Source organism: Desulfosporosinus acidiphilus SJ4, assembly GCF_000255115.2.
Classification (GTDB): domain Bacteria; phylum Bacillota; class Desulfitobacteriia; order Desulfitobacteriales; family Desulfitobacteriaceae; genus Desulfosporosinus; species Desulfosporosinus acidiphilus.
This window is the reverse complement of sequence record NC_018068.1, coordinates 2,880,683-2,938,353: the sequence shown is the minus strand read 5'-3', so window position 1 is coordinate 2,938,353 and position 57,671 is coordinate 2,880,683. Positions and strand designations below refer to the sequence as shown.

Below are 57,671 nucleotides of genomic sequence, written 5' to 3'. Positions count from 1 at the left end.
CTCATTTACTTATTCGAAACAGGTCCGTGAAAGAGCTTGGCGCAATTCGTTGCTGCGTATCTCACGTCCCTTGCTGCCTGTAATCAAACGTTCGTTCTCCTTTTTCTTCAGATATTAAGTGAGTTCCAGCGAGAAGAAGTTTTGCAAGCTTTTTCTCTATAAGTATAATTTTCAAATTAACGAAGAATATTCCTAAACGTAAAAAATGAGTTTTATCGATTGATTAATAAGTTTAAATTGAGTAAATTAAGTAAATTAAGTAAATTAAGTAAATTAAGTAAATTAAGTGCACCCATAAACCTCACTAATTTACTTGGATATCATTTAAGATTTCGCTAAAAGATAAAAAGGGGAGTTCAATTTAAATTATGACAATTAAGCTCAGTAAGGTTGTTGCTCAAAAGATTGTCGAATTAATCCATGTTCAAAGTGGATTTGATGTAATAGTTTGTGATAGTACGGGAACTATCATAGCTGATTCCGAGAAAGCCCGGATAGGACAAAAACATATCGGAAGCTGCCAAATTCTAAATTCAAACAGAGATTATGCTGTTATTACCGCTCAAGAGGCAGAAGCTTCTAACAGTCATGTTAAAGAGGGGGTCAACATTGCCATTGAGGCTGAAGGCGTCAAAATTGGCACATTTGGAATTGCCGGACCACTGGAAATTGTGCCGCCTGTGGCAAGAATTGCTGCAGGTATGATCATTATGATGCTTAGAGACGAAGAGTTGAAGGACTTTATTCGCAACCAAGTCAAAGTTATAAGTAGTTCAGTTGATCAAGCTGCTAATGGGGAATTTAATAATATTTATGAATTATTGAAGAATACCACCGAAAATATAGCTAATGAGAACGATAATTGTCCGGAAATCTACGAGTTGATTGACAGAATGAGTAATTTAGCCTTGAAGGACACGTTGACTGGGACTTATAACAGACGTTATATTAATCAAAAGTTGCCGGTAGACATTATCAGTGCTTCTCTCTCAGAACAAAGTTTATCCATTATTATTGCAGATATTGATTTTTTTAAAAAAGTCAATGATTCCTATGGCCATGTAACAGGGGACCATATTTTAAAATCTTTTGCAGATATTCTTTCAGGATGTATTCAACGAGAAAGTGATTGGATTTCAAGGTTCGGAGGAGAGGAGTTCCTTATCTGCCTGCCTGGTGCCGGAGTTGAAAAGGCGAAAGAAATAGCGGAACGCATGAGAAGTACCATTGAAAACGAGGCCATAGCCTGTGGAAAACATCTTATAAAAATTACCGCTAGTTTTGGTGTGTGCAGTATCAAACCTTCTCCCCGCGCACCAAAGATAAATGCTGAGAAACTAATAGAATGTGCCGATCATAAGCTTTATATAGCCAAAAGCAACGGGAGAAACAGAGTTGAATCCTGAAGTGCTTCGATATAAAGATTAATTGTCCTTAGACAAACAGCCTTATCGTTTTCGATAAGGCTGTTTGTACTTGCCTGGCATAATATTTAAAACAAGCAATAAATAAGGTGCTTGTCCCTAGTTGATATTTGCAATAATAACCGTTTGTGTTTTTATATCCAATAGAGTTATAAATTAGAAAATACCTTGAGATAAACTTAACAATTACTATAAAGGAACTTAAATGAGTTTAGCGAATGACTTATTAAATATAGTATTTTTAAAAAAAGAGGAACGGAAATGTTTGATAAACGGAATATATATATAATATGTATTTGTATTATTTGCATATTTAGCATGCCTTTAGAGGCTCGGGCAGAAACACAACCCCAAACACAAATACAAATACAAATAAACTCTCCTAACAGCTCCGAAACCAATAGTTCTCAATCTCAGGACAATACTGTCATCCAGAACCAAAACGATAACACTGAGAAAACATTGCAACAATATATAGCGCAAGAACAAGGGCTAAACAATGACTTTAATACTCAAACTGAGCAGGAACTTACGCTTGACGTTAAAATTTTATCATTACAGCAATCCCTTCAGACAATAAATGACGGCATAGCGAGTGATCAAGCTTCTTTAGAAGCTCAACAAACACAACTTAAGGACTTACAAACTAAGCAAACACAACTTCAAAAACAACGTCAAGAAGATAGTGATAAACTAGGAGATATATTAAATACATTCTATCAAAGCGGAAATGAGCAAGGAGGTTTTCTTCCGTTTATGGAAGTACTATTCGATTCAACAAGTATGTCGGATTTCCTTGATCGCTGGGAGTATATTTCTTATGTAGTTAATGATTATCAACATCTAAATCATGCAATTTCTATTTCCAATACTAGTATTACCAAACAGCAGACACAAATTAATGCGAAAATGGCTTCTGTTAAATCTTCGATCCAGGAAAAGGAGAAATTGCAGCAAACACAACAACAGCTCTTAGCAACTCAGCAAAATCTTCTTGGCCAAGTTAATTCTCAAGAGAAAGCAACCATTCTTTCCTCATTTAAGGTCCAATCTAATATTGAACAATTGACACAAGAACAATCCTTAGAAAGCTCGCTTGTTGAAGCTGGGCGTGAAGCAGGTATAAATCCCACGGAGTCCGGGGTTTTAAGTACCAAAATTAAACAGTTAGTACCTGTTTCTGCTAATTTTCAGTCTATACTGGCATACGCCGAACAGTATTTAGGAACTCCTTATGTTTGGGGAGGAACTTCTCCTGCTCCCGGTTTTGATTGTTCGGGTTTTGTTCAGTACGTTTATGGAAATTTTGGAGTAAAATTAAATCGTGTTTCTGAAGATCAGTATCAAGAAGGCATTGGGATTCCTGAATCGGATCTAAAACCAGGTGATCTTGTTTTTTTCAGCACTTACGAATCGGGTGCATCTCATGTAGGTATTTATATCGGCAACAATATTATGATTGATTCTGAGGCTTATGGCGTTTGTTTTGACAATATAACAAATTCATACTGGTCTGCTCGTTATCTGGGTGCGCGTCGTGTTGTATTTTTTGCGAACGAATAATGGAAAAAGTAGTGATTATTTCTGGTAATTCATGGGATTACCTAGTTAAAGAAGGAAAGTAGAGAGCCTATGTGGAAAGAATTGAGGGGTGAGAAACTTATGATAAAAAGAACAATAAAAAACGAAACTATTTTTAAAATAAAGGATGAAGATACTCAAACTACATTTTATGGCTGTGATCAGGAATGGTACCCCACAAGCTGGCAGCGTCGAGCGGGATGCGGCCCCACCGCGGTAACAAATATTATATACTATCTCAAGACCCGCAGCAGTTCGGGTTTCTCTGATCACCTTTGGTTAAAGAGCGGGGCCTTGTCATTAATGGAAGAGATCTATCAGTTTGTTAAGCCAACCCTAAGAGGTATCCCCTCAACAGAGCTGCTCTACGAGGATGTCCGGAATTATGCTGAGGCGATGGCTCAGGAAATAAAACTTGAGGTTTTCAATATATCTAAAAGTCGATCATCCCGCCCGCAGTTTCAAGATCTCTTAATATTTTTGGATAAAGCATTGGCCAATGATACACCGGTTGCCTTTCTGAATTTGGACAATGGTGAGGAAAAACGTTTAGACTCTTGGCACTGGGTAACAGTTATTTCACTAGAATACTCAGCAGATGGCAGCAGAGCACTTCTGAGAATATTGGACGGAGGGCATATAAAACAAATTGATTTAGTTCAATGGTTTCTCACCACAAAACTAGGTGGCGGATTTGTTAGTTTTGATTACGTTCATCAGCAATGAGTTATCAATATTGAAGAGATTTAAGGGGGATAAAGATGGATCATCGTCGCTTAGTTCTGGATAAAGACAGTGAGTTTAGCTTTCAGTGCCATGATGGGCTGGATTGTTTCAAAAAGTGTTGTCGTGATATTAATATTTACCTGACTCCTTACGATGTTCTGCGCATGAAAAATTTGCTGGGTATTTCTTCAGAAGAATTTCTGGAAAAATACACACTAAAGGTAAATATGCAAACCGGCTTTTCTGTTGTACAAATTAAGATGTCAGAAGAGGATGACCTGAAATGTCCCTTTATTACGCCAAAGGGGTGTCGGGTTTACAGAGAAAGGCCCTGGTCTTGTCGTATAGCGCCAGTGGACATGCTGGGGAGAGGAAAATATTCTTTTATATTCGAAAGTTCCCGCTGTCATGGATTGAATGAGAAAAAAACACAGACAATCAAAGAATGGCTTCATGATCAAGGCCTAGAGATTTATGATGAAATGGAGCAGGGGTTTAGCGAAATTCCCAATTATCTAAAACTTACAGGTGATCACGAAACTGATGAAAAGATTACTAATCTTTTCTTTATGGCGTGTTATGATCTGGATAACTTTAGAAATTATTTATCCAATAACGCTGCCTTATTGCTCGAGGAAATGAATTTAACCGAGGAAATGATAGACGAGATGAAACAGAATGATGGTGATGTTGCATTAATGAAATTTGGTTTTAATCTGCTTTCTCTTGGAACTGAACGCTTAAAAACGCTCAATATCTAAAAATGTCCCACATTAGAATTTGCTGCCGCTTTCACCAAAGGCGTTGTCATTTAGTACAGTGACAACGCCTTTATTTAATGATTGGCTGGCGAATATGAGAATGCCTTCCAGTCACTCTAATAATAAATTGTGGCAAACGCTTTTGACTTGAATATCTTGTATTATAGCATATATTACCAGAATAAGATGAATGAAGGTGAATCATCAATGCCGTTGGGTAAATTGAATATATTTGGCAATCAACAAGCGCAAACGATGCCTCAAGGAAATCCAGGCTTTCAAGTGCCGAATATTTCAGGACAATTCGCTAGGCCTCCCCAATTGGGTCGGGGGCTTCAAAAGCTGATGCCAAGTTTTGGAGCTCCGGGAGGGTTGTTTATGCCGCCCGGATATTCCCAAATGAACAACTTCGGAGGGAGTCAGCCAGGAACAATGCCCGGTGCCGGAATGATGGGCGGAAATACAAATTGGGGATCTGGTCCTCAAAACGTTGGCGGGCAAGGCTATATGGCACCTGGTTATCCACCGCAGGGCTTTCAGAAGCAACAGATACAGCCAATGCAGCAGATGCCTCAACAGATGCCTCAACAGATGCCTCAACAGATGCCTCAGCAAATGCCGCAACAGCAAATACCACAGCTCCAAGGATATCCACCGCAGGGCTATCCAACTCAGGGGTATCCGTATCCGATGACGAATCAAGGGTATGGGGGTCAAATGCCTAATCAGCCTGCTTGGGAACAACCCAAAAAAGGCGGCATAAAAGCATTTTTAAGTAATTTTTTTTCTAAAAAGAAATAATAATTAACTCTTATCAGGTCTCCCAGTGGGTGGAAATAGTTTGGAATTGGATTGTGGAAGCATTAAGGCTATTTTTCGCCCTTAAGTGGGAGTATGATAGCCTTCTTGTATCCATAAGCCCAAGTTTCCTAGTTCTCCTCTGCTTCATAAGATAACTATGTACGATTAAAATGAATACTGTGAAGGGAGGAGAAGCAATGAAAAATATCTTAAAAAAAGTCTTGACGGTCATCGAAGGATCTTTACCTGTTCCGGATGGGGCAGTTAATAGCAACTCCAGTCCGGAAGAAAGCGGGACTGTGACTAAGATAGGTGATACAGAAGTTGTACAAGCACTAAAAGAGTTAGCCGTAAAATTTGCCGAAGCATTAACCCATCGCGATTACGAATGTTTAGACGGCAGGGCAGAGTATTATCTTTATACGGTAGACCATCTAGTTGAGCTCATCAAGAACAACGATGAGCAAAATACCATAAACTTCCTTACTGAAAATAAAGTAAAATCTAAGTTTGAAGATTGTGAGTTTCTTTCGATTTCTATAAGCGAGGAGCGGGACGAAGCCGAGGTGGTGTGTAACGTAATAACATGTGTAACAAGTGCGGAAGATAAATTTTTTAAAGAACTAAACAAAAAAAACCATAAGAAAAACAGTATAAGTAAAGGTACTCCTTTTAGCACGAAGTATACTTTGTCCGTAAAAAGTGAGAAAGGAACCTGGAAAATAGCCGGGTTTAATACTTCTGAAGAAAATCTACGAATTGATAGGAATTTTTAGTTCGAAAAAGGCTAATGCTAAATTATAGCGTAAACCACCCATGACAAACAAACAGCTGATAATAAATAATAAGTTATTGTGTACTAAACGATTTAGAAATAAAGTACAGAGGTTTTGCTAAAAACCTCTGTTATAATTCCACATCATACCAATATTTGTTTATTTTAATAAATTTACTGATATCTTTTATATAATAATGCAAACAATTTAGCAATTTTATATGATATTCTTTGCCGCATGCGTATAAAAATGAAATCGTAAATTTAAATTTTATATAAAAATAAATTAAATAATATTTATTTTTAAAAATAAAAAGAGTAAACTTATTAATGCGGAAGGAGGCGACTATTCCCGGTTATAGGCACCAATAATCAAAGAAATAATTTGCGAAATAATTGTAACTAAGAAAGGAGCTATCTGATTTAATGAATTTACTTAGGAAAAAATCAATTCAAGAACTTATATTAGAGTCACAACAAAAAAGTGGCCTCAAAAAAGCGTTAGGAGCACTAGATCTAACAGCTTTGGGTATTGGTGCTATTATTGGAACAGGTATTTTTGTTTTAACAGGTGTTGCTGCGGCACAATATGCGGGTCCGGCCTTGGTGTTATCTTTTGTTTTTTCCGGAATAGCCTGTGCTTTTGCAGCTCTGGTTTACGCGGAATTTGCCTCAATGGTACCGGTGGCTGGCAGTGCCTATACGTACAGTTATGCTGCTCTCGGTGAGCTTTTTGCATGGATTATCGGCTGGGATCTAATGCTGGAATATGCTCTGGCCTGCAGTACAGTAGCCATTGGCTGGTCAGGATATTTTGTTAAACTCCTTGAAGGTTTGGGTGTTAATCTCCCTGCATGGGGTACTTTGTCTGCCGGATCAGGAGGTTTAATAAACATACCTGCCCTAGTCATTGCTCTTTTGATTACCTGGCTTTTGTCCCTTGGTGTTAAAGAGAGTACTAGAGTTAACAACATCATCGTTGCTGTCAAACTTTTTGCTGTTTTAGTTTTTATTGTCGTAGCCATATTTTATGTTAAGCCTGCTAACTGGCATCCTTTTATGCCTTATGGCTGGAACGGAGTATTCCGGGGTGCAGCGATTGTCTTCTTTGCCTATATTGGATTTGATGCAGTTTCAACTGCTGCTGAAGAGGTGAAAAATCCTCAGAAAGATTTACCACGCGGAATTATTGCTTCTTTGATAGTTTGTACGGTTTTGTATATCATCGTAACGGCCATTTTGACCGGTGCCGTGTCTTATACAAAATTGAATGTCTCAGCTCCGATTGCTTTAGCGTTGCAGTTAATCCATCAAAATTGGGCTGCAGGTATTATTTCGATAGGTGCGCTTGGAGGTATCACCACAGTACTGTTAGTTATGCTCTATGGGCAAACTCGGGTTTTTTATGCAATGTCTCGGGATGGTTTGCTCCCAAAAATCTTTAGTGAGACCCATCCAAAACATAAAACACCTAACAAAAGTACTTGGTTAACCGGTATTATTGTGGCTATTGTTGCGGGATTAACCCCCATCGATATACTGGCGGAAATGGTCAACATCGGGACTATGTCTGCGTTTGTCTTTGTTTCAATTGCTGTTATTGTCCTTCGCAAATCCCAGCCCGATTTGCCCCGTGCCTTCCGGTGTCCGGGTGTACCTGTCGTTCCAGCATTAGCTGCTCTATTCTCTTTATTCCTTATGTTTAAATTACCTGGGGCTACATGGATTCGTTTTGTCGTCTGGTTATTCATTGGTTTTATAATTTATTTCATGTATGGGTATAAACATAGTGCCCTAAATAAGACTTCGAAGGTTAATGCTGACTGATTACTAGATGGCGAACACAAGTTCATGATTTGATTTTAAAGGTACCCTTATTGGGTGCCTTTTTAACACTTCAGATCTCCATGCCGCTAAACGGCATCTAACTTGCCCCTTTCGCCTTCGGCTGCGAGAAGGCTAATTCGTGCGAAGACAGTGTCTTCGTCTTCTAGCATAAGTTATCATGAACGAGACGGCCCCAATTCGCAGCACACAGGTTATTTTTGGTAATGCTATACATGTTAATGATTACCAAAACAGAGCTGAAATGCGAAAGGAGCCGTTACTATGAAGGATAACACAAAATACGTAGGTTTAGACGTATCCAAAGAAAAAATAGCAGTTGCAATTGCCGATGAGGGCAGAGAAGCCCCACGCTACTGGGGTGTTTGCCAAAATAACTCTGAATCGATTAGAAAGTTAATGAAACAGTTAGGAACACCGGGACAACTCAAAGTTTGCTATGAAGCTGGCCCTACGGGGTATCCACTTTATAGATTATTGCTTAGTCTGGGCATCGAATGTAGCGTTGTAGCTCCTTCTTTGATTCCCACAAAACCTGGAGAACGTGTAAAAACCGATCGTCGTGATGCTATTCGCTTATCTCAATTATTTCGTGCTGGAGAATTAACCCCCATTTATGTTCCTACTGAGGATGATGAAGCTTTGCGAGATTTAGTTCGTGCTCGAGAGGATTCAAAAGAGGATCAGCTTCGAGCAAGGCATCGATTAACGAAATTCTTATTGCGATATGACTTAAATCCTCCGGCAGGCATAAAAAAGTGGACAGCAGGTTATCGGGATTGGCTGGACGCTCTGAAGTTCAGCCGTGCTGCACAGAGTACAGTATTTCAAGAGTACCTTCACCATTTAGACGAGATTGAACAGCGCATAAAACGGCTTGAAGCAGAAATTCATGACCAGGCGACAGATAGTGTTCATGCCCCGATGATTCAAGCGCTGCAAACCCTGCGAGGTGTGGCAGAGCTATCAGCGACCAGTTTAGTTGCTGAGATTGGATCGTTTACACGGTTTGGCAGTGCCCGACGAATAATGTCTTATACTGGGTTGGTTCCAAGCGAGCGCTCGACGGGAGAAACACGTCATCAGGGAAAGATGACCAAAACGGGAAATGCTCATGTACGACGTATATTGATTGAAGCCGCCTGGAGCTATCGTTATACACCTGCGATAAAGGGGGAGATTCGTAAAAGGCAGCAAGGGAAACCGCCAGAGATCACAATGATTGCATGGAAGGCCCAAGACCGGTTACATCGGAAATATAAACGATTAATGGGGCGAGGAAAACCAAGTGGGAAAGTAATTGCAGCCGTTGCAAGAGAATTAGCGGGTTTTGTTTGGGCGATAGCATGTGAGGTTGAAAAAGCATCCTAAATTTGGTGAAGGATGATTATTAAAGAATTTGGATTATAAGAGGTGCGAATTAAAAGTAGGGCACGTAGGCAAAAGGAAAAGTCCGTAAAGGAGAATCCACGAGTTGCACTTGTTGCTAGGTTTGTTATACAAACTGAACGCACGCCATAAGTTCGTGGCAGCTCCCCAGACGAAGCGATAAAATGTGAAAATCCACGAATATCAGACTGCTCATCGTCGATGTAAATCGTTTGCCTTCGTGCCGTGTTTTTAAATCAGCAGAAAAGAATGTTGGGGCTTCGCCCCAAGAGTTTAACGCTTTAAATTCTCCTGCAATTTAAAAAGGAAGGGAACAATTTGTTCCCAATTCCTCATTGCAGCAGAAACCAATCTAGCGCTCAGGTTGCTCTCCAGCATTGCCCTATCCTCTAAGATTGGCAAGAGCTACCTATAGTGTTACCAAAATGTGCCCAAAATAAGGTTTTACCAATAAAATTTTAAAAAAGAAGACGGGGCTAGTTGACAGTCTCGTTCATATCAGTGCAACTAACCAGCCGCTTTCGCCAGCTAAGTTTTCTTTATTACATAAATAGCGCATATTATACAACGTTAACAGAAGATTATATTATATTTCACAAAGGTAGAATTTTTCAAAAATAAAATATATAATAACATTATAATGTATATACAAATTTCTGAATGAGAGGTGACATTAACACTCGAATTTTACCCTTTCTGCGAATGTTCTTTGAGAGAAGGTAAGTAGTGAGAGGAAACTATTGATAAAAGGGAGGTAGATTGAAATTGATAATTATCGGAGAAAAAATTAACGGGGCGATTCCTTCCGTGGCAAAGGCAATCGCCGCCAAAGATGCGGAATTTATTAAAAATCTTGCTAAAATTCAAAGTGAAGCCGGTGCTAATTTCATTGATGTTTGCGCATCTGTTGAAGACAGTCTTGAACTGGAAACGATGAAATGGCTGATCGACTTGGTGCAAGAGGTTACAGATACCCCCATATCTATCGACAGTCCCAATGCACGCATATGCGCAGAGGCAATTAAATTCTGTCAAAAGCCCGGCCTTATTAATTCGGTGTCTATGGAGGGAGATAAGATAGAAGTTATTTTCCCCATCATAGCCGATACTAAATGGGAGTGCGTTGCTCTCTTGTGTGATGATACTGGGATTCCACAGACAGGTGAAAAACGTCTGGAAGTGTTTGCAGAGATTATGAAAAAGGCGAAAGAATACAACATTGCTCCCTCCAGACTGCATATCGATCCCCTAGTGCAAATGCTTTGCACGTCAGAAGACGGCATTCTCACAATCATGGATGTTATCAAAGAAATTAAAAAACAGTATCCGGACATTCACGTAACGGGTGGTGCCAGCAATATATCCTTTAACCTTCCTGCTCGAAAACTCGTTAATCAAGCTTTTATCGTCTTATCCATGAGTTCCGGTATGGACAGTGCAATCCTTGATCCCACGAACAAAGATTTGATGGGCATGCTCTATGCAACGGAAGCTCTTTTAGGTATGGACGAGTATTGCATGGAATACATCGGAGCCTACCGTGAGGGTAAATTTGGAGTGAAGAAATAATACAACTAAAATAATAAGGGAGGAATTTGAGATGTCAAAGATCGAAGAAGTAAAAGCCAACGTCGAAAAAGGCAAAGCAAAAATTGTACCTGGGTTGGTACAGGAAGCGTTAGATGAAGGAAATAAAGCGGAGATGATTCTCCAGGCCATGATTGATTCCATGGGTGTTATTGGTGACCGCTTCTCAGCCGGAGATATTTTCGTACCCGAAATGTTGATGGCAGCTAAAGCGATGTCCAAAGGTGTTGAAGTCCTTAAACCCCACCTTGTAAGCGATAATACTTCCTCATTGGGTACTTGTGTTATTGGGACCGTCGAAGGCGATCTTCATGATATCGGTAAAAACCTTGTTAAAATGATGCTTGAAAGTGCCGGCTTTAAAATGGTTGACCTTGGCGTTGATGTTTCGGCAGCTAAGTTTATCGATGCTGTCAAAGAAAATGAACATGTTACCTTGGTAGCGTGTTCAGGGCTCCTGACCACAACCATGACCGCAATGAAGGGTACCATTCAAGCGCTGAAAGACAGCGGCTTAACAGGGTTCAAAACAATTGTCGGTGGTGCTCCCGTAACGGCCGAATACGCAGCTGAAATTGGTGCCGATGGGTTTGCTCCTGATGCAGGAAGTGCGGCTGTGAAGGCCCAAGAATTGGTCAAGGCTTAATAAGACTAAAGAACAGGGGGGAAACTCATGTTAACGAAACGGCAAAATTTAATGGAAACGATCAAAGGCGGAAATCCTGATCGCTTTGTAAATCAATACGAATTTATGGAGATCATCTTGGAACTGCCCTCAAAGCTTATGGCTGACCCGGGAACTGAGATTAAGAATGATTGGGGTATTACGTTTAGATGGCCGGAAGGTCAGTTGGGACAATTCCCTGTCCATGACGAGGAGCATAAGGTTTTAAAGGATATTACAGAGTGGAGAAAATACGTCAAAGCCCCTGTTATTAATAATTCTGACGAAGCTTGGGCTGCGGCTGTTGCTCATGCCAATTCCGTAGACCGTAAAGAACAATTTGTTACAGCCTTTGTGGCACCAGGCATTTTTGAAATGTGTCATCACCTGATGAGCATGGAAGATGCTTTAATGGCCTTATACGAGGAACCCGAAGCTATGCATGAGCTTATTGATTACCTTACCGAATACGAGTTAAACTATGCCAAAATATTGATTGACCGTCTCCATCCGGATGCCCTATTTCATCATGATGACTGGGGCAGTCAAAAATCCTCCTTTATTTCCCCAGCCATGTTTGAAGAGTTTTACCTTCCCGCCTATAAAAAAGTCTATGGATTCTATAAACAGAATGGTGTGGAATTAATTGTTCATCATAGTGATTCTTATGCTGCTAACTTGGTTCCTTTTATGATTGAAATGGGAATTGATATCTGGCAGGGAGTTATGACTACCAACAATACGCCTGAGCTTATCAAGAACTATGGTAAGCAAATTGCGTTCATGGGAGACATTGACAGTGGTGTTGTTGATTTCCCGAGTTGGACACCTGAAATAGTTGCCAGAGAAGTTGAGAGAGCCTGCAAAAATTGTGGGAAGTTATATTTTATCCCTAATCTAACTCAGGGGCTGAATTTTAGTTCTTTCCCAGGAGTCTATGAAGCTGCCAGTGAAGCCATCGATAAAATGAGCAAAAAAATGTTTTAAAAGGTGCAGCTGTTTTTGAAGAGAGAGGCAGATTCTATGAGCCAGGACTTTAATAAGCTAAGTTTAGCGGCAAAATCATTAGGGGCAGCACATACAGCAATAATAGATGTTCAAGACATTCAATTTAATGAAGATTTCAGAATGCAATGCGAACAAAATTCTTGCGGAAGCTATAATAAAAACTGGATGTGTCCCCCAGCGGTTGGTCCAATTAGCGAACTAAAAGAAAAAGTGCTAAAGTTCAAGCGGGGGTTATTATTCCAGACGGTATATCAATTGGATGGCTCTTTTGATTGGGAGGGCATGCAGGAAGGTACGGCTCAACACACCAAGATATTCAGAGAGGTCTGTGACACTATTAAAAATACCTCTGCCTTCCAAGAACTTCTCCCCTTGAATGTTGGTCCCTGCACCTACTGCAGCAGGTGTGCTTATTTGGATGGTCAAGAATGCCGGTTTCCCGAAGAGGCTGTATATTCCGTCGAGGCTGCCGGGGTCGATGTAATGGCTTTGGAGAAGAGTTATGGGATTCCCTATTATAATGGAAAAAATACTATTTCGTGTGTAAGTCTCATTTTGTTTACCCCTTAATGAGCAGCGATTCTCGATAAAAAATCACCGGTGATTTATAGTTTTTCAGACCCTATTCTTGATGAAGAAATTTGACTTAATATAAAAGTAGCTTTTAAAGTGGATAATTTGCTAGTAACATTTGATGAAGTGGGGTAATAAGTCATGAAAAGCGATATCGAAATAGCCCAAGCAGCAGTAATGAAACCAATCACTGAGATTGCCCAGAAACTTGATTTAACAGAGGATGATATTGAGTTATACGGTAAATATAAGGCTAAAGTCAGTTTGAATGTTTGGAACCGCTTAAAAGATAAGCCTGATGGCAAACTTATTCTAGTCACAGCAATCAATCCTACACCGGCTGGAGAGGGGAAAACAACAACGACCGTTGGATTAGGACAAGCTCTTTGGAAAATGGGCAAAAAGGCTATGATTGCTATTCGTGAACCATCTCTTGGACCCTGTTTTGGAGTTAAGGGTGGAGCGGCCGGAGGCGGGTACGCCCAAGTTGTTCCCATGGAAGATATTAACCTTCATTTTACGGGGGATTTCCATGCTATTACCTCCGCTCATAGTCTCTTAGCGGCGATGCTGGATAACAGTATTCAACAGGGAAACCCTTTAAATATTGATCCCCGTCAAGTTGTCTTCCGTCGTGTGGTCGATATGAATGACCGTGCCTTGCGCAAAATTGTTATTGGTTTGGGAGGAAAGACGGAAGGGGTTCCCCGTGAAAGTGGTTATGATATTACCGTTGCTTCTGAAATCATGGCGATTCTCTGCTTGGCAAGCGATCTTATGGATCTTAAAAAGCGCTTTGGCAAGATCGTTGTAGCCTATACCTACGATGGACAGCCGGTGACGGCCCACGATCTCGAAGCCGAGGGGGCCATGGCCCTCTTAATGAAAGATGCCATAAAGCCGAATCTTGTACAAACGTTGGAAAATACCCCTGTTTTTATTCATGGCGGACCATTTGCTAACATCGCTCATGGCTGCAACAGTATTATGGCAACAAAACTGGGTCTCAAATTAGTTGATTATCTTGTCACTGAGGCTGGATTTGGGGCGGACTTAGGTGCAGAAAAGTTCTTCGATTTAAAATGCAGATTTGGCGGCTTAAAACCCGAAGCCGTTGTTATAGTGGCAACGGTTCGAGCTTTAAAAATGAATGGCGGACTTGCTAAAGATCAATTAGGTACTGAGGATTTGGGCGCCTTAGCGCGAGGTGTGGTTAATCTTGAAAAGCATATTGAAAATATGGCTAAATTCGGGGTTCCTTCTGTTGTTGCGATAAACCGCTTTCCAACAGATACTGAGGCAGAGTTGAATCTGGTACGCGAGAGATGTCAAGAGCTGGGTGCAGAAGTTGCACTTTCCGAAGTATTTATGCGTGGCGGTGAAGGCGGCATCGAACTCGCTGAAACTGTTCTTAGGGTACTTGAACATAAAGAATCCAAGTTCAAAGTCCTTTATGAATCAGATTTGTGCATTGAGGAAAAGATTGAGAAAATAGCCAAAGAGATCTATGGAGCTGACGGTGTAGTTATTGATAAAGGAGCTCAGGCTTCGATAAAGAAATATGTCGAGATGGGGTATGGAAACTTACCGATTTGCATGGCCAAAACACAATACTCTCTTTCTGATGACGCCGCACGTCTGGGACGTCCTACAGGTTTCACCATCACTGTACGTGAAATTCGACTTTCTGCCGGGGCGGGATTCCTCGTTGCCATTACAGGTGCCATCATGACTATGCCTGGATTGCCCAAAAGACCTGCAGCCACGAGAATGGACATCGACGCTGACGGAACAATTACAGGATTGTTCTAAAAAGACAATAAACCTAATAATCAATCAATAGAAGCACCTTCCCATTGAGGTGCTTCTATTGATTGAAGTTCAGCAATCGAACGAGTCACTGTATTAAAGGTAGAGAATACTCATAATAGATCTTTCTAAAAAGGGATTTATAATTAATTATAGAATATAAGTGTAGTTCCTAAACATTTTCAGCTCAGTATCACCGATCACTGTGGATGAAATGACATCTTAAGACATGAGCACAGGCAGGTAAATGATGACAATTCAACAGCTTAAATATGCCCTCGAAATCGCAAACTGGGGTTCAATGAATGAGGCTGCCAAACGATTATTTATATCACAGCCGAGCCTTTCCAACGCGATCAAGGAATTGGAAGCAGAGCTTAATATTACTATTTTTGAGCGAACAAACAAAGGGGTAAGTATTTCCGTTGAGGGGACAGAATTCCTTGGTTACGCCCGGCAGGTTTTGGAGCAGATAGAATTACTGGAAAATCGTTACCTGGATGCCAGGCCATCTCACCAACATTTTTCGGTTTCGACCCAGCACTATGCATTTTCGGTGAGTGCCTTTGTTAACCTGATGGAAAAATATGCCTTGGAAGAATATGAGTTCACCTTAAGGGAAACAAGAACTTATGAAATTCTGGATGATGTTAAAAATCTGCGCAGTGAAATCGGGATTCTGTATCTCAACGAATTTAATTCGAAGGTCATTAGGAAGTTGCTGAAAGATAGCAATTTGAATTTTACAGTCTTATTTAGAGCGGCACCTCATGTTTTTATCAGCGCCAAAAATCCTCTGGCTCAACGGAAGAAGGTTAGTTTGGCGGATTTAGAGCCCTATCCATGTTTGTCGTTCGAACAAGGGGACTATAATTCCTTTCATTTTTCTGAGGAAATCTTAAGTACCCTATCCCATAAAAAGAATATCCGCGTCAGTGACAGAGCAACTCTCTTCAATCTCCTGATTGGATTAAATGGCTATACTATATCTACCGGCGTCATAAGCGCTGAACTTAACGGCGATAACATCATTGCAGTACCCTTAGATGTTCAGGAAATCATTACTGTTGGCTGGATATCCCATAAAAATGTGACCTTGAGCAAGCTTGCAGCAGCCTATATTCAAGAATTGGATAGTGTACTTAAAAATTATAAATAATTTGCTGATCTCGTTGTAAGTAACCGGTCGGGCAATTCCCCCTACAGGAGTATACGTATGATTTGTTGGCTGGCGATAAGCTCACCTGCAAATCCGTCAAGGAGTTCGAATCAAGAAAATGGCTTGTTATAGTTGTATGCTATAACAAGCCATAGTTTTTTTGACATACTTTATAACTGTTTCTAAATGCTATAGTAATGTCAAGGAGATAACTTCTTGGCAAGTTTTAACTGGCAGACTTGCTGTCTTAAGTCTTGAATGATCACTTTTGGATTCAAACTTGTTGGTTCATTATTCTTAAATTAAGGGAGTAAGGGAGGCTATTCATGAGATACAATATTGAGAACTATTTAAAGGAAAGAATTCTTGTTCTGGATGGGGCTATGGGAACGTGCATCCAGGGTTACGATTTAGCCGAACAAGAATATGGAGGCCTTTGTGAATGTCACAAAAACCAAAAAGGAAACAATGACCTTTTAAATCTTACTCATCCGGAGATAGTCAAAGAAATTCATAAGCGATATCTGGAAGCCGGGGCAGATATTATTGAAACCAATACTTTTAATGCCACCAGAATATCTCAGAAGGACTACGGAATGGAGGGAAAGGTTTATGAACTTAATTTCCAAGGGGCTAAATTGGCAAGAGAACAAGCTGACATCTTTACTAATCTTGACCCAAGTAAACCGCGTTTTATCGCCGGTTCAGTAGGTCCGACGAATAGAACTGCTTCTCTTTCACCGGATGTTGAAAACCCGGGCATCAGAAATATTAGTTTTGATGAACTTGTCTTTGCTTATGAAGAGCAGGTTAAAGGGCTTGTCGACGGCGGTGCCGACATTATTCTTGTGGAGACCATCTTTGATACTTTAAATGCTAAGGCTGCCGTTTTTGCAGCCCAAGATGTCTTTGAGAAAAAAGGTGTCACGCTGCCCATTTTTATCTCAGGAACTATTGCCGATAAAAGCGGCCGAATATTATCCGGTCAGACTCTGGAAGCTTTCGCCCAAACAATGAAAGGCGATGGAATCTTGGGTATCGGGTTAAATTGTTCCTTTGGTGCTAAGGATCTAATTCCCTTTATTAAATATCTTTCTAAGTCACAAGATCGATATATAACCTTTTATCCTAATGCCGGGCTCCCTAATTCCCTGGGGGAATATGAGGAACGGCCTGAAGAAACAGCATCTTTGGTTAAGAAATTAGCAGCAGAAGGACATCTGAATGTGGTGGGGGCTTGTTGCGGATCCACACCTGCCCATATAAAAGCGATCAGTGAAGCGGTTCAAGGGATCAAGCCGAGAAAAATTCCTCTGTTAAAAAAAGAGACGATTTTTTGCGGCCTTGAAGCTATTGCCATCAAGAAAGAAAATAATTTTGTCAATATAGGAGAAAGAACCAACGTTTCCGGATCGGCTAAGTTTGCAAGATTAATCAGAGAGAAAAATTATGAAGAAGCAATCTTAATTGCCAAGGAACAGGTGGAAAACGGTGCTCAAATTATCGATATAAATTTTGATGACGGGCTTCTCGATGCTGCTAGAGAAATGGATATATTTCTCAAGCTTCTTGCCGGCGAGCCTGAGATCTCCAGAGTTCCGGTGATGATCGATTCCTCTAAGTTTGAAGTTATCGAAACAGGTCTAAAGGCCATGCAAGGAAAAGCTATTGTGAATTCTATCAGTCTCAAAGCCGGAGAAGAGGAGTTTATCCATCAAGCAGCGTTAATTAAAAAATACGGTGCAGGCGTTGTTGTTATGGCTTTTGACGAACAAGGACAAGCCGATACCTTTGACAAGAGAATTGCCGTTTGTCAAAGAGCCTATGATCTACTGGTTAATAACGTGAAGTTTCCCCCGGAAGATATTATTTTTGATCCTAATATTTTAGCAATTGGCACCGGGATTGAGGAGCACAACAATTATGCCGTTGATTTTATTAAGGCCGTAAAATGGATTAAGGATAATTTGCCTCATGTTAAAGTGAGTGGAGGGGTAAGTAATTTATCGTTCTCCTTTAGAGGGAATAACGCTATCAGGGAAGCCATGCACTCCGTATTTTTGTATCATGTTATAGCTGCCGGAATGGACATGGCTATCGTAAATCCGGGAATGATTCAAATCTATGATGAAATCAATAAGGAACTTCTGGAAAAAGTCGAAGCTGTCGTACTGAATAAGACTCCTGAGGCTGCAGAAAACCTCATAGCCTTCGCAGAAAGCTATAAGGTTTCAGGGGGCGATCAAGTTGAGAATAAATCAGCTTGGAGAGCGGAATCACCCAAGAATCGACTTGTTCATGCTTTGGTAAAAGGTATCTCAGAATTTATTGAAGAAGATGTGGAAGAGGTCCGAAGACAATATGCCCGTGCGGTGGAGGTTATCGAAGGACCGCTGATGGAAGGCATGAACGTCGTTGGAGAATTATTTGGCGAAGGCAAAATGTTTCTTCCGCAGGTTGTCAAAAGTGCCAGAGTTATGAAAAAGGCTGTAAGTTTTTTATTGCCCTTTATAGAAGCTGAGAAGAAGTCCAACGAAAGCAGCAGTGCAGGTAAAGTGGTGATGGCTACGGTTAAAGGCGATGTCCACGATATAGGGAAAAACATAGTTTCAGTCATTCTTGCTTGCAATAATTTCGAAGTCATTGATCTGGGAGTTATGGCTTCCAGTGAACTAATCCTCCAGACCGCAAAATACGAAAAGGCTGACATTATTGCCTTAAGCGGACTGATAACCCCCTCCTTAGATGAGATGACGAATGTTGCGGAGGAAATGGAAGGGCAAGGTTTTACAATTCCCTTGATGATCGGAGGAGCAACCACATCAAAAACTCACACGGCCCTGAAAATTGCACCGAACTATTCAAACGGAGTCGTGTACAGCGTTGATGCCTCAAAGTCTGTAGAGATTGCCAAAAAACTCACTGACAAAAGTAAAGCAAGTGACTATTTAAAACAACTGGAAAGAGATTATCAAACGATAAGAGATAATTATGCCAGAGCAGAAAGAAAGTTAATGCCTCTTAAAGAAGCCAGAGAAAAAAGATCAAGCATCAATTGGGGTCTGGAAACTATAGCAGTGCCAAACTTACTAGGGACTAAAAGTCTTCTCAATTTCCCTCTCGGTGAGCTAAGGAAGTATATTGACTGGTCCTATTTCTTTATCGCTTGGGATATGGGGATGCCATATCCTAGAATTATGGAAGATCCTAAATATGGCCAAGAAGCAAAAAGGCTTTTTGCGGATGCTAATGATATGCTGGATTTATTAGAGAGGGAGGGAATACTTAGAGCAAATGCGGTTTTTGGTATTTTTCCTGCAAATTCTCAGGGGGATGACATTGAACTATACCATCATGAACGTTCGACAACCTTTAATATGCTAAGGCAGCAAGCGGTGGTCAAAGATAATGTCCATCGCTGCCTGGCAGATTATATTGCCCCCAAAGAGAGTGGAAAGACCGATTATTTGGGCGGATTTATAGTTACTGCCGGTCTAGGGGCCAAAGAATATGCTAATAAGCTTCATGATCAAGGCAACGATTATGGGGCGATCATGGTAAAACTTCTTGCAGATAGATTAGCCGAAGCTTTTGCTGAGTTATTACATTTTCAGGTGAGAAAAGATTATTGGGGCTATGCCCAGGATGAAAAACCAGAACCGGAATCTGTATTAAAAAGATCCTATAGAGGAATCAGGCCTGCTTTCGGATATCCCTGCCTTAGAGATCATGGAGAAAAAACGAAGCTATTTCACCTTTTGGCGGGCGAAAAAACCACGGGTATTAACCTAACGGAACATTATATGATGGATCCGGTGGCAAGTGTGTGCGGTTTGTACTTTGCCTCTCCCCATGCCAGATATTTTGATATTCACAGGATTGGTATGGATCAAGCAGATGATTACGTCAAGCGCACCGGAAAAGACTTTAAAGAGCTTAAGAAGATGCTGAGTAACTGCTTGTAGACAGCCGTGAAACTGATGACGGGATAATTTTACCTAAAAAGTATATTCATTATAGGGATCATTGCAGATTAACTGGATAAAAAAAGATTAATTTTGTATAATTTTCAAGGATTCGTCGATAAATAAGCAGTTGAGAAAATCTAGAAGGAGTAATAGCAATGACAGACTATAAGGTTATATTTCATATTGATGAAATGAACAAATGGGACCTCCTGTTGGGAAATGTAAGCAATTTATTAAAAGCAGCGGGGGAGGATAAATATTCTATTGAAGTTTTGGCAAATGCGGAGGCAGTTAAACATTATGATCTTAAGCATGGTTTAACTTCACAAAATGTTATGGAAAGTTTAAGTAATGATGGTGTTAAATTTGTTGCCTGTAACAATGCCTTAATGGCAAATGATTTAAAAAGAGATACTCTTTTTACGTTTGTTGAAATAGTTCCTGCCGGAGTCGTAGAACTTATTATCAAACAAAGCGAAGGGTATTGTTATATAAAACCTTGATAAAAGAAAGTCTTTTTTACTTAGAGTACAATTGATCAAACTTTAAAAAATCGCTCCCAATAATTGACCATTAGTCATCATTGGGGGCGATTTTGACTTAATTCATGGCAAATAATTTGTAAACGGTGAATAGAAACTTTGCGTATACCGATTTCGGGGTCTTTGGCGATAAACAGACCGGCGGTTACTTATTACTTTGAATGATTTAACTCACAGACATACAGGCTAGTTCATGATATCTTGGAAAAAATAAATTCTAAAAAAGTTATTGACTCAAATTTATAATGATTATAAAATAGTATAAAGTATGATAAAAAGGGTGGATGGAGATGTCTTGGAGTATAGTTAATTTTTCAGGAGAAGAGATTATTAAATTATCCCTTGAAATGGAAACGTCAGGCAAGGAATTTTATGAAAAGGCCTTAAATTATGCTGAAGAAATACAATTAAAAGAGATGCTGGGTTACCTTGCCCTAGAAGAGGAAAAACATCTTAAAGAATTCAAGAAATTGGGAGAAAGGCTTACTAAAGAATTTGAGCCAAATGAAAGTTATGCGGGGGAATATGGAGATTACCTGAAATCAATTGTCAATAATCATGTTTTTAACCTCAATAAGGTTGAAGATCTGGTGAAGGGAATAAAAACTGATCTGGATATTCTGCGATTTGCTCTCAGCTTTGAAAAAGATTCTATCATGATTTTTCAGGAGTTTGAAAATTTTGTAAGCAGTACCGGCAAGGAAATCATCAAAGAGCTAGTCAACGAGGAAAAAGGACATATTAAAAAAATTAATGCCTTGTTTTTGCTTATCTGAGGTAATCTTTACTCACACGGCATGTATAGATTTATAAAGTGCGATTTGCAATGAATTGGTATGAATACATAAAGCTTCTGTCCTCGGACAGAGCTTCTTTGTTAAGGTGAGACATTTAATATTTCGACTCACAAGCTGAATTATCGTAGATCAAAAGAGAGAGGGCGATTCTATGAGCGATGTTCAGAGACAAGATTTAGCTAAGTTACCTGAATCGTATCAGGAATTTTGGAAGCGAGTGGCAAACTATATTCCCAATAACCGTCGTTTTTGCGACCCCCTGCACACCTTAGCTTATGGGATTGATGCGAGCTTTTACCGTCTAATTCCTAAAATCGTTCTCAAAGCTCATAACTCCAATGAGGTAACCCAGATTATAAAAGCTTCCCATGAATATAAAGTGCCTGTAACTTTCCGAACAGCCGGCAGCAGTCTTTCCGGACAAGCTGTCACGGACTCAGTGCTTGTCGTTTTGCAAGGGGCCTGGAGAGGATGCTCAATTATAGGTCAGGGAGAAAAAATAGTCCTAGAACCGGGGATTATCGGAGCTGAAGCAAATCGTTATTTAGCCAAGTACGCACGGAAGATCGGACCCGATCCCGCCTCCATTGATCATGCTATGATCGGGGGAATTGCGGCTAACAATGCCAGCGGGATGTGCTGCGGCACTGCAGACAACAGTTATCAAACAGTGGCTGAAATGAAAATAATATTGAGTGACGGAACGATGCTGGATACAGGTGACGAGAAATCCTGCACGGACTTTTTGACGTCACATCTGGAGTGGGTTAAGAAAATCCAAGAAATAAGAAATAAAATCATGTCTGATCCTGAATTAGAAGCTTTAATCCGCCATAAATATAAAATTAAGAATACAACAGGATACAGTCTTAATGCTTTTGTGGATTTTGAAGAACCAATTGACGTTATAAAGCATCTTATGATTGGTTCGGAAGGGACTCTTGGCTTTATTGCAGAGATTACGTATCATACGGTTGTCGAGCATGCGCATAAAGCGTCTGCCTTAATTATCTATCCTGATATGGAACAAGCTTGTCTAGCAGTTCAAAGGTTAGATCGCGATACTGTTTCCGCCGCCGAACTAATGGATCGGATCTCTCTGAAAACTATGGAAGAAAAGCCCGGTATGCCGGAATATTTAAAGACCCTATCTCCCACTGCCACAGCATTACTCGTTGAAGTCCGCGGAAGTGACCAAGAATCATTGCAGCAAAAAATTAAGCATGTGGAAGACCTGCTGAAAGAAATCCCGACGGTTTTGCCTATGAGCTTTACGGATGTGAAGGCTGAATACGATAACCTCTGGAATATTCGCAAAGGAATTTTTCCGGCCGTAGGTGCGATTAGAGCTTTAGGAACGGGGGTAATCATTGAGGATGTTGCTTTTCCTAAAGAAAATCTTGCCGAAGCGACCATAGCCTTGCGTGAAATATTAGATAACTATGGCTATACAGATGCCATTATCTATGGACATGCTCTTGACGGAAACCTGCATTTTGTTTTTACCCAAGATTTCGGACGTTCTGAGGATTTACCACGCTATGAAGGTTTAATGAAAGATGTAAGTGAACTGGTGGTGAATCGTTTCGGCGGATCTTTGAAAGCAGAACATGGAACAGGCCGCAACATGGCTCCTTTCGTTGAGGTGGAATGGGGGAAAAAAGCTTATCAATTTATGCGGCAGTTAAAGGCTGCCTTTGATCCGGAAAACCTCCTCAATCCCGGCGTCATTATTAATGATAATCCCAACGTTTACTTGGAAAACTTAAAGAATATGCCTCAGGCCCATAAGATCATTGACACTTGTACAAACTGTGGATTCTGCCAAAATATCTGCACCTCTAAGAACTTAACCTTGACCCCGAGACAGCGGATTGTTATTCAACGTGAAATTCAGGAATTGCGGCGAACGGGTCAGGATCTGGAACGCTTAGCCCGCTTGGAGAAAGACTTCGATTATTCCGGTAATAAAACATGTGCTGTTGATGGTTTGTGTGCAACGACATGTCCTCTAGAGATCAATACTGGGGATTATGTAAAATATTTGCGTTCCCAAGAGGTTACGCCCAGTACTCGCAGAATCGCAGAAAGTCTGGCTAGTCATATGACAGGAGTCACCGGGGTCATGCGTTTCGGACTGGGAGCCGTCAATGGAGTGCACAGTATCTTAGGAACGAAGATGATGGAGGGAATCACTCAAGGTGCAAGGAAGCTTTCCGGCAATGCTATTCCTCTCTGGAACCCGTGGATGCCCAAAGCCGGCAGGGTCTCAACTCTAAGGATGCCAAGCGGAAATAATAAAGTCTCTGCAAAATCTCCAGGCGCAACACCTTTGAAAGTTGTTTATTTTCCAAGTTGTATCAGTCGTTCCATGGGAACGGCTAAAAAGGATCTCGATCAGAGATCGTTAAGTGAGGCAATGCTCTCTGTTTTGGAAAAGGCCGGATATGAGGTGATTTACCCCTCGAATATGGATAAGCTGTGTTGTGGTATGCCTTGGGAAAGTAAGGGCTTTTTTGAAACTGCTGATAAGAAAAGCTCCGAACTTGAGCAGGCGTTGTTCGCGGCAAGCGAAGAGGAAAAACATCCCATATTATGTGATACAAGCCCCTGTTTATATCGCATGAAGCGAGTCATGCCTACATTAAAACTTTATGAACCCGTTGAATTTATACATGACTTTTTGCTCGAGCGTCTAATATTTAATCAGCTTAAAGAAACTGTTGCTATTCATGTAACCTGCAGTTCGGTAAAAATGAAATTACAAGAGAAGTTTTACAATGTTGCCCATGCTTGTGCTGAAAAGGTTATCATGCCCCAAGATGTTCACTGCTGCGGCTTTGCAGGGGATCGGGGATTTACATTCCCGGAATTAAATCGTTCGGCCTTAGCCTCTTTGAAAGATTCTCTGCCGGAAGATTGCCATGCAGGCTACTCTAATAGCAGAACCTGTGAAATTGGTCTATCTTATCATAGTGGTATTAGTTATCAATCGATTGTTTATCTCGTGGATAAGTGTACAAAAGCACGATAGAATTATTTCAAGATAAAACAAGGACGTGACAAACTTTGCTTTGTTACGCCCTTGTTTTATGAACTTTTTACGCTCCTTATTACTCTTACTTGCAGAACAGACCGGAGTGAGGCGACAGAGTGGATCTGGAAGAACAGTTGAAACGGGCAAAAGCAGGTGATCAAGAGGCTTTGGTCCAACTGGTATTGACGAAAAAAGAAGAATATTACAGGCTCGCTTATGGTTATATGGGGAACCAAGAGGACAGGGCAAAACCTTGAGCTTGACGTTAAGCGGATAACTTATGTCAAGGTGTATAATGATGTCATCAATATTCCGGTAAAATAGAATTTCAGGAAGTATCGTTGTCACATAAAATGGTTTACTCATTACAAATCTATTACTAATTAAGAATAGTTGGGCCGCCTTTAAATTTTAGAGGAAGCTGAACAATGAATTCCGTCTCCTGTCCGACTTTACTCTGAACTTCGATGGTTCCTTGGTGCAGAGTCGTGATTTGGCGTACCAATGCGAGACCAATACCCGATCCTCCCGTTTCGCGGGTGCGAGATTTATCAGCACGATAAAACCGCTCGAAGATGAAAGGAAGTTCCTCTTCCGGAATGCCGCTGCCGGTATTTTTGACACGAATGGTTGAACAATCGGGGTCTGGTGTCAAAGTGACGGTTACTTGACCGCCGATATTTGAATAACGATAAGCATTGTGAATGAGATTGTAAAACAGTCTTGTTAAGAGTCGCCCGTCTCCCTGCATCATAACCGATGCGGGCGGAGGATTCCAGTTTAGAGCCAACTGTTTTTCTTGCATCAACGGAGTGAGATTGCGGATCACAGTTTCCAGAAGATGGTTTATGTCAACCGGTTCAAAGCTGGGAGTTAATGCTCCCATTTCTGCCACATTTAAGTCTCTTAAGTCGCTTGCTAGATCAACAAGGCGGTCAATTTCCTCATGAATGGAGGAGAGATTTTCTTCATCAGCTGGCAAAACGTTGTCTTGAAAGGCTTCGATGTAGCTTTTGATGGATGTTAACGGCGTACGCAGTTCATGAGCAATATCTGCTGTAAACTGCTTGCGGAGAGTCTCTTGGCGTTTCAGATTGTTAACCATCACGTTAAAAGCGACAGCTAATTGGCCGACTTCATCCTTCGTCAAAATATCAACGCGTTCATCCAAATGGCCTTTGCCGATGCGATCCGCGGCTTGAGTGAGTCGTTTCAGCGGTGTTACGAGATGACGACTTGTGAAGTAACTGAGTATAATTCCAAATGCTAAGGCCAAACTTCCGGCGAATAGTATAGAGTATAGAACAGATGACTGGAACTGAACGTCCTGGGGATTAATAATGGGTGCTGAGGAAGGGTAGCGGATAATGGCTTTAGCTAAAACTCCTTGCGGGCCTGAGACTGTTAACGTTTTCGTTTTCCAATTTGTGTTGGAAGTTGAGAACATACTCATGCCCATACTCATTCCGCCTTGACCGTTCATCATGCCGCCCATCATGTTACTTAACGTGGCAATTTGGTTACCGCTGGGATCAGTTAGGGTAACAATAGTCCCTGCAGGGAGAGATTGGCTGATCTCTTGGAGCGAGGCAGGGTCCCAAGTCCCTTTGCTTTGATAGGCACTGCTGAGCCGCGAAGGCAGTTGTTCGACGAGAGTTTCGTTGGTCCTAGTCAAGTAATTACTGAATTGCCGGTGAAAAACCAGATCAACTGCTAGTATGCTGAAAGTTAAGGTTATGAGAGTGATGATAAGGGTGGAGAGAAATAACTTTTTGCGCATGTTATCCTCCGCTGTTTGGGTTGAATTTGTAACCTATACCGTAAACCGTCATAATGATTTGTGGATCACTGGGTGTAGTTTCGATTTTCTGGCGAATTTTCTTAATATGGGCGTCAATGACACGGTCATCCCCCTCAAAGTCGTGACCTTGGACAATCTCCACCAATTGGCCGCGGGAGTAGACCCTTCCGGGATGTTTGGCAAGAGCGCCAAGTATTTTAAATTCAGTGGGGGTTAAGGCAATCTCTTGATCGTGAAGTCGAATTTCATGCTGAATATTATCGATGGTAAGGCCATTGTCATAGGTAATGACGTCGGCCAGAGGGGAAGTTTCATTATTCGAGCGGCGAAGAACTGCCCGCACGCGGGCGACGACTTCACGAGGGCTGAAGGGCTTAGTAATGTAATCATCAGCCCCGATGCTTAATCCTTGAATACGGTCTTCCTCTTCAACTCTGGCCGTGAGCATAATGATAGGTACAGAGGATATTTTTCGAATTTCCTGGCATACTTCTATTCCGGTCATACCGGGAAGCATTAAATCAAGAATCACCAGGTCATAGGGGTTTTCTTTAAACATGGTTAAGGCAATGATACCGTTTAAGGCTGTATTAACCTGAAATCCTTCTTGTTGAAGGTAGGCTTTAAGTACTGAGGTGATTTTCTTTTCATCATCTACAACTAAAATCCTCATTTAAATTCTATCCTCCTAATCCACGAAGTTATAGCCTATTATACAAGGAAACTCGATTTATAGACAATCATATCAAATGATGTAATGATAAGGCTTGTGTTTTATGCTTTATGAATAAGTAACGCACTCCTTAACAAGGGTGCGTTTTTCTTTACGGCTATCTGTCTCAAAGTATAAACATTGAATTAGATTTTATGATGAATATGTTGTGAATTTCTAATGAATTTAAAGCAACTAATACAATAGTTCGTTCTATAAACCAGCAAAGAAACAGGAGTACCGCTTACTATTATAAATAGTTTCGCGGCACTCCCGTGAAGGTATCACTTTCAATTGCATACTAGAAGAAGGGCTAATACGTGCGAAGACAGTGTCTTAGTGGGTACTCAGCCGAGTTTTCTTTATTGAAGTCTTGTATTTTGTTGTTGGTTCTGATTTTGAGTTTTGTTCGTTTGCTGATTCGTTTGTTGATTCATTTGCTGATATGATTGTCCATATTGAGTTTGCTGGCTTTGTCCAGTTTGTTGTTGCTGCTGTTGTGAGCTTTGTGCCATGTTTTGAAGTTGAGTTTGAGCTTGATCAATAAATTCATGCATTTGCGTGAGGACTTTTGTGGACTGAGCGGATTGATTTGCTTGATTTAAAGCTTGAATAGCATTTTGGATTGATTGCTGAATTTGATTGACGTTTTGTAATTTCTCCTGTTGAGACTGGTTTTTAAATTGGTTCATTTGATCCAGCAGTTGAGTTATCTGCTGCTGACCTTGCCCTAGGTTGACTCCTTGAGTTTGTGAACCAAAGGTAGATTGCAAGCTAGAAATGGCTTGCTGCATCTGAATATATTGATCTTTTAAAAACTTCGGTGGGGGAATCCCCTGGAGTTCAAAGCAGCAAATACGAAACCTGAATAATCAGCCTGATACTTAAGAGTCCTAAATTCACTTCGTTTTATTTAGCATAGTTTCTCCTGTAAAGTAATGGTATTGAAACAATGAATCAATATCAGTTTTATTTTTATGGCCAAAGTATAAAAAATCAATGAGATTTTGTTGTGAATGAGCTATGGATTTCTTGTGAATTTCTTAAAAAATTCTCAAAAACTTCTCTAAAAATCTTCTTCATGTCATCCATTTGCATTATAAGTTCACGAAATTTAGTTCACTCTTTGAAATCAAATGGGATCTCCATTAATATCCAAGCAAATAGTTATGTAGTTTTTCTCCCGACACGCATATAGTTAAACGTTACTTGCTGTGAAGGGAGATTCTAAGGTGGAAAAAGATTGCAGCGCGGCCGAAAAATCAAGAAGTCAAAGTATGGCAATACGTTATAAAGTTTTACTTTTGGCATGTTTTGTTATTGTACTTGTCGGGGGGATTAGTCTATCCCTGGTCTTATATACTAGCGACAAGGGGCAACTTGCCGAGGGTATTGTATTACAAATCCCGTTGGGGAACCTTTCTAGGGGAGAGGCTCAGTCGAAACTGGATCAAATGCAAAAAGAAATCTACAAGCGCCCCGTTTTTTTAATTGCTGGCGATAAAAGTTATTCATTAAATCTTGAGGAACTTGGCTTTTCGTATTCTTTTGAAGAGCCGCTGCAAAAAGCCTATCTCATTGGGCGAGAAGGGAATATTTTCAATAAAGCTTTTAGCAAATTTAACGCGAGATGGGGAATCACGTTTACACCCAACTATCATTGGGATGATCACGTTCTCCGGGAAGTCTTAATAAGACATCTCTCGGAACTGAATATTTCTTCAGAGAATGCCCGTTTTTTAGTTAACTCCGATCACTCGCTGAGGATTGTTCCAGAAAAGCCTGGGAAACAAATTGACTTTGAGTCTTTAATGACCAGCATCAAAAAAGAACCTTATAATGACATTTCAAAAATCTCTATTCCATTTGAACAAGTCAACCCCACTATAACAAAAGCGGACTTGGCTAAGGTAAAAATGTACGGCCTGCTAAGTAAATATTCGACCAGTTTTGATCCCAATCAGAAAGAACGAACGATTAATTTGCAGCTCGCGGCAAAATCAGTCGATGGATTGGTGCTGCAGCCTGGAGAGGTTTTCTCTTTTAACCGGACAGTTGGACCAAGAACCGCTGAAGCCGGATATCAAGAAGCTCTGATTATTGAAGGGAATTCATTCGTACCAGGGTTGGGCGGCGGTGTATGTCAAGTTTCCAGTACATTGTTTAATGCCGTTCATTCAGCATCTCCTCTGTTAACGGTAGTCGAACGTTCACGCCATAGTCTGCCTGTTGCCTATGTTCCGCCAGGCCAAGATGCAACGGTGGCGTATCCGGATCTTGATTTCAAATTTCGAAACGATTCAAAAACATTTCTACTGATCCGAAGTGATGTTAATAACAATACTTTAACCTTTCAAATATTTGGGGAAGCAAAATAACTATCCATTGATTTTGGCGTATTCGGTTGGACAATTGGTAAAATAATTCGATTGACAATTCAGCGAAAAATCAGTATATTAATAACGAACAATATGAAAGCGCTTCCACATGGCGATTAATGCCAACTCTCTTTTATTTGATTTTTGAAGATAGACGATTAATTGTTCATGCAGAGTTGAATTTAGGTAGAATATAATAATATGTTAATTACGATAAAAACTCTGCGTAAACCGCAGAGACCAAATTTCTTTGTCTGAACTAGGTACATATTGGAATGTGTGGTAGCGGTACCACATTTTACTTATATAGAAAGCGGAGTTGAAAGAATACATGGCTACTATACGGGATGTTGCAGCTCTTGCAGGTGTTTCCATTTCTACAGTTTCTAGGGTTCTTAATAAAAGTGGTTATGTTAATGCCGAGACGGAAAAAGAGGTCTTAAAGGCTATTCAAACCCTAAAATATGAACCTAGTGATGTTGCCAGGGGCCTGACGAACAAAAAGACTAAAACAATTGCGCTAATCCTGCCGGATATAGTAAATCCTTTTTTTCCCGCACTGAGCAGGGCTGTTGAAGATGTGGCCAGGACGCTGGGATACACTGTCATCTTCGGCAATTCTGATGGTCAAGCAAATAAAGAAAAGGCCTATATCAATATTCTTAAACAAAAGTATATCAGCGGAATTATTTTTGCTTCACATAACTTGAACCGCGATGATGTCGAGTATCTGCAAAAGATCGATATCCCCTTTGTTGTACTAGATCGAGCTCCTTCCCGAGAAAATTGTACCGTGATTCGGTCTAAAAATTTTGAAGGAGCTAAAATTGCCGTTCAGCATTTGCTTGATATAGGTTGCAAGAAAATAGCCCATATTTATGGACCTCAGGAAATTAATACAGCTAAGGACCGCCTAATGGGCTATGAGGAATCTGTCAAAAATTCGAATTGGTATAGCCCGACTTTAATGGTACCAGGAAATTTCAAATTGGATGGCGGTATGAACGCAGCTAGAGTCTTAATGGAACGTCACCCGGATGTTGACGGAATTTTTGTAGGTAACGATTTGATGGCAGTTGGAGCCTTAAAAACCCTCTTGCGTTTAGGTATCAATGTTCCGAAGCAAATTGCAATTTGCGGTTTTGATGGCATAAATCTGACTGAAGCCGTTGAGCCGGAATTAACGACAATAGCCCAGCCTATTTATGAAATGGGAGCTTTAGCGGCTGAGTTGTTAATTATGAAGATAGAGGGGTCTCGTGTAGAAAATCGGATTTATGAACTGGAGGTTAAGTTAGTTCAACGAGATTCGACGAGAAAATAAATAATCGCAGTTAACAAAAATAGAGATATAAATAGTTTGATATAAGAAATGGACAACCTCTAACCATTTTAAACAATTCGAGTCTTCTGTGATTATGGAAGCGGTACCATATTTGTATCAGTACTATCAATAAATACCACATTAAGCTGTCTGGTGAGAAAAAAACTAACAGAGGTGTCATGGAATGAAAAAACAGGGTGTGCTTCATGGAGAATTATCTCGTATCATTGCTACGTTGGGCCATGGCCAAAGTTTAGTGATCGCTGACTATGGCTTACCGATTCCGCCCCAAATCCCTTTTATAGATTTGGCCGTTAGTGAGGGCGTAGCTTCTTTTTGGGATGTTTTCAATTCTGTTCTGACCGAATTAAGTGTGGAACGGTTAACCGTTGCCCAGGAACTGCAGGGGGCTCACCCTGATTTATTTGCTAAAATCAAAGGGGCGACCGATGCTCCAATTGACCTTGTCAGTCATGAAATGTTTAAAGATCGTTTGAACTCAGCTTCAGTGATTGTACGTACTGGTGAGTGGACTTCCTATGCTAATGTCATCTTACAATCCAGCGTAATTTTTTAGGTGGTGAATTTATGGCATCCTTAGAAATGAAGGGAATCTGTAAAGCCTTTTCCGGTGTTAAAGTCTTACAAGGGGTGGACCTTCATATAAATGGCGGAGAGGTTGTGGCTTTGCTCGGAGAAAATGGTGCCGGCAAGTCCACTCTAATGAAAATCCTAACCGGAGTTTATGTGGCTGATGAAGGACAGACGGCTATCGACGGAGAGGTTGTATCCATTCGGGGAATTCGAGATGCCCAGAACCTGGGAATCGAAATGATTTACCAAGAACTTAACCTCTTTCCCAACTTATCAGTGGCAGAAAACTTTCTGATAGGGCATGAAGATGAATTTCGAAAGATGGGTTTTGTTAATTATCCTCTGCTCTATAAAAAGGTTGAGGAGACAATGGCCACTCTGAATCTTAATCGCAGCCCTAAAGAGCCCCTCGGAGGCCTGAGCGTTGGAGAACAACAATTGGTGGAGATCGGCAAAGCTTTACAGAAAGACGTTCGCTTTCTCATCATGGATGAACCTACATCTGCGTTGAGCAGAGCCGAGACTGAAAGGCTTTTTGAAATAGTTCGTTCACTCAAAGCAAAAGGTGTTGGGATTATTTATATTTCTCATCGCTTAGAGGAATTGTTCACGATCGCAGACCGGGTGACTGTTCTGCGGGACGGGCAGTTTATTGCTACTGTTCAGACGAAGGAAACAACGGAGCGGGAATTAGTTTCCTTGATGGTAGGCCGGGAGATTGAAGAACGATATCCACATATTGATATAACACCTTCCGATAGGGTACTGCTCGCAGAACACTTAAGTACAGAATCTATTCATGATGTCAGCTTAGAAGTAAAAGCGGGCGAAATTGTGGGTCTTGGTGGTTTGATGGGAGCTGGACGAACCGAAGTTGCCCGTGCTTTAAGCGGGATCGATGCTTTGAAGTCTGGAGAGATAAGCTTAGAAGGACGAACTCTCTCTTTAAAATCTCCGCTAGAGGCTATTCGCGCGGGTATTGCCCTTGTGACTGAAGACCGCAAAAATGAAGGTCTGCACCTTCCTTTTTCCATTCGAGAAAATTTGGCGCTTCCAACCCTCGGTGAACGCAGTCGCTTCGGTCTGATCCAAAGGCAGGGGGAACAGGAAAATGCTCAGCATTGGGTTAAACAATTGAGGGTAAAAACCCCTACGATTGAACAATTGGTACAAAATTTAAGCGGTGGAAATCAGCAAAAGGTTGTTATCGGTAAGTGGCTCGCCTGTAATCCAAAATTGCTGATTCTGGATGAACCGACACGTGGGGTTGACGTAGGGGCTAAGCAAGAGATCTATCAGCTAATGAACCACCTGAAGTCTGAAGGTAAGGCCGTTTTATTAATCTCTTCAGATTTGCCTGAGTTGTTGGGCATGAGTGACAGGGTCTACGTTATGCATGAGGGAGTTATTAAAGGCGAATTACTGGCCGGAGAGATGCAGCAAGAGGCATTTATGAGCTTGGCCACAGGAGGCGAAGTATAGTGCAACGGGTTATGAATACAATTAAACGCTATCATTTAGGACCGACAATTGGTCTGGTTATCTTAATTTTTATTCTTTCTTTCGCGACTGCAAAGTTTTTTACCTTTGGAAACCTGCGTAATGTTGCTTTACAGATTTCAGTTAATGCCTTGATCGCCGTGGGTATGACGTTTGTTATCCTGACCGGAGGGATTGACCTGTCGGTCGGTTCCACCTTAGCTTTAAGTGCGGCTATTGCTGCTCAACTTATGATGGGGCATGTAAGTCCTTGGATGGCAGTCATTGTAGCTATAGCTTTCGGAGGTTTGGCCGGCGCACTCAATGGGCTCTTTGTGGCATATGCAGGCTTGGCCCCATTTATTGTTACGTTAGGTACGATGACGCTGTTTAGAGGAATGACAGAAATTTATACCAATGGAATGCCCATTTTCAATTTGCCACAGGAGTTTGCGAAATTTGGTACCGGAACGTTTCTTGAAATTCCGATTCCAGTCTGGGTTATGGCGGCAGTTTTTATTGCTGCTTGGATTGTATTGCACAGAAGCATTTCAGGCAGGCGCATCTATGCTATTGGAGGTAATGAGCGAGTATCCTTCTTAGCTGGTGTTCCGGTCAAGCGATATCTGCTCGGAGTTTATGTAGTCAGCGGTATTTTGGCCTCTCTGGCAGGAATCATTCTGGCCTCCCGTTTAGGCTCCGCAGAACCAACTGCCGGTGTGGGTTATGAACTTGATGCCATTACTGCCGTCGTACTTGGCGGGACCAGTTTGGCAGGAGGAGAAGGGACATTAGTTGGGACATTAATTGGAGCATTAATTCTAGGAATTATTGATAACGGATTAAATCTTCTCAACGTTAATTCTTTTTACCAGGATGCGGTAAAAGGGTTAATTATTCTTGCGGCTATCATGCTTGATCGCAAGAAATCTAATGGGAGGTAAGAGGCCTCAGGCCTCCTTCTTCAAATAAATAAAACATAAAGAGGAGAATGGCAATGAAAAAATGGAAAACTATTTTGGGGCTAGGTGTTCTGACTGTAGGCCTGGTATCTGGGTGTGGAACTGTTTCCAATAGTAATTCAAGCGATAAGACAGCTGCCCAATCAAAATCAAGCGATACCACCATCGGTTTCGCTGTCTCTACAACTAACAATCCGTTCTTTGTAGCAATGGAAAATGGAGTTAAACAGGAAGCTGCTAAAGAAAACATTAAAGTTATTGTCGACAATGGTAATAATGATGCAGCGACTCAATTGAACCAAGTTCAAGATCTGATTCAACAAAAAGTCAGTGCGATAATTCTCAACCCGACAGACAGCCAAGGATTGTCCACTGCAGTTGCTGCGGCCAACAAGGCGAATATTCCTGTCATCACTTTGGACCGCAGCGTAAATTCCGGCAAAGTATCCAGCTTTATTGCTTCTGACAACGTTCAAGCCGGAAAAATGGCTGCTGATGAGATCATAAAAGCCTTGAATGGTCAAGGTAAAGTCGTTGAGCTGCAAGGAATCATTGGTACCTCTGCCGAAAGAGACAGAGAACAAGGATTTGATCAAGAAATGGCAACAGCCAAAGGAATTCAAATTGTCGCTAAACAATCGGCTAATTTCGACCGCAGCAAGGCCTTAAACGTTATGCAAAATATTCTTCAGGCAAATCCGGATGTAAAAGGGGTTTTTGCCCAAAATGATGAGATGGCTCTTGGTGCCTTAAAAGCTATTCAACAAAGCAATAAAACAGGGATAGCTATTGTGGGTATTGATGGAGAGCAAGAAGCAGTTAATGATGTCCAACAAGGACTCTTCTATGCGGATATTGCACAGCAGCCTATTCAAGAGGGTGTATTGGGCGTACAGAACGCAGTGAAACTAGTGAAGGGCAATTCTGTTTCGGCGACAGTCAGCTCACCTCTGATGTTAGTTGAAAAAGGAACTTCATTCAGCGGCTTCTAGAAAAAGTACACGTTTGATAAAGGGATGTTAGCCGGAGGAGGTGAAGCAGGATTATGCGTTCTATTGCGGTCATAGGCAGCCTCAATATGGACATAGTCAACAGGGTTGAGAAAGCACCTTTACCGGGTCAGACTATTAAAGCTCTTGAGACAAGCTATGTTCCCGGCGGAAAAGGAGCAAATCAAGCTGTTGCTGCCGCTCGTGCAGGAGCAAGAGTCGAAATGTTTGGCGCCGTGGGTGCGGACACTTACGGAGAAATTCTGCTGGAGAACCTGAGATCTTCCCGTGTCGGAACGGAAAGTGTTCTTCTTAAACAAGATGTAGGAACAGGATTGGCCTTCATTACCGTAGATGAACTTGGAGAAAACAGTATCATAATTTCTCCGGGCGCTAATGGAAAAGTGGAAACCCAGGATGTCCAGGTTGAGGAAAGGCAATTGCTGGAGCCTGATATCATCATTTTACAGAATGAGATACCTTACTCTACAGTTGCTTATGCCTTGGAATATTTTGGGGCGAAAGGGAAATATATTATCTACAATCCTGCTCCAGCATTCGCACCGCCGGAGAACGCTTTTAGCCGGGTTGGTCTGCTGATTCTCAATGAAACGGAAGCAGCTGTCTTATCCGGGGCAGAAACGGGAACTATAGAAGAAGTTCATTCCGCTGCCAAGATTTTGGTGGACAAAGGATGCCGGGAAGTCATTGTAACTTTGGGAGCCAAAGGATTATTTTACTTGAACAGGGAAGGAACAACGGTCTATTTGCCGGCGTTTAAAGTTGCGGTGACCGATACCACTGCGGCGGGTGATACCTTTGTTGGTGCGTACGCAACTGCTATGGTTGAAGGTAAGCCAGTTCAAGAAGCGCTGCGTTTTGCTTCAGCAGCCTCGGCTCTAACCGTTACCAGAAAAGGTGCCCAGACATCAATTCCTGAACGGTTAGAAATTGATGCTTTTTTAAGCCAAAGGCAGTTCGTTGATGACTTATAATTGATTTGCTTATGACTGACATACTAATTAATGAATGAATGAAGGTCCTCATTTATACCGATGAGGGCCTTTTAAGTTACTCCTTGTTTGGATGGGGCATTATATGTGATGTAAAAGTTTATATCTTTGCAGACATCAGAAATCGCTACTTAACGCATGGAGGTGCACAACGATCTAGTCTTGATCATTGTCTGCAAGGGGTAAAAAGCCAAAGATAGGAATAGTTAATCAGTAACATAGAGTTATCCTATAGACAATAAGCCAAAAAGAATGTTACGATTTTGGTAAGGGAAATAATCCGAAGGATAAATCGCTCAACTATCGTCTCTAAATGCTAAGGTAATAAGGAAGTATCCTGGAAAATGTGAAAGTGCTAACAATAGCAAACGAAAAGGGGGGGCGTCTCATGAGAAAGTGTGATGAATTACTTCAGAGGTTTACCTTAAAGGGCCAAGATAGTGGGGTCAGGGAACTGCGACGAGAGGAATTCGATGACTATCAAGTGATATACAATATCCTTGTTGAAAAACTCATTGATACCGGCGTAGAAATAACTCAAGATAAAGAAACTCAAGTAATCAACAGAATTGTGTCCCAGGATGATGCGGATGTAACTCCGTTAGGCTTGACTAATGTAAGTTTAGAATACCTTGCAAGAATACTGACGTTCGCAAAAGGAAAGGGAATCCAATGGCATGTTGAAATTAAAGAGTGTTCTGATACTCACTTCATGGAATTGTCATATTTTAAAATCCAAGTCAATTGTAACAAAGATTTATTTGTGACAATGGCTAAGGAAGCTGGGTTTAGATATCCAAAGTTAAAACACATGCAAACGGCTTAATTTCATCAGAAAGCAGTGTTAGTCAACGCGTTCTTCACGCTTCTAAATGTTCCGTTTTAATAGTAAAGTAGCAATAATTGTCTAACTGCTTGAGCTTAGCTGCTTAACAACTCCTGTCAGAAATGAAAGGAGTTGTTTTTGGTGTAGGAAGTTCATTTCTCGGAACATAAGGCTGAAAGTTAAAAAAGTTAAATATGTTCATAGGCATTAATGATGATGAACATACTGATTTTCTATAGACATCTAAATCCCTGAATGATACCCTTAATTTGTAGCTTATGTGGAAAATTCAAAAAGGAGTGTGACTTATATTGAAGAGAGTTTGAGCTTGGTTAGAATTCAATATCATTATAACAATTTAAATCAAAGCAACTTACCATGACTAAGAGTTATGAGTTTGAAAGATCACACGATTGAGCTCTCAAAATTAGTGGATGCTTAGAAAGAAAAGTCATAAAGACTGCTAAAAAATGTGATTATTTACAGGTTTAAGAGAAAGAAAAACTTTAAATTTTAAGGGAAAGAAAAGCTTTAGATTTTAAGGGAAAGAAAGTTTTAGATTTTAGGGAAAGAAAATGAGGGTAAAAAACTGTAAAAAACTAAGAGCAAGGCAAAATGCTTTGTCTCTAAGTGAAATGTTTCACGTTTGGATTACGGACGAGAAAGGTGGGGACAGTATGTCGGGATTTGCACTCGGCAAACGAATACCGATTATCGATACAATTAGAGCGTACAGGAAGGGAGACCTCAAGCATGACATTATCGGCGCCTTAACTGTTGTAGTTGTTGGCCTGCCCCAGTATATGGCTTATGCCTTGATTGCCGGCGTTAATCCCATCTATGGCTTATATACGGGTATCATAGCTGCTATTATAGGCTCGGCTTTTGGCTCATCGAATCAGCTTATTACCGGACCAACAAATGCTATATGTTTGCTTACGGCAAGCGCTATGATTCGATATATGAATCTTCCCAATGCTTATCAAATGCTTTTCCTAATGACGTTTATGGTTGGTGTACTACAGGTCGTTTATGGAGCCATTAAGCTTGGCAAGGTAATAGACTTCGTTTCCCATACCGTTCTGGTTGGTTTTACTGCGGGAGCAGGGACAATCATCGCTCTTGGACAGGTCAATACATTCCTGGGGATATCGATTAAAAACTCTTCAGCAATGTCAACATTAGAAAAAATGCAATATATTGTTACTCATTTAAACCAAACTAACCCCTATGTCTTAGGAGTTGGACTAATGACCATCGTTATTATGCTGATTTGCAAAAAGATAAGCAAAAATCTGCCGGGTGCTTTAATCGGAATTATCGTTCCAATCTTTTTTATCATACTGTTTGATCTGGAAAAGAAAGGCGTTAAGCTTACCGGAAATATTCCTTCGGGCTTTCCCCCCTTTACAATGGTTCAGTTTAACCTTTCTTCAATAAAAGAAATGCTTAGTGGGGCTTTTGCTATTTCAATCATTGGTTTAGTAGAGGCAATATCAATTTCCAAATCAATTGCTACTAAAACGCGACAAAAGATTGATTCTAATCAGGAATTTATCGGCCAAGGTTTATCAAATATTGTGGGAGCATTCTTCCAGTGCCTGCCTTCCTCCGGATCCTTTTCGCGGTCGGCCATCAATTTTATTAACGGGGGAGTCAGCAGATTAGCGGGAATCCTCTCGGGTGTATTTGTAGCCATAGTTCTCATACTGTTTGCTCCCTACGCGAGATATATCCCCAGTGCAGGTCTTGCAGGAGTGTTGATCTATACTGGGTATGGCTTGATTGACAAAGTTGAAATCAAAAAGGTAATTAAAGCGGGCTTGTTTTCTTCCGATTCGATTGCCATGTGGGTAACCTGTATCTTAGTTATTTTACTGCCAAACCTTGATTATGCAATTTATACAGGAATTGCTCTATCGATTGCCTTATATCTTAAAGACACAAACAAAGCACCCATCAAGCTTCTCATCCCTAAGCAGGGTGAGGAATCTCAAGTCATTCTCGAAGAGGTAAAAACCGTTGAAAATAGGGTAGATGTATTGGTTATTCAATTGGAAGGAAATTTATATTTTGGTGGAGCAACAGATCTTGGAGAAAGACTTGAGAGTTTGATTGATAAATCCAGTGTATTTATTTTAAGAATGAACCATGTTACGACCATTGATCTAACATCAATTACGGCTTTGAAAGTATTTGTCAGGAATGTAAGAGAAGCCGGAGGAACTTTAATCATTAGTGGGGTCAAATCAGAGCTGAATGCTATTTTTAAAAAGTCTGGTTTGGATACTGAAATTGGAGGGGAGAATATTTTTATGCTGGAGAATGAGGTATTTGCTTCGACTTCCAATGCTCTAAGAAGGGCTAGAGCAGCTTTGAACTGTTAAAATGCTGGGATAGATACAATAGAGGATGTCCGAGAGACTACAGATGACCATGTATTGCATGCCAAAGGATTTGGACCGACTTGTTTAGAGGATTCGCATCCACTTGTTTAGAGGATATGCACTATAAAATGAAATTGTTTGAGGCACAAAACAAGATATGATCAGATATGATCGATTGAAAAATAAAATGCACCCTATAGGAAAAGGGAGAACGGTTTGACCGACTCCCTTTATTTTTACTATCGGAAAGAGTATAACCCTCGGTTGTATAGTGCATGAAGGGCTGATCCGAGCAAAGGCCAATGTCTTCAGGCGCCAGAAACGTTTTCTTTATTTAAAAACTGCTTGCGGCTTAAATAACAAGAAAGCGCCATGGGATTGAATGCTGTTGTTCATTTGTCGATGTTAATTCGAAGTCAAAAAATGTAATAGTTTGACGAAAGCAATTATTTCCATTCTAATGATCGACATTTAGTGTGTTATAATCTTCTATAGAGTACTTATCTTTTGGGGGTTAATTAAATATGACGAAAATGTCCCGCAAGAATCGTGGACATCAACGAAGCAAGAGTAAAAAACTTCGTGTGTTCCTTTATTCACTTTTGACTGTACTTTTATTAGCATTTGCTGCCGGTGGGATTTTTGTTTTGAAGGTGGCCTTACAGCTCCCGCAGTGGGATCCCTCTTCTCTGAACGACATGAAGCAGTCTTCAATCATTTATGACAAAAATGGTAATGAGATAGCCCAGTTACATAGTACGGTGAATCGACTGAGCTTGAGCTCCTCTCAAATCCCGGATATCGTGAAAAAAACCTTTGTCGCAGTGGAAGATAAACGTTTCTATCAAGAAATCGGGATTGATCCTATACGAATTGTCAGCTCCGGTATTCAGGATTTGATCACAGGAAGCGCCAAACAGGGTGCCAGCACGATCACTCAGCAACTGGCTCGTAATGCCTTTATCGAAGATCCGACGTCTAAAACCCTAACGAGGAAAGTTCAAGAAGTTATTATTGCCATACAGCTTGAACGACGCTATACCAAGGATGAGATCCTGACATTTTATCTGAATAAAATTCCTCTGGGGGAATCTTCCTATGGGATTGAAGCAGCAGCTAAAACCTATTTCGGCAAAGATGTTAGTAAGCTTGACCCGGCAGAAGTGGCACTTTTGGCGGGTTTGCCTCAAGCATCAAGCGGATATGATCCTTATTTTCATCCGAATGCTGCCAAGACCCGACGAAATATTGTCCTTGGGGTTATGCGAGATGCGGGGATTATTACTGCTGCTCAGTATAATCAATCCATTAACGAGTCCTTTACTTATGTAGATACAATGATTAAAACATACGGCGGGCCACAAAAGGCCGTTTATGCAACCGCCAATTATAAGTATCCTTCCTTTGTAGATTATGTAGTTAATGAATTAGAAAACAAGTATAACTTAACTGAGGATCAAATTAATAATGGAGGATTAAAAATATATACTACGGTTGACCCAAAAATCCAAACCGCAGCTGAAGATGCTTTTAATGATCCGGCTAATTTTCCCCAAAGTGTTGATAAGAGTTTAGTACAGGGTGCAATGACCATTGTTGAACCGTCCACTGGCAGCATCGTGGCTATGGTGGGGGGAAGGAACTACCAATATGGGAATTTTGATCGTTCTTGGCAAGCTAAGCGACAACCGGGGTCGACGATTAAACCTTTAGCTGTCTATGGCCCTGCCTTAGAAAAGGGCGGCTATTATCCCGGAACAGTTCTGGACGACATGCCGGTTACTTTTGATTTAGGCTACGGTCAGAGTTATAGCCCGGTGGACGATGATACGTCTACAAACGGGTGGAAAGGTCTGATCACAATGCGGTATGCTCTGGAAGATTCGGTCAATGTTTATGCCGTAAAGCTGCTGAGTCTTATCGGGGTCAATACCGGTTGGGAATTTGCTAAAAATAATCTTGGGTTACCTTTGACTAACCAAGATAAAGTTTTAAGTTTGGCCCTTGGCACATGTCATGTATCGACCCTTGATATGGCTTCAGCTTATGGAGTTTATGCCAATAATGGTGTACGTGTCACGAGTCACGCAATAGAAAAGGTCATTGATTCTTCCGGAGATACAATTATTACTCCGTCTATTACTCGTGTAAGAGTTATGAAAGAAACCACCGCCTATTTAATTAGCGATATGTTGCACAGCGTTGTGACTGGTGGAACAGGCTACGCGGCAAATATGGATCATTGGGCGGTGGCTGGCAAAACCGGTACAACGTCTCTTCCGGCAAGCTATGGCAATAAAAACGGAAATCCTGATGCCTGGTTTGCGGGTTACACCCCTTATTATGCCGGAGTGGTGTGGATGGGATATGACTCTGATCCTGATGGACAACACTATTTGCAGCAGGTATACGGCGGCAGCTATCCGGCCCGGATTTGGAAGAAAGTTATGACAGTCGCTCTTCAAGATAAAACAGTACAAACAGAGTTTAAACGTCCGGCGGGGATAGTTAGTGGTTCTATTGACACTAAATCCGGCCTTCTGCCAAGCTCATTGACTCCGCCCCAGTTTATCCAAACAGAAATAGCAGCTCAAGGGAATTTCCCTACCCAAGTCAGTAATATTTGGGTGCAGGAATATATTAAACCTAATAATGTCCCACGCGTCTTTTTAAATGTTCCTGACCGAAATCCGTCGATTCCCTGGCCTTCCAATGAGGCCCCCTATCGGATGCCTTCTAATGCGAGCCTGCCGGGGAAACTGCAGCAGGCTCCCGATTAAGCATATGAGGTCAGCAGCATGAATCCGAATCTTTACATCAATGATTCTTTCAGACCACTTATTATGCTAAAAGTAAATTAAATAATAATACACTTATATGTATGATGCAGCCTTTAATTCCTTGATGACATTGAAGGCTGCATTGCATTATTTTGTCGGATAAAATTTGATCTAATACTGTCATTTTAATTAGTTAATGACTGGTTTTTCCAGTTGACTTCATCTCCTTACAAGTGTAATCTACAACTATAGATTACACTTGTAAGGAGATGCTTTTATGACTGAAGCAAGCTGCAAGATTTCAGATGCGGAATGGCTTGTAATGAGAGTATTATGGCAAGAATCACCATTAACTGCTTCTTTAGTGATTGAACAGTTAAAATCTAATACTCGGTGGAGCCCAAAAACGATTCAAACTTTAATAACGCGCTTAGTAAAAAAGAGAGCTTTGGGAGTCAACAAAGTATTGGGTTTAAATCATTATTATCCCTTAATTTCCGAAGAAGAATGTATGCGGGAAGAAACAAATTCTTTCCTGCAAAAGGTATATGGCGGTTCACTCCAACTCCTTCTGGCGAATTTTGTTAAAAACGAGAGCTTATCAGAGAAGGATATTCAAGAATTGAAAAATCTTCTGGATAAAAAGTGAAGCCGTGGAAGGAGGGAGAAAAGGTGGATTTGACCGGACTATTTCAGCATATTGTTTCTTTGTCTTTAATGGGGAGCCTATTGTCTATAGGGATACTGCTTATTAAACGATTGCTAAGACAGAAGCTCAGTGCCAATTGGCATTTTTATATTTGGTTTGTGCTGATATTAAGATTATTTATTCCATTTTCTATGCCGGCATCATCTCAGTTGTTCAATTTTTTTCCAAACTATCAACAGGCGAGCAGTTTATCACAAAAATTGCTGCCCAGCAGTGACCAACAGGCTAAAGCAACAACTCTACAAGACTTCAATAATACTAGTTCGGATTTAGAACCGAGAATTACAGCCGGCAATGAAACAACCAAAAATTCCCCAATACCTATTTTGCAACGGTTCAACTGGAATACTGCGGCTTTAATTTGGCTTATTGGAGTGGTATCGGTATTTTTCTATATTCTGGTCATCAACGTTTTACTTCTCTTAAAGACTAAGAAACTTCCAAGATGTAATGTTGAGGGAGTAATAAAAATACTGGAAGAATCAAAATCTAAACTGAAGATCCGTTCTAACGTTTTAGTAGCTTATGATGTCACTATGAGATCCCCCGCGGTCTTTGGCTTATTTCAGCCTATAATCTTGATTTCACCTGACATCGTTGAGAAATTATCGTCAGAAGAATTAAGCTATATTTTCATGCACGAATTAAGTCATTTAAAACGTCGTGATCTACTGATCAATGGTTTGACGATAGTAATCCAAGTTGTTTATTGGTTTAATCCGATTTTATGGTTATCCTTGCAGCAAATGAAGCAAGATTGTGAAATAGCTTGTGATGCAGCGGTTTTAGCTTCTCTAGAGCCGAAAGACCATAAAAAGTATGGACAGACAATTATTAGTTTATTGGAATTTCTCTCTGAACCACATTGGGGCCCGGGTACCGTAGGATTTATAAAAAGGTTTAATGCCAGGAGGATTATCATGATCTCTAAATTTCACAAGACACCGTTAAAGTGGGCAATTGCAGCCTTGTCCTTATCTTTAATCGTCGGATGTTCCAGTTTAATTAACCCTTTAAATTCAACAGATAATCAGCAAAATCAAAAAAACTCCGCCGGTCAGCAAACTGCGAATAACACAACCATTCCCAAAATCTCCTCCGATTCTGCAGATTCCAATTTAATTGTTTATAAGAATCCTTCCTACGGCTTTAGCTTCAATTTACCGTTAGATTGGAAAGGTTACTCGATAGTAGACAGTCAATGGCAAGGCATGACTTTTGGCGGTCAATCCGGTGAAAGTGTTGTTGAAACCGGCCCAATGATTTCCATTAGAGATCCTCGCTGGACAAAGCAAACTCCCCGCCAGGATATTCCGATCATGGTATTTACTATTGACCAATGGAATTCGCTTCAGCAGGGCGTATTTCATATTGGAGCTGCACCTATTGGGCCGAGTGAATTAGGTCGTAACAATAGCTATGTTTTTGCACTGCCTGCACGATATAACTTTGCTTTTCCAGCCGGATATCAAGAAGTAGAAACTATTATTAAAAGCAATCCTTTAAAAACAACTGAGACGACACAGATGCATCCCGATCCGACGGAATCTCTCTTAGCAAATATGATGATAATGGGGCAACAAGGAAAAGTTCTTTTCAGCGATTTTCCGGTTAAGACAACTACAATAGAAGACATCGAAAAACTTTGGGGAAAGGCGGATAAGACTGAATATATACCATCTGCCAGCGGACAATTTGCAACCTATTCAGCGCATAATATAGTCTTTGGTATTAATAAAGGAGATCAAATATTCGAAGTACGCTCGTACGACAGTCGAATAAAGGGAATTACGCTTAAAATGGCAAAACAAGTTTTAGGTACTCCAGCTTATGATACACAAATTAATGGCCAAGAAATCATTGGCTATACTACCAACTCTCAATTTAAAGTTGAAATGATATTTCCACAACCCACCAGTTCCAACCCCAATCCGGTTATTGATCATTATAATGTTCTTTACCCTCAGGGAACTGTCAATACAATGGCGAATTACCCAGGAAGGCAATGGTAATTTAACCGAATAAGAGAAATAAATGGAACATAGGGGCCGTTGCAAAACGAACTAAAATAGTTCGCAAGCAACGGCCCTTTTTCTTACTAAAAATAGAAAACTGCGGGTCCCAAAGAACTCGCAGTTAGCGTATAATTTAAGTTATGCTAAAAACCAAATTACACACTAAGAATTATAACGAATTAGGTGGACACTATCAATTAGCTTTGCCATTTAATTTTAACGTGTTAATACCAGAGGATGACTCCGTTCGACTACTAAGCCACATTTTGGAGGGATTAAATTACGAAGCGTTGTATAAGGCCTACTCTTCCACTGGAAGAAAACCGGTAGTCGAACCCAAAATCCTGTTTAAAGTATTGACCTATGCCTATATGAATAACATTTACTCCAGCCGAAAAATTGAAGTCGCCTGTAAAAGAGACACTAACTTCATGTGGTTATTGGCAGGATGCAAAGCACCTGACCACAGCACCATTGCTCGATTCCGAAAAGACTATCTGAAGGAAGCCATAGAAGACCTCTTTTTCCAAATGGTAAAGCATTTACATGAGCTTGGTGAAGTAGAGTTTAAGAACCTCTTTGTCGATGGAACAAAAATTGAAGCCAGTGCTAACCGTTATACCTTTGTCTGGAAAAAAGTCGTTAACAAAAATGAGGCAAAGATGTTCTTGAAAATTCAGTCTTGTCTTGAGGAGATCAATTTGACCTATTTAAAGGACTTCAACGTAACCAAAGAGACGTTACTTAAGGATCTTAAGACTGCTATCTCTTACCTAGAAGAAAAATGTCAGCAAGAGCAGATTGAATTTGTTCACGGTATTGGAAAACGGAAATCAAAGCTGCAGAAATTTATAGAAAGCCTGAAGGAATTCTATACCCGGCAAGAAAAGTACAATGCACATCACCAATTCTTCGAAGGAAGAAATAGCTACTCTAAGACCGATCCTGATGCAACGTTCATGCATATGAAAGATGATCATATGCGCAATGCTCAGTTAAAGCCGGCTTACAATGTCCAGATTGGCGTGGAAAGCGAATATGTAACAGGGGTTGGGATCTTCCAGGATCGTAACGACATAGCCACATTAATTCCTTTTTTAAATATGCTTGAATCAAAACTACAGGCGCATTATGAGAATGTTACCGCAGACTCTGGTTATGAGAGCGAAGAGAACTATCTTTATCTCGAAGGAAAACATCAGACCTGCTACATAAAGCCACAGACCTATGAACAATGGAAAAAGAAGAGCTTCAAAAAAGATATTAGTAAGCGAGAAAACATGGCTTACAATGCGGAAATCGATGAATACACGTGTCATAATGGAAAACAACTCAAACCCGTTGGAATCACTCATCGAACATCAGCAACCGGTTACCAGTCCGAAATAACAGTCTATGAATGTGAAGACTGCAGTGACTGTCCGTGTAAAAGTCGCTGTACAAAAGCTAAAGGCAATCGACGAATGCAAGTATCCAAAACGTTTGTGGCCAAACGCCAGATCTCGTATAGAAACATCACAACCAAAGAAGGAATACTGCTAAGAGTAAATCGGTCCATACAGGTTGAAGGAGCCTTTGGGGTCCTCAAAAATGACTATAACTTCAACCGCTTTCTAACACGAGGCAAAAACAGTGTGAAAACTGAATTTATGCTGCTGTGTTTTGGGTATAACGTGAATAAACTTCACTCTAAAATACAAAATGAACGAATTGGGAAACCCCTTCATCCACTAAAAACCGCATAAAAAGGAGAGAAAAACGGCCTAATCCTGAAGGCTTATTTTGTTATACTCAAATTTAAGAAGAAAGTAGAGATTAAGCATTTCAATCAAACCAATAAATATCTTTCAAGGGAAAAAGAAAAAGGGAGCATCGCTTGCTACTTTAGAAAAGTAGTTTTGCGACACCTCCTTTCTTTATTACTTAGGAAGGTATAACACTCATGGCAAAATTGTTCTGTATAATAGGCAGGAGTATATTATTTCTTGACGAAACAATATATATCTGACTTAAAGAGTTAATAACATGTCAAAAATGATAATATGTCTATCGATTTTAGCGTTAAATATAACCGATTACAAGTCAAATTGTACCCACAGGCGCCATTTAACAGACGTCTTTTAACATAGATAAGAATGGTAAATATGATCGGCCAAGACAACTTGATTTATCACACCTAAATGGAGGCAGAAGAATGGAATTATCAGGAAGCATAGCAAATCGGATCGTAGAATTAATATCACAAAATAGCGGTTTTCCTATTATTGTATGTGATAATACCGGAATGATAGTATCAGCGACGGATCGAGGCAGGATTGGACAAATTCATGCGGGGGCTCAACGAATCATGACTACTGATGTGGATTTTGCAATGGTCACGGCTGAGCAGGCGGTCAACTCGGATGGCTCTATACGAGAAGGTTTTAGTATAGCCATAAAATCAGAGGGCCTGAAGATTGGTACTTTTGGTGTAACTGCTAGCCTAGAAATTGCCCAGCCCATTGCAAAAATCGCAGCGGAATTGGTTGTCACGACGATACGTGATGAGGAACTAAAAGATACCTTAAGAAAGTTAGTTAAAGGGATGAGCGCTCAAGTCGACAGAGCAGCGACTGCTGTTCAACAGATTGCCTCATCTTCCCAAGAAGTTGCAGCAATCAGCCAGACAGTAAGCAATATTTCAGAAGTTGGAAGTCAGAAGCTTCAAGCGACTTCAGAAATATTGAATTTTATTCGGCGAATAGCCAATCAAACGAATCTGCTTGGCTTAAACGCAGCCATAGAAGCAGCTCGTGCGGGAGAACAAGGAAGGGGATTTTCTGTAGTTGCAGGTGAAGTACGCAAGCTGGCTGAGGAAAGCAGACATTCGGCAAATGATATCAGCAGAATTTTAATCGAATTTCAGGACGTAATGAATCACATCGTCCAAGGAGTACACCAAAACGCGGAAGTTACTCAGGAACAGGCCCAATCTATTCAAGACATTTCATACACGGTTAATGAGGTCCAGAATATCGGTTTGGAATTAAAAGCATTAGCCGAAAGATTATAAAGACAATATTTTATTGAACAAAGATAGGGGATTATAGTTAACTGGATTCTAACTGGAATCCGGTTTTTTTGCTATTACAAAAGCTTTTAAATGACCTATGGATTTGAATGAATAAATTTATAACTACTGACGTTAATTATTGAATCATCTTTTGATTTCAGGTAATCCTATTGGAAGAATAGAGTTAAAAAAACGAATAAGCAAAAGATACCTTATCCAAAGGAGGACTGAACGATGTTAACTGCTTTTGGATTTTTAGATGTCCCAGAATTGGCTATTTTTTTGGTAATAGCTCTAGTTGTTTTTGGCCCAGGAAAGTTACCCGATATTGGAAAGTCATTGGGCAAGGGAATTGCTGAGTTCAAAAAAGCAGCAGAAGGAAAAACCACCGGATCCAATGATGAGGAACAAAAAGATAAACATAAAGATGAGGAGACTGGAAATTAAGGAAACAATTACAGTGTGGGGGGGTAATTATTGAACTAGCTAAGAAACTAATAAGGTGATATTTCGAAAGGAGATGCTTGATCATAGAACAGTTATTTCAAGTATTTAAAGAGGTCGCAGAAACTAATAATATTACCTTATCTGCTAAGCATCTTCATATGAGTCAACCAAGTATTACACTACAGATTCAGAATTTAGAAAGCGAGTTTGGCGCTCGCTTCTTTGACCGTACCAATAAAGGGGTAACTCTTACAAAAGAAGGAGAAATCTTTTATTCTCATGTCCGCAGAGTTCTTGAAATACTCAAAGATGCCAGGGAACAGATTAGTAACATGGCTAAAGATGAGCGGAGACTGGTTAATCTGGGGGCAACTTTAACAATAGGGGAAATTATTATTCCTAAACTTTTAGCGCTTATGTCCAAAAATCATCCGGACGTTGAATTTAAAGTAAAAATCGCAAATAACGATATAATCTCCCAAGATGTTTTGGAAAAGAAATTGCATATTGGACTAATTGAGGGAATGATCTTCCAGTATAATGACCTAAATGTTGATAAATTTTGGGAAGATGAGTTGATTGTTATGATCCCGCATTTTCATCCCTGGGAATCAAGAAATACCATTTCATTTGAAGAACTTTTATCCGAACGTCTTGTGACAAGGGAGGAAGGTTCTGGAACCAAAAAGATAATGGAGACAATTCTTCAAGAGAAGGGCTTAGATCCGGTTCGCTTGAACATAGCCATGGAACTGGGAAGTACTCAGGAAATCAAACAAGTCGTTGCAGCAGGGCTGGGAATTACTGTTATATCCGAGCTAGCCGTAAGAAATAAGGATGATGAAAAACTTTTTAAAATTATAAGATTTAATGAAGGCCCGATTCATAGGCCTTTCAACATTCTGACCAATGCTCATGTCATTCAGACGCAGAAAGAAAAGGCTTTTATAAAATTGCTTCATGATTATGAAGTCATGGATAGACTTATTAACGAAAATGACTTGGAGAGTGAGAAAGTACTTGAGGATTGCCAAGAAAATAAAGGTAAGGGTCCAATGAGACAACAATACTGTTGAAATCGCCTGTCCACTGAAGTCTTCATTCATCCCCAAGATTGATAAACAAGTTGCCTTTGAAACCAATTTTCTGTATGCTAAAATTAGTTTCAAAGGCAACTGTTTTTAGGAGATAGGATTTATGCCAAACATCAGTCGGTACAATGCTGCAATTTATAGGGTCACTCAAAATAGTAGATCTTTTACAAAAGATTTAACGGCTAGCAAGGCAGAGCAAGCACTCAATATTTTAAAAAGAATACTCAATAGACTCTACGAGGAAAAAAATAAGATAAATTCTGAGGATGACTAGAAGTTTATAGAAAATAAATAATAGCCATGTGCAAGGGAGGAAAAGAATATGTCAGAAAAAAACCGTCTTTGGACAAGAGATTTTTTGTTTATTGATATGACTAGTTTTTTAGTTTTTGGCAGCTTTTATTATCTCTTATCAACACTTCAGTATTATGTTTTGCAATTGGGAGGCTCGGTTGCTTCAGTTGGTCTGGTCATGGGAATATTCACATTAGTGGCTGTGGCGGTTCGTCCGATCGTGGGACAACTATTGGATACTCGCGGCCGTCGTATAATCTTGATGTTTGGCTTAATAGTAATTCTGGTTTCCTTTATAATTTATCCATTGGTTCATGCGCTTTGGTGGGTTGTTTTGATCAGGATTATACATGGTATTGGTTGGTCTGTTGTGCCTGTTGCCATTAGTACTTTAGTAGCTGATGTGGTGCCCAGCAAACGCCGAGGCGAGGCCATGGGTTATTATTCGAATTTCATGGATGTAGCTATGGCGATAGGTCCATTCGTCGGTGTCTTGTTGTTTCAGTTTGGTAACATTAAAGCAGTTTTTTTGGGCGCAGCGGTTACTTTACTTCCTGCGTTTGCTTTTGTCTGGTCGGTACGAGACTGTTATCAGCCATTAGCTGACCGGCCCAGTGGTCCCCGTCTAAGCCGGGCAGCTCTCCTGCCAGGATTCATAATGATGACAGCAAGTATTGGGTATGGATGTGTAGTTAGCTTTTTGCCTACCCTGGTAATGCAGAGGGGGATTACAGGACAGTTTTTAGGGATGTCAGATTATGCTTTTTATTACATCATTTATGCCTTGACGTTACTATTTACGAGGGGTATTTGGGGACGGCTTTCAGATAAATTCGGCCGCAAAGCATCTATTATACCTGGAATGGTTTTTTTGGCTCTGGGGACATTTTTATTGGCCAATACGTGGTCTTTTCCACTTCTTCTATTAGTCGGGGTTGTATATGCTGCGGGTTTTGGAGCGGCACAACCGGCAATTTTGGCATGGACTGTAGATCGCGCTGGTCATAACGACAGAGGTGCAGCGGTTTCAACGTTCTTTATTGCCTTTGACGGGGGACTTGGACTGGGGGCATTAGTTATGGGGATGGTTGCTCAGTATTTCTCCTATCAGGTTACCTTTATTGCTGCTACAATTATCACCCTAGCAGGCTTCTTACTTTACCTGTATTACCTCTATACCGCGAGATCCCGTAATGTGAGTATGTCCCAGTCGTAAACTATCAAAGAATTTTTCATAACGAATGTCATTATATCTTCCTGCAAATTGATGAAAAAGCCATCCCCTTGATTTTCAAGGGATAGCATTTTAAACTCAATTATTGGCTTTTTAGAGAATAAGCCTGTATCCCCAAGGTCTAACTGACATCTCTGCCAAATTTTTGCCCAAGCCTTTCTAACATATCTTGAGTTAATTTAGATAAATTATAGTTTGCAGAAAAACCCCATTCTTGTTCAGCAGCCGTCGGATCAATTGAATTTGGCCAACTTTCGGCAATTGCTTGGCGTATGGGGTCAACCTTATACTCCATTTTAAAATTCGGGAGATATTTTTGAATTTCCCTTCTGAAATCTTCGGGTTGGGCACTGAAGGCTGTAACATTATAAGCGTTCCTATGGATAAGCTTCGCGGGATCACCTTCCATGAGATGAATAATTGCATTTAAGGCATCGGGCATATACATCATATCCATGTAAGTATTAGCAGCGATATAACAGCTATAATTATTTCTTTGAAGTGCTTCATAATAGATTTCAACGGCGTAATCGGTTGTGCCGCCTCCTGGTGGAGCCACATAAGAAATTAATCCTGGAAAACGTACCCCTCTCGTATCAACCCCAAATTTCAAATAGTAATAATCACACAGGAGTTCGCCAGATACTTTGCTGACTCCATACATGGTGGTCGGTCTTTGTATTGTAACCTGAGGAGTTTTTTCCTTGGGGGTCAAAGGTCCAAAGGCTCCAATGGAACTTGGTGTAAAAAACTGACACTTTAATTCTTTCGCGGTCTCTAAAGCGTTTACCAAACCGCCCATATTTAGATTCCAAGCTAATAAGGGGTTTTTTTCAGCAGTTGCAGATAAAAGAGCAGCTAGATGAATAATTGTATCTACTTGAAAGGATTTACACAAGTTATACATGCTTTGGGCATTTGATACATCAAGACTCTCATAAGGTCCAGACTGCGACTGCCAATACTGTTTTTCTTGTTTAATATCTGTAGCTATGACATTACTATTGCCATAAATACTTCTTAATTTTGGAACGAGCTCAGATCCAATTTGCCCCAGAGCACCTGTAACTAAGATTCTCTTCATTTTAATCTCCCATCCCTTCAATTATCTCAAGATGTCACTTTATCGGGATTTTTTTGAGTCAAAAACTTTCAAGGTATTGCCAAATTTAGATAAGGTTCATCTCTTTTCCAATTTGCTCATAGATACTCAGAGCCTTATCTAACATTTCTTTAGTATGAGCAGCAGTTGGCATGTTTCTGACACGCCCGGTTCCTTTGGGAACTGTCGGAAAGGTAATTGATTTAGCATAGACTCCATTTTTATATAATCTTTTGCTGAATTCCTGAGTTAGGCTCTCATCTCCGATAATACAAGGGGTAATTGGAGTTTGGCTCGCGCCAATGTTAAAACCTAAAGTCTTGAGTCCTCGTTTCAAGTAATCTCCGTTATCCCAAAGCTTTTTTTGCAATTCTGTACTATTAGAAAGAATTTCTATGGCTTTTATTGAAGCTGCTGCATCTCCCGGAGTTAGAGCCGTTGAAAATAGGAAAGGCCTGCTTCTAACTTTCAGCCATTCAATGAGGTCTTTCTTGCCGGCGACATATCCCCCTATAACTCCTAATGCTTTGGATAATGTCCCAATTTGAAAATCAATCTTATTAGACAATCCGAAATGCTTAACTGTGCCTGCACCTTCCCCTAAAACCCCAGAACCATGTGCATCATCTACGTATGTAATAATATCGAATTCTTCGGCGATATCAACGATTTCCGGCAATTTAGCGATATCACCATCCATAGAGAAAACGCCGTCAGTAATTACCATGATCTTCTTGTACATTCCCGATTCTTTTACTTCTTTTGCTTTAAGTCTTAGATCCGTCATATCGGAATGCTTGTAAGCAATAATAGCAGCCCTTGATAAACGACAGCCATCGATAATTGAGGCATGATTTAATTCGTCGGATAAAATTGCATCGTTCTTATCCATTACTGCAGATATGGCACCCATGTTGCAATTAAAGCCTGATTGAAAAACTATGGCTGCTTCTGTATGCTTAAACCGCGAAATCCGTTCTTCTAACTGAACATGAAGTTTCAGAGTACCATTAATTGTTCTCACGGCACCTGCACCAACACCGAACTTGTCGATGGCTTCAATGGCTGCCGCCTTTAATCTTGAATCTGTTGCCAATCCTAAATAGTTATTAGAGGATAAATTTATGAGATCTAAACCTGAAATCCTAATGATTGGTCCATTAGCGCTTTCTAAAGGATCAATAACATTAAAAAGTCCTTTGCTTTTTAACTCTCCAAGATTATCGTGTAAGAAATTTTCTAAAATACTTTTTTCCATTCTCGAAACTCCTTTCAAAATTATTGCAATTTAAAATTGAAAAAAATCAAATGTCCGTGACACGAGAACACATAACCAATAAATATATAGAATCACCCTGTTTCTCCTATAAAAATACCACATTTTCAATATAATGTACACCCTGTGCGTACATTATATTCAGTAAACTTCTGTTTGACTCAGCGATTTAATGCTTAAGAAGAATTATAAATAACTCCAGAAAAAGTGAACTCGTTCAACTAAAGCCGAACATCAGGAGTGACAACGCCTTTCTTTACCGATTAGGGAAGCAAACGTTGAAATGCGATGCGGAAGCCAACAAGTTTTTGTACCGTTCCGCTCACGATTGGATGAATAATGCGTCTATAAAACTACCTTTAGAGTTTTTTGTAATAAGAATCTAAAAATGAAGGAAAGTCGCCTGCTTATGCCGAAGTCTACTATGTCAAAAGACAGAACCTGAATTTTCGGGGATACAAAGGGATAAAAGTAAACAAACTAATTCAATGAAAATATCGGGAGGGAATAACATGCCACTTGTAACTACCACGGAAATGTTTAAGAAAGTCTATGGGAAATGTGCCGTCGGAGCGTTTAACGTCAATAATATGGAAATTATTCAAGGGATCGTAGACGCAGCTAAGGAAGAAAACGCCCCGCTTATTTTACAAGTTTCCGCGGGAGCTAGGAAATATGCTAGACATATCTACTTGATTAAGTTAGTAGAGGCTGCTGTTGAGGACACTGGTTTACCGGTAGCCCTGCATCTGGACCACGGGGAAGATTTTGAGATTTGCAAGGCTTGTGTTGATGGAGGGTTTACCTCTGTTATGATCGATGGCTCGAAGCTGCCTTTTGCCGAAAATATTGCCGTGACTAAAAAGGTTGTAGAGTATGCTCACGCAAAAGGTGTCGTTGTGGAGGCCGAATTAGGAAGACTTGCCGGCGTAGAAGATGCCATAAATGTAAGTGCAGAGGATAGCAGCTATACTGATCCAGAGCAGGCTGCCGAATTTGTTCAGAAAACAGGTTGTGATTCTCTGGCAGTTGCCATTGGTACCAGCCACGGAGCCTACAAGTTTAAGGGAGAACCCAAACTTGATTTTGCTCGTCTTCAAAAGATAACAGCTCTGCTGCCGGGTTTTCCATTGGTGTTGCATGGCGCCTCCACTGTATTGCCGGAATTTGTGGCTAAATGCAACCAGTATGGCGGAGAATTGAAAGGTGCTCAAGGTGTTCCGGAAGAGTTGCTTCATAAGGCTGGGACCATGGGAGTATGTAAAATCAACATTGATACCGATCTGCGTCTTGCCATGACAGCTTCCATTCGTGAACATTTTGCAGTTAATCCAGCGGACTTTGATCCGCGCCAGTATCTCAAACCTGCCAGAGAAGCCATTAAAAACATGGTAAAGCATAAAATAAAAGATGTTTTAAACTGCAGTAACCAACTCTAATCAACATATGTATGAGGGCAGATCTCTCTTCTGAGGGATAGCTGCAGAAATTGTTTATAGAAAAGGCCCGTTTGCAAACCTACTTGCAAACGGGCCTTCTGCGGCGTTTAGCCGACATATGTGCTGAAGTGTGATGGGGGACAATCATCCGCTGGTTCACGGTCAGTAACAATGCATTCTCAATCTTCAAATGGTTAACGTGGTTTAGAGGAGTATCCTTCAAACCCATGGATTATCTGCAACACAATCAGCACGTGAACTAAAGTTATATATGGTTCCGACGTTCATCTTAATTGAACAAGTTCACTGTCACGGAATATTAGTATACAAGGATAGATACTACGGTAAAAACGGCGGTAAAAACTAAAACAGATAAAGTTAAAAAACTAATTGACAACAAATGATTAAAATGCTAATATAAATCTCGGTCTCAAACGCATGTCCTGGGCTCAACAAATATGGAACCAGTCCGTCCCCAGGCAAACATTAAGGTCTCTTCATGGAAGTTGATCTCAATATGACCTTAGAATGGGTAGGTGGCCGAGTGGTTAAAGGCGACAGACTGTAAATCTGTTCCGAGAGGTACGATGGTTCGAATCCATCCCTGCCCACCATTTTACTTAATCCTGGGGTGTCGCCAAGCGGTAAGGCACCAGACTTTGACTCTGGCATTCGTTGGTTCGAATCCAGCCACCCCAGCCATTTCTATTAAGAGCCATTAGCTCAGTCGGTAGAGCACCTGACTTTTAATCAGGGTGTCCCGCGTTCGAGTCGCGGATGGCTCACCAATAATATTGCCATTATTTAAGCCCTCTCTGGTTGAGAGGGCTTTGTTCTACTATTAGAAAGTATAACCTTCGGTTAAATACTGCAAGAAGAGCTAATTCGTGCGAAGACAGTGTCTTCGTCTTCTGGCATAAGTGCAACTAACCTGCCGCTTCGCCGGAGGCTTAGCGCCAGCTAAGTTTTCTTTATTGAAATTCTAAAAATTAGCCTTATTTAGCCATTCCGAAAATTCCAGGGCAGATATTCTTTCTCCGGTAATTCCATCCGATTTATTGGAAGCTAAGAAAATAATGGGTTCGACCATAATTCGTGGGCGCAACAGAGGAACGTTAATTTTGCTCTTAAGTTCTTCAGGAATCATACCTGTATCTGTTGCTCCACCGGGCAGGAGCATATTGACCGTAATTCCGTAGGGTCGGAGATCCTCTGCCATGATGTACGACAACGACTCAGTTCCGGCACGGGATGGGCCATAGGGGATAAAGCCTTTACGTTGCATTGTCTCATGATTCATGGTTATATTGATGATTTTCCCATATCCCTGCTTGATCATAAGTGGGGCAAACTCGCGTGCCACAAGAAAATAACCGGTAAGATTTGTGTCAATTAAATTTCGAAATCCGTCAGGGGTAACCAGGAAAAAGGGTTGTGGTTCTATCATAAATTTTGGATTAACCGTTCGCATGCCGATGCCCGCGTTATTTACTAAAACATCAAGCTTTCCCCAAGTTCTGCGAATCCATTCAGCAGATTCCGCAATTGACACTTCCGAGCGAACATCCATAGGTAATCCATAGGCCTTCAAGCCGGCAGTTTTAAGCCGGTTGATCTGATTATCCAATTTTACTCCCGGCTTGGAAGCCAAAGCTACCGTAGCTCCTGCACGAAGCAGTCCTTCAGCCATAGCAAGACCAAGGCCGCTTGATGCCCCGGTCACAACGATGTTGATTCCAGATAAGTCAATGTTACTATATGTTTGATTCATCTTGATACCTCCGGGAATTCTTCTGTTACTATTATAGCTGAAATATTAATTTTATGGAGAAGGAATAGATTTTATGAAATCAAAACCATGACGATAATTATGCATCGTCATGGTTTTTCTTCATGATAAAGATTTTTCAAACCTAAATGTACGTGCACAGGTAATAGATGTCTCTCTATAAAATGATTATAGAAAATAGTGGAAATCGAGAGGATGTTCAAAATGTATTATATAGTTCAGCAAGGAGATACTTTGTACCAAATCGCTATCCAGTATAATACTACTGTCAGCAATTTGGTAGAATCAAATCCTAGGATAAGCAACCCTAATAGAATTTATGTTGGTCAAAGAATTGCTGTTGGAAACCAATGGGACCTTAATCCTTGGTGGGGGAACGAATGGCAGCTAGGCAATGAAGAATATCAAAGAGGGATCGAAGAGTATAAGAGAGGTCGAGCTGAATACCGGAAGGGACGGGCTGAATATCATAGGGGCCGCCAAAAAGCCGCAAAGCATTATAGATAAGAAAATTATTATAATAACAGATTGTAGATTGTAATAGTTCGAGGCGAGATTCCTCTTTTGGCGTATATTTCCTAGTAAAAAATAAGTTTTACTAAGGAAAGAGAGCGTAGAGAGGAAAGGAGAATAATTGTTGCTGAAAACTTGAAAAAAATATTTAAACCTACAAGAAAGAAAAAACGAGACGATTGGCATTATTTAAGCAATCGTCTCGTTTTCCTTTCTTAAACCAGGTGACAGGCTACCATGTGTCCATTGCCGCAATCTTTTAATTCGGGTGTCTTTTGTGAGCATTCGTCTTGTGCCTTTGGGCAACGGGTCCGGAAATAACAACCGCTGGGAGGATCAATAGGACTGGGAACTCCTCCTTCTAGGACTATTCGAGAACGTTTAAGTTCCACTTCCGGATCAGGAATCGGAATAGCGGATAATAAGGCTTGGGTATAAGGATGCAGGGGATGGTCATAGAGGTCTTGACTTGTTGTGATTTCCACAATTCGGCCCAGGTACATCACAGCGATGCGGTGGGATATATGTTTGACCATGGAAAGGTCATGAGCAATAAATAAATAGGTTAAACCAAGTCTTTCCTGCAATTCTTCCAGCATGTTCACGATTTGTGCCTGAATGGAGACATCGAGAGCCGAGATAGGTTCATCGCAGATAATCAGTTTGGGATCGACAGCCAATGCCCGGGCGATTCCTATGCGCTGCCTCTGTCCTCCGGAAAACTCATGAGGAAAGCGGTTGGCGTGCTCAGAATTTAGCCCGACAGTTTCCAGTAATTCATAGATTCGATTGGTGCGTTTTTGACCGCTGGCCAGATGATGAATATCCAATGCTTCGCCGATGATGTCCCCAACAGTCATCCGGGGATTGAGAGAGGCATAGGGATCTTGGAAAATCATCTGGATGTCCCGGCGAACGGCCATCATTTCTTTCTTATTTAAGTCATAAATGTTGCGGCCCATAAACTTTACCTCACCGGAGGTAGCCTCATAAAGGCGGATAATCGTACGACCGGC

Annotated in this window: 47 protein-coding genes and 3 tRNA genes (2 of these 50 running past the window's edge); 43 read left to right on the top strand and 7 right to left on the bottom strand. The window is 40.7% G+C overall.

Annotated features, from left to right (window positions below; all coding sequences use genetic code 11):
* The 20 genes from DESACI_RS13325 to DESACI_RS23705 form a co-directional block, all read left to right on the top strand.
* On the top strand, positions 1–118 hold the 3' end of the coding sequence (locus DESACI_RS13325) for a UDP-N-acetylglucosamine--LPS N-acetylglucosamine transferase (RefSeq protein WP_014827718.1). The gene continues 1,160 nt to the left of window position 1, outside the view; only the last 118 of its 1,278 coding nucleotides appear in the window; its start codon lies off the left edge, out of view; its stop codon occupies positions 116–118.
* Positions 119–368: 250 nt separating this feature from the next.
* Entirely contained in the window at positions 369–1,406 is a 1,038-nt protein-coding gene (locus DESACI_RS23115) for a diguanylate cyclase (RefSeq protein ID WP_014827717.1), read from the top strand.
* A gap of 279 nt (positions 1,407–1,685) precedes the next feature.
* Positions 1,686–2,987 carry a C40 family peptidase gene (locus tag DESACI_RS13310; protein ID WP_014827716.1) on the top strand — a complete coding sequence of 434 codons (1,302 nt, stop codon included), beginning with the start codon at positions 1,686–1,688 and terminating at the stop codon, positions 2,985–2,987.
* Positions 2,988–3,086: 99 nt separating this feature from the next.
* The gene (locus DESACI_RS13305; RefSeq protein WP_041276500.1) at positions 3,087–3,731 is read left to right on the top strand and encodes a hypothetical protein; all 645 of its coding nucleotides are present in this window, start codon (positions 3,087–3,089) and stop codon (positions 3,729–3,731) included.
* Between the two features lie 35 nt (positions 3,732–3,766).
* On the top strand, positions 3,767–4,492 hold the full coding sequence (locus DESACI_RS13300) for a YkgJ family cysteine cluster protein (RefSeq protein ID WP_014827714.1): 726 nt from the start codon (positions 3,767–3,769) through the stop codon (positions 4,490–4,492).
* 207 nt (positions 4,493–4,699) lie between these two features.
* Positions 4,700–5,293 (top strand): hypothetical protein, encoded by a 594-nt coding sequence (locus tag DESACI_RS13295; protein WP_014827713.1) that lies wholly within the window; start codon positions 4,700–4,702, stop codon positions 5,291–5,293.
* Positions 5,294–5,490: 197 nt separating this feature from the next.
* Entirely contained in the window at positions 5,491–6,069 is a 579-nt protein-coding gene (locus DESACI_RS13290) for a hypothetical protein (RefSeq protein ID WP_014827712.1), read from the top strand.
* 425 nt (positions 6,070–6,494) lie between these two features.
* Complete coding sequence (gene bcaP / locus DESACI_RS13285) at positions 6,495–7,895, top strand: branched-chain amino acid transporter BcaP (RefSeq protein ID WP_014827711.1); 1,401 nt, start codon at positions 6,495–6,497, stop codon at positions 7,893–7,895.
* Between the two features lie 282 nt (positions 7,896–8,177).
* Positions 8,178–9,284: an IS110 family RNA-guided transposase gene (locus DESACI_RS13280; RefSeq protein ID WP_014825172.1), complete on the top strand. Its 1,107-nt coding sequence runs from the start codon at positions 8,178–8,180 to the stop codon at positions 9,282–9,284.
* 783 nt (positions 9,285–10,067) lie between these two features.
* Positions 10,068–10,871 (top strand): methyltetrahydrofolate cobalamin methyltransferase, encoded by an 804-nt coding sequence (locus DESACI_RS13275; protein WP_014827710.1) that lies wholly within the window; start codon positions 10,068–10,070, stop codon positions 10,869–10,871.
* 31 nt (positions 10,872–10,902) lie between these two features.
* Positions 10,903–11,535: a corrinoid protein gene (locus DESACI_RS13270; RefSeq protein WP_014827709.1), complete on the top strand. Its 633-nt coding sequence runs from the start codon at positions 10,903–10,905 to the stop codon at positions 11,533–11,535.
* Between the two features lie 27 nt (positions 11,536–11,562).
* Positions 11,563–12,540 carry a uroporphyrinogen decarboxylase family protein gene (locus DESACI_RS13265; RefSeq protein WP_014827708.1) on the top strand — a complete coding sequence of 326 codons (978 nt, stop codon included), beginning with the start codon at positions 11,563–11,565 and terminating at the stop codon, positions 12,538–12,540.
* Between the two features lie 36 nt (positions 12,541–12,576).
* The gene (locus tag DESACI_RS13260) at positions 12,577–13,131 is read left to right on the top strand and encodes a DUF2284 domain-containing protein (protein ID WP_014827707.1); all 555 of its coding nucleotides are present in this window, start codon (positions 12,577–12,579) and stop codon (positions 13,129–13,131) included.
* 144 nt (positions 13,132–13,275) lie between these two features.
* Positions 13,276–14,946, top strand: a complete 1,671-nt coding sequence (locus DESACI_RS13255; RefSeq protein WP_014827706.1) for a formate--tetrahydrofolate ligase — start codon at positions 13,276–13,278, stop codon at positions 14,944–14,946.
* 247 nt (positions 14,947–15,193) lie between these two features.
* Positions 15,194–16,102, top strand: coding sequence for a LysR family transcriptional regulator (locus DESACI_RS13250; RefSeq protein WP_041276086.1), 909 nt, complete (start codon positions 15,194–15,196; stop codon positions 16,100–16,102).
* A 326-nt stretch (positions 16,103–16,428) separates the two neighbouring features.
* Positions 16,429–20,067 (top strand): methionine synthase, encoded by a 3,639-nt coding sequence (gene metH / locus DESACI_RS13245; RefSeq protein ID WP_014827704.1) that lies wholly within the window; start codon positions 16,429–16,431, stop codon positions 20,065–20,067.
* A 158-nt stretch (positions 20,068–20,225) separates the two neighbouring features.
* Entirely contained in the window at positions 20,226–20,573 is a 348-nt protein-coding gene (locus DESACI_RS13240) for a DsrE family protein (RefSeq protein ID WP_014827703.1), read from the top strand.
* A 329-nt stretch (positions 20,574–20,902) separates the two neighbouring features.
* Complete coding sequence (locus tag DESACI_RS13235) at positions 20,903–21,388, top strand: ferritin family protein (RefSeq protein WP_014827702.1); 486 nt, start codon at positions 20,903–20,905, stop codon at positions 21,386–21,388.
* Positions 21,389–21,560: 172 nt separating this feature from the next.
* A complete protein-coding gene (locus tag DESACI_RS13230) occupies positions 21,561–24,443 on the top strand; it encodes an FAD-binding and (Fe-S)-binding domain-containing protein (protein ID WP_014827701.1) in 2,883 nt (960 codons plus the stop codon).
* A 119-nt stretch (positions 24,444–24,562) separates the two neighbouring features.
* A complete protein-coding gene (locus DESACI_RS23705) occupies positions 24,563–24,703 on the top strand; it encodes an RNA polymerase sigma factor (protein ID WP_014827700.1) in 141 nt (46 codons plus the stop codon).
* Between the two features lie 122 nt (positions 24,704–24,825).
* Here DESACI_RS23705 and DESACI_RS13225 read toward each other — a convergent pair whose 3' ends face one another.
* The 3 genes from DESACI_RS13225 to DESACI_RS13215 all read right to left on the bottom strand — a co-directional run bounded on the left by DESACI_RS13225 (position 24,826) and on the right by DESACI_RS13215 (position 27,753).
* Positions 24,826–26,226, bottom strand: a complete 1,401-nt coding sequence (locus tag DESACI_RS13225; protein ID WP_014827699.1) for a sensor histidine kinase — start codon at positions 26,224–26,226, stop codon at positions 24,826–24,828.
* A gap of 1 nt (position 26,227) precedes the next feature.
* Entirely contained in the window at positions 26,228–26,920 is a 693-nt protein-coding gene (locus DESACI_RS13220; RefSeq protein WP_014827698.1) for a response regulator transcription factor, read from the bottom strand.
* A gap of 401 nt (positions 26,921–27,321) precedes the next feature.
* Complete coding sequence (locus DESACI_RS13215; RefSeq protein WP_014827697.1) at positions 27,322–27,753, bottom strand: hypothetical protein; 432 nt, start codon at positions 27,751–27,753, stop codon at positions 27,322–27,324.
* A 438-nt stretch (positions 27,754–28,191) separates the two neighbouring features.
* Between DESACI_RS13215 and DESACI_RS13210 the strand changes: the two genes are divergently transcribed.
* The 18 genes from DESACI_RS13210 to DESACI_RS13130 all read left to right on the top strand — a co-directional run bounded on the left by DESACI_RS13210 (position 28,192) and on the right by DESACI_RS13130 (position 50,518).
* Positions 28,192–29,337, top strand: coding sequence for a VanW family protein (locus DESACI_RS13210; protein ID WP_014827696.1), 1,146 nt, complete (start codon positions 28,192–28,194; stop codon positions 29,335–29,337).
* A gap of 331 nt (positions 29,338–29,668) precedes the next feature.
* Positions 29,669–30,661: a LacI family DNA-binding transcriptional regulator gene (locus DESACI_RS13205; protein WP_014827695.1), complete on the top strand. Its 993-nt coding sequence runs from the start codon at positions 29,669–29,671 to the stop codon at positions 30,659–30,661.
* Positions 30,662–30,845: 184 nt separating this feature from the next.
* Complete coding sequence (gene rbsD, locus DESACI_RS13200) at positions 30,846–31,238, top strand: D-ribose pyranase (protein WP_014827694.1); 393 nt, start codon at positions 30,846–30,848, stop codon at positions 31,236–31,238.
* 11 nt (positions 31,239–31,249) lie between these two features.
* Positions 31,250–32,737, top strand: a complete 1,488-nt coding sequence (locus DESACI_RS13195) for a sugar ABC transporter ATP-binding protein (RefSeq protein WP_014827693.1) — start codon at positions 31,250–31,252, stop codon at positions 32,735–32,737.
* Positions 32,737–33,678, top strand: a complete 942-nt coding sequence (locus DESACI_RS13190) for an ABC transporter permease (RefSeq protein WP_014827692.1) — start codon at positions 32,737–32,739, stop codon at positions 33,676–33,678. Before DESACI_RS13195 ends, DESACI_RS13190 begins: the two co-directional genes overlap by 1 nt.
* Positions 33,679–33,731: 53 nt before the next feature.
* A complete protein-coding gene (locus tag DESACI_RS13185) occupies positions 33,732–34,688 on the top strand; it encodes a substrate-binding domain-containing protein (protein WP_014827691.1) in 957 nt (318 codons plus the stop codon).
* Positions 34,689–34,741: 53 nt separating this feature from the next.
* On the top strand, positions 34,742–35,680 hold the full coding sequence (gene rbsK / locus DESACI_RS13180; RefSeq protein WP_014827690.1) for a ribokinase: 939 nt from the start codon (positions 34,742–34,744) through the stop codon (positions 35,678–35,680).
* 406 nt (positions 35,681–36,086) lie between these two features.
* A complete protein-coding gene (locus DESACI_RS13175) occupies positions 36,087–36,524 on the top strand; it encodes a hypothetical protein (protein WP_014827689.1) in 438 nt (145 codons plus the stop codon).
* Positions 36,525–37,201: 677 nt separating this feature from the next.
* Positions 37,202–38,911 (top strand): SulP family inorganic anion transporter, encoded by a 1,710-nt coding sequence (locus DESACI_RS13170; RefSeq protein WP_242833052.1) that lies wholly within the window; start codon positions 37,202–37,204, stop codon positions 38,909–38,911.
* 524 nt (positions 38,912–39,435) lie between these two features.
* Positions 39,436–41,691, top strand: a complete 2,256-nt coding sequence (locus tag DESACI_RS13165) for a transglycosylase domain-containing protein (protein WP_014827687.1) — start codon at positions 39,436–39,438, stop codon at positions 41,689–41,691.
* A 277-nt stretch (positions 41,692–41,968) separates the two neighbouring features.
* The gene (locus DESACI_RS13160; protein ID WP_014827686.1) at positions 41,969–42,340 is read left to right on the top strand and encodes a BlaI/MecI/CopY family transcriptional regulator; all 372 of its coding nucleotides are present in this window, start codon (positions 41,969–41,971) and stop codon (positions 42,338–42,340) included.
* A gap of 23 nt (positions 42,341–42,363) precedes the next feature.
* Positions 42,364–44,412 carry a M56 family metallopeptidase gene (locus DESACI_RS13155; RefSeq protein WP_014827685.1) on the top strand — a complete coding sequence of 683 codons (2,049 nt, stop codon included), beginning with the start codon at positions 42,364–42,366 and terminating at the stop codon, positions 44,410–44,412.
* 143 nt (positions 44,413–44,555) lie between these two features.
* Positions 44,556–46,160: an IS1182 family transposase gene (locus DESACI_RS13150; protein WP_014827684.1), complete on the top strand. Its 1,605-nt coding sequence runs from the start codon at positions 44,556–44,558 to the stop codon at positions 46,158–46,160.
* A 449-nt stretch (positions 46,161–46,609) separates the two neighbouring features.
* Complete coding sequence (locus tag DESACI_RS25530; protein WP_014827683.1) at positions 46,610–47,467, top strand: methyl-accepting chemotaxis protein; 858 nt, start codon at positions 46,610–46,612, stop codon at positions 47,465–47,467.
* A gap of 234 nt (positions 47,468–47,701) precedes the next feature.
* Positions 47,702–47,914 (top strand): twin-arginine translocase TatA/TatE family subunit, encoded by a 213-nt coding sequence (locus DESACI_RS13140; RefSeq protein WP_014827682.1) that lies wholly within the window; start codon positions 47,702–47,704, stop codon positions 47,912–47,914.
* 83 nt (positions 47,915–47,997) lie between these two features.
* The gene (locus DESACI_RS13135) at positions 47,998–48,990 is read left to right on the top strand and encodes a LysR family transcriptional regulator (protein ID WP_049804124.1); all 993 of its coding nucleotides are present in this window, start codon (positions 47,998–48,000) and stop codon (positions 48,988–48,990) included.
* Between the two features lie 121 nt (positions 48,991–49,111).
* Positions 49,112–49,282, top strand: coding sequence for a hypothetical protein (locus tag DESACI_RS24570; protein ID WP_014827680.1), 171 nt, complete (start codon positions 49,112–49,114; stop codon positions 49,280–49,282).
* Positions 49,283–49,330: 48 nt separating this feature from the next.
* Entirely contained in the window at positions 49,331–50,518 is a 1,188-nt protein-coding gene (locus DESACI_RS13130) for an MFS transporter (protein ID WP_014827679.1), read from the top strand.
* Between the two features lie 139 nt (positions 50,519–50,657).
* Here the strand turns inward: DESACI_RS13130 and DESACI_RS13125 are convergent, their stop codons facing one another.
* Positions 50,658–51,620 (bottom strand): L-threonine 3-dehydrogenase, encoded by a 963-nt coding sequence (locus tag DESACI_RS13125; RefSeq protein WP_014827678.1) that lies wholly within the window; start codon positions 51,618–51,620, stop codon positions 50,658–50,660.
* Between the two features lie 85 nt (positions 51,621–51,705).
* Positions 51,706–52,896 carry a glycine C-acetyltransferase gene (locus DESACI_RS13120; RefSeq protein ID WP_014827677.1) on the bottom strand — a complete coding sequence of 397 codons (1,191 nt, stop codon included), beginning with the start codon at positions 52,894–52,896 and terminating at the stop codon, positions 51,706–51,708.
* A 530-nt stretch (positions 52,897–53,426) separates the two neighbouring features.
* Between DESACI_RS13120 and fba the strand changes: the two genes are divergently transcribed.
* The 4 genes from fba (at position 53,427) to DESACI_RS13100 (ending at position 55,141) form a co-directional block, all read left to right on the top strand.
* Positions 53,427–54,353: a class II fructose-1,6-bisphosphate aldolase gene (gene fba / locus DESACI_RS13115; protein ID WP_014827676.1), complete on the top strand. Its 927-nt coding sequence runs from the start codon at positions 53,427–53,429 to the stop codon at positions 54,351–54,353.
* 530 nt (positions 54,354–54,883) lie between these two features.
* Positions 54,884–54,967 (top strand) — tRNA-Tyr (locus DESACI_RS13110).
* A 13-nt stretch (positions 54,968–54,980) separates the two neighbouring features.
* Positions 54,981–55,055 (top strand) — tRNA-Gln (locus DESACI_RS13105).
* A 10-nt stretch (positions 55,056–55,065) separates the two neighbouring features.
* Positions 55,066–55,141 (top strand) — tRNA-Lys (locus DESACI_RS13100).
* A 194-nt stretch (positions 55,142–55,335) separates the two neighbouring features.
* On the opposite strand, the gene DESACI_RS13095 is transcribed toward DESACI_RS13100, so the two are convergent.
* Positions 55,336–56,124 carry an SDR family NAD(P)-dependent oxidoreductase gene (locus tag DESACI_RS13095; RefSeq protein ID WP_014827675.1) on the bottom strand — a complete coding sequence of 263 codons (789 nt, stop codon included), beginning with the start codon at positions 56,122–56,124 and terminating at the stop codon, positions 55,336–55,338.
* Between the two features lie 222 nt (positions 56,125–56,346).
* Here DESACI_RS13095 and DESACI_RS13090 point away from each other — a divergent pair, with 222 nt between their 5' ends.
* Entirely contained in the window at positions 56,347–56,649 is a 303-nt protein-coding gene (locus tag DESACI_RS13090) for a LysM peptidoglycan-binding domain-containing protein (protein ID WP_014827674.1), read from the top strand.
* A gap of 221 nt (positions 56,650–56,870) precedes the next feature.
* Here the strand turns inward: DESACI_RS13090 and DESACI_RS13085 are convergent, their stop codons facing one another.
* Positions 56,871–57,671: the 3' portion of an ABC transporter ATP-binding protein gene (locus DESACI_RS13085; RefSeq protein WP_014827673.1), read on the bottom strand. It continues 174 nt past the right edge of the window; 801 of the gene's 975 nt are visible here — the last part of the coding sequence; its start codon lies beyond the right edge, outside the window; its stop codon occupies positions 56,871–56,873.

What these genes read in the sequence shown, in the direction of transcription:
- DESACI_RS13235 (WP_014827702.1), top strand. Translation starts at nt 20,903, where the DNA reads ATGTCTTGGAGTATAGTTAATTTTTCAGGAGAAGAGATTATTAAATTA.
- DESACI_RS13250 (WP_041276086.1), top strand. Translation starts at nt 15,194, where the DNA reads ATGACAATTCAACAGCTTAAATATGCCCTCGAAATCGCAAACTGGGGT.
- DESACI_RS13120 (WP_014827677.1), bottom strand. Translation starts at nt 52,896, where the DNA reads ATGGAAAAAAGTATTTTAGAAAATTTCTTACACGATAATCTTGGAGAG.
- DESACI_RS13305 (WP_041276500.1), top strand. Translation starts at nt 3,087, where the DNA reads ATGATAAAAAGAACAATAAAAAACGAAACTATTTTTAAAATAAAGGAT.
- DESACI_RS23115 (WP_014827717.1), top strand. Translation starts at nt 369, where the DNA reads ATGACAATTAAGCTCAGTAAGGTTGTTGCTCAAAAGATTGTCGAATTA.
- DESACI_RS25530 (WP_014827683.1), top strand. Translation starts at nt 46,610, where the DNA reads ATGGAATTATCAGGAAGCATAGCAAATCGGATCGTAGAATTAATATCA.
- DESACI_RS13225 (WP_014827699.1), bottom strand. Translation starts at nt 26,226, where the DNA reads ATGCGCAAAAAGTTATTTCTCTCCACCCTTATCATCACTCTCATAACC.
- DESACI_RS13185 (WP_014827691.1), top strand. Translation starts at nt 33,732, where the DNA reads ATGAAAAAATGGAAAACTATTTTGGGGCTAGGTGTTCTGACTGTAGGC.
- DESACI_RS13265 (WP_014827708.1), top strand. Translation starts at nt 11,563, where the DNA reads ATGTTAACGAAACGGCAAAATTTAATGGAAACGATCAAAGGCGGAAAT.
- DESACI_RS13240 (WP_014827703.1), top strand. Translation starts at nt 20,226, where the DNA reads ATGACAGACTATAAGGTTATATTTCATATTGATGAAATGAACAAATGG.
- DESACI_RS13220 (WP_014827698.1), bottom strand. Translation starts at nt 26,920, where the DNA reads ATGAGGATTTTAGTTGTAGATGATGAAAAGAAAATCACCTCAGTACTT.
- metH (WP_014827704.1), top strand. Translation starts at nt 16,429, where the DNA reads ATGAGATACAATATTGAGAACTATTTAAAGGAAAGAATTCTTGTTCTG.
- DESACI_RS13290 (WP_014827712.1), top strand. Translation starts at nt 5,491, where the DNA reads ATGAAAAATATCTTAAAAAAAGTCTTGACGGTCATCGAAGGATCTTTA.
- DESACI_RS13230 (WP_014827701.1), top strand. Translation starts at nt 21,561, where the DNA reads ATGAGCGATGTTCAGAGACAAGATTTAGCTAAGTTACCTGAATCGTAT.
- DESACI_RS13300 (WP_014827714.1), top strand. Translation starts at nt 3,767, where the DNA reads ATGGATCATCGTCGCTTAGTTCTGGATAAAGACAGTGAGTTTAGCTTT.
- DESACI_RS13205 (WP_014827695.1), top strand. Translation starts at nt 29,669, where the DNA reads ATGGCTACTATACGGGATGTTGCAGCTCTTGCAGGTGTTTCCATTTCT.
- DESACI_RS13165 (WP_014827687.1), top strand. Translation starts at nt 39,436, where the DNA reads ATGACGAAAATGTCCCGCAAGAATCGTGGACATCAACGAAGCAAGAGT.
- DESACI_RS13280 (WP_014825172.1), top strand. Translation starts at nt 8,178, where the DNA reads ATGAAGGATAACACAAAATACGTAGGTTTAGACGTATCCAAAGAAAAA.
- DESACI_RS13150 (WP_014827684.1), top strand. Translation starts at nt 44,556, where the DNA reads ATGCTAAAAACCAAATTACACACTAAGAATTATAACGAATTAGGTGGA.
- DESACI_RS13260 (WP_014827707.1), top strand. Translation starts at nt 12,577, where the DNA reads ATGAGCCAGGACTTTAATAAGCTAAGTTTAGCGGCAAAATCATTAGGG.
- DESACI_RS13125 (WP_014827678.1), bottom strand. Translation starts at nt 51,620, where the DNA reads ATGAAGAGAATCTTAGTTACAGGTGCTCTGGGGCAAATTGGATCTGAG.
- DESACI_RS13160 (WP_014827686.1), top strand. Translation starts at nt 41,969, where the DNA reads ATGACTGAAGCAAGCTGCAAGATTTCAGATGCGGAATGGCTTGTAATG.
- bcaP (WP_014827711.1), top strand. Translation starts at nt 6,495, where the DNA reads ATGAATTTACTTAGGAAAAAATCAATTCAAGAACTTATATTAGAGTCA.
- rbsD (WP_014827694.1), top strand. Translation starts at nt 30,846, where the DNA reads ATGAAAAAACAGGGTGTGCTTCATGGAGAATTATCTCGTATCATTGCT.
- DESACI_RS13195 (WP_014827693.1), top strand. Translation starts at nt 31,250, where the DNA reads ATGGCATCCTTAGAAATGAAGGGAATCTGTAAAGCCTTTTCCGGTGTT.
- fba (WP_014827676.1), top strand. Translation starts at nt 53,427, where the DNA reads ATGCCACTTGTAACTACCACGGAAATGTTTAAGAAAGTCTATGGGAAA.
- DESACI_RS13170 (WP_242833052.1), top strand. Translation starts at nt 37,202, where the DNA reads ATGTCGGGATTTGCACTCGGCAAACGAATACCGATTATCGATACAATT.
- DESACI_RS13310 (WP_014827716.1), top strand. Translation starts at nt 1,686, where the DNA reads ATGTTTGATAAACGGAATATATATATAATATGTATTTGTATTATTTGC.
- DESACI_RS13270 (WP_014827709.1), top strand. Translation starts at nt 10,903, where the DNA reads ATGTCAAAGATCGAAGAAGTAAAAGCCAACGTCGAAAAAGGCAAAGCA.
- DESACI_RS13215 (WP_014827697.1), bottom strand. Translation starts at nt 27,753, where the DNA reads ATGCAGCAAGCCATTTCTAGCTTGCAATCTACCTTTGGTTCACAAACT.
- DESACI_RS13090 (WP_014827674.1), top strand. Translation starts at nt 56,347, where the DNA reads ATGTATTATATAGTTCAGCAAGGAGATACTTTGTACCAAATCGCTATC.
- DESACI_RS13255 (WP_014827706.1), top strand. Translation starts at nt 13,276, where the DNA reads ATGAAAAGCGATATCGAAATAGCCCAAGCAGCAGTAATGAAACCAATC.
- DESACI_RS13130 (WP_014827679.1), top strand. Translation starts at nt 49,331, where the DNA reads ATGTCAGAAAAAAACCGTCTTTGGACAAGAGATTTTTTGTTTATTGAT.
- DESACI_RS13175 (WP_014827689.1), top strand. Translation starts at nt 36,087, where the DNA reads ATGAGAAAGTGTGATGAATTACTTCAGAGGTTTACCTTAAAGGGCCAA.
- DESACI_RS13140 (WP_014827682.1), top strand. Translation starts at nt 47,702, where the DNA reads ATGTTAACTGCTTTTGGATTTTTAGATGTCCCAGAATTGGCTATTTTT.
- DESACI_RS13095 (WP_014827675.1), bottom strand. Translation starts at nt 56,124, where the DNA reads ATGAATCAAACATATAGTAACATTGACTTATCTGGAATCAACATCGTT.
- DESACI_RS13295 (WP_014827713.1), top strand. Translation starts at nt 4,700, where the DNA reads ATGCCGTTGGGTAAATTGAATATATTTGGCAATCAACAAGCGCAAACG.
- DESACI_RS24570 (WP_014827680.1), top strand. Translation starts at nt 49,112, where the DNA reads ATGCCAAACATCAGTCGGTACAATGCTGCAATTTATAGGGTCACTCAA.
- rbsK (WP_014827690.1), top strand. Translation starts at nt 34,742, where the DNA reads ATGCGTTCTATTGCGGTCATAGGCAGCCTCAATATGGACATAGTCAAC.